This window comes from Clostridium swellfunianum, from assembly GCF_023656515.1.
Taxonomy (GTDB): domain Bacteria; phylum Bacillota; class Clostridia; order Clostridiales; family Clostridiaceae; genus Clostridium_AT; species Clostridium_AT swellfunianum.
Genome location: NZ_JAMOFV010000006.1, coordinates 4,683,701 through 4,741,371, shown reverse-complemented (window position 1 = coordinate 4,741,371; position 57,671 = coordinate 4,683,701). Strand labels below are relative to the sequence as shown.

The 57,671-nt window shown below is 33.9% G+C and carries 56 protein-coding genes and 1 pseudogene (2 of these 57 running past the window's edge); 53 read left to right on the top strand and 4 right to left on the bottom strand.

The features are described 5' to 3' along the window. The 15 genes from NBE98_RS22310 to NBE98_RS22240 all read left to right on the top strand — a co-directional run. Positions 1-47: the final stretch of a hypothetical protein gene (locus tag NBE98_RS22310; RefSeq protein WP_250817400.1), read on the top strand. 187 nt of this gene lie to the left of the window's left edge; 47 of the gene's 234 nt are visible here — the last part of the coding sequence; the start codon falls outside the window, past its left edge; its stop codon occupies positions 45-47. Positions 48-198: 151 nt separating this feature from the next. Then, positions 199-1,047 (top strand): MBL fold metallo-hydrolase, encoded by an 849-nt coding sequence (locus tag NBE98_RS22305; RefSeq protein WP_250817398.1) that lies wholly within the window; start codon positions 199-201, stop codon positions 1,045-1,047. A gap of 418 nt (positions 1,048-1,465) precedes the next feature. Next, a complete protein-coding gene (locus NBE98_RS22300) occupies positions 1,466-1,966 on the top strand; it encodes a GNAT family N-acetyltransferase (protein WP_250817396.1) in 501 nt (166 codons plus the stop codon). A 305-nt stretch (positions 1,967-2,271) separates the two neighbouring features. Then, positions 2,272-2,685 (top strand): hypothetical protein, encoded by a 414-nt coding sequence (locus NBE98_RS22295; protein ID WP_250817394.1) that lies wholly within the window; start codon positions 2,272-2,274, stop codon positions 2,683-2,685. 223 nt (positions 2,686-2,908) lie between these two features. Further along, entirely contained in the window at positions 2,909-3,700 is a 792-nt protein-coding gene (locus tag NBE98_RS22290; protein WP_250817391.1) for a flavodoxin family protein, read from the top strand. Between the two features lie 431 nt (positions 3,701-4,131). After that, positions 4,132-5,247 carry a DNA (cytosine-5-)-methyltransferase gene (locus tag NBE98_RS22285; protein WP_250817389.1) on the top strand — a complete coding sequence of 372 codons (1,116 nt, stop codon included), beginning with the start codon at positions 4,132-4,134 and terminating at the stop codon, positions 5,245-5,247. 326 nt (positions 5,248-5,573) lie between these two features. Continuing rightward, on the top strand, positions 5,574-5,915 hold the full coding sequence (locus tag NBE98_RS22280; RefSeq protein WP_250817388.1) for an HIT domain-containing protein: 342 nt from the start codon (positions 5,574-5,576) through the stop codon (positions 5,913-5,915). Positions 5,916-6,092: 177 nt separating this feature from the next. Further along, positions 6,093-6,323 carry an HD domain-containing protein gene (locus NBE98_RS22275; protein ID WP_250817387.1) on the top strand — a complete coding sequence of 77 codons (231 nt, stop codon included), beginning with the start codon at positions 6,093-6,095 and terminating at the stop codon, positions 6,321-6,323. 203 nt (positions 6,324-6,526) lie between these two features. After that, positions 6,527-7,015: an NUDIX hydrolase gene (locus tag NBE98_RS22270; RefSeq protein ID WP_250817386.1), complete on the top strand. Its 489-nt coding sequence runs from the start codon at positions 6,527-6,529 to the stop codon at positions 7,013-7,015. Between the two features lie 359 nt (positions 7,016-7,374). Continuing rightward, the gene (locus NBE98_RS22265; RefSeq protein WP_250817667.1) at positions 7,375-7,923 is read left to right on the top strand and encodes a YdeI/OmpD-associated family protein; all 549 of its coding nucleotides are present in this window, start codon (positions 7,375-7,377) and stop codon (positions 7,921-7,923) included. 257 nt (positions 7,924-8,180) lie between these two features. Further along, positions 8,181-8,855 (top strand): acyltransferase, encoded by a 675-nt coding sequence (locus tag NBE98_RS22260; protein ID WP_250817384.1) that lies wholly within the window; start codon positions 8,181-8,183, stop codon positions 8,853-8,855. 72 nt (positions 8,856-8,927) lie between these two features. Then, on the top strand, positions 8,928-9,449 hold the full coding sequence (locus NBE98_RS22255; RefSeq protein ID WP_250817382.1) for a P-loop NTPase family protein: 522 nt from the start codon (positions 8,928-8,930) through the stop codon (positions 9,447-9,449). Positions 9,450-9,671: 222 nt separating this feature from the next. Further along, entirely contained in the window at positions 9,672-10,496 is an 825-nt protein-coding gene (locus tag NBE98_RS22250) for a GNAT family N-acetyltransferase (protein WP_250817380.1), read from the top strand. Between the two features lie 149 nt (positions 10,497-10,645). Further along, on the top strand, positions 10,646-11,293 hold the full coding sequence (locus NBE98_RS22245; protein WP_250817378.1) for a hypothetical protein: 648 nt from the start codon (positions 10,646-10,648) through the stop codon (positions 11,291-11,293). Between the two features lie 45 nt (positions 11,294-11,338). Next, entirely contained in the window at positions 11,339-11,542 is a 204-nt protein-coding gene (locus tag NBE98_RS22240; protein ID WP_250817376.1) for a hypothetical protein, read from the top strand. Positions 11,543-11,685: 143 nt separating this feature from the next. Here NBE98_RS22240 and NBE98_RS22235 read toward each other — a convergent pair whose 3' ends face one another. Together NBE98_RS22235 and pgmB are read right to left on the bottom strand one after the other, a co-directional pair. Then, positions 11,686-13,989 carry a glycoside hydrolase family 65 protein gene (locus NBE98_RS22235; protein WP_250817374.1) on the bottom strand — a complete coding sequence of 768 codons (2,304 nt, stop codon included), beginning with the start codon at positions 13,987-13,989 and terminating at the stop codon, positions 11,686-11,688. A gap of 235 nt (positions 13,990-14,224) precedes the next feature. Beyond that, complete coding sequence (pgmB, locus tag NBE98_RS22230; protein ID WP_250817373.1) at positions 14,225-14,872, bottom strand: beta-phosphoglucomutase; 648 nt, start codon at positions 14,870-14,872, stop codon at positions 14,225-14,227. A 259-nt stretch (positions 14,873-15,131) separates the two neighbouring features. Here pgmB and NBE98_RS22225 point away from each other — a divergent pair, with 259 nt between their 5' ends. The 6 genes and pseudogenes from NBE98_RS22225 to NBE98_RS22640 form a co-directional block, all read left to right on the top strand. Continuing rightward, positions 15,132-16,082, top strand: coding sequence for an AAA family ATPase (locus tag NBE98_RS22225; protein ID WP_250817371.1), 951 nt, complete (start codon positions 15,132-15,134; stop codon positions 16,080-16,082). A gap of 54 nt (positions 16,083-16,136) precedes the next feature. After that, on the top strand, positions 16,137-17,258 hold the full coding sequence (locus NBE98_RS22220; protein ID WP_250817369.1) for a DUF58 domain-containing protein: 1,122 nt from the start codon (positions 16,137-16,139) through the stop codon (positions 17,256-17,258). A 1-nt stretch (position 17,259) separates the two neighbouring features. Next, positions 17,260-18,513, top strand: coding sequence for a hypothetical protein (locus tag NBE98_RS22215; protein WP_250817368.1), 1,254 nt, complete (start codon positions 17,260-17,262; stop codon positions 18,511-18,513). Between the two features lie 757 nt (positions 18,514-19,270). Further along, positions 19,271-19,864 (top strand): hypothetical protein, encoded by a 594-nt coding sequence (locus tag NBE98_RS22210; RefSeq protein ID WP_250817366.1) that lies wholly within the window; start codon positions 19,271-19,273, stop codon positions 19,862-19,864. Between the two features lie 311 nt (positions 19,865-20,175). Further along, positions 20,176-20,529 carry a DUF6514 family protein gene (locus tag NBE98_RS22205; protein ID WP_349305971.1) on the top strand — a complete coding sequence of 118 codons (354 nt, stop codon included), beginning with the start codon at positions 20,176-20,178 and terminating at the stop codon, positions 20,527-20,529. A gap of 286 nt (positions 20,530-20,815) precedes the next feature. Then, a pseudogene (locus tag NBE98_RS22640) lies at positions 20,816-20,965 on the top strand (IS982 family transposase); the annotation flags it as partial. Here the strand turns inward: NBE98_RS22640 and NBE98_RS22200 are convergent. Next, positions 20,965-21,729 (bottom strand): permease prefix domain 1-containing protein, encoded by a 765-nt coding sequence (locus NBE98_RS22200; RefSeq protein ID WP_250817364.1) that lies wholly within the window; start codon positions 21,727-21,729, stop codon positions 20,965-20,967. The pseudogene NBE98_RS22640 and the gene NBE98_RS22200 overlap by 1 nt on opposite strands. Further along, positions 21,716-22,066, bottom strand: a complete 351-nt coding sequence (locus NBE98_RS22195) for a PadR family transcriptional regulator (RefSeq protein WP_250817362.1) — start codon at positions 22,064-22,066, stop codon at positions 21,716-21,718. Before NBE98_RS22195 ends, NBE98_RS22200 begins: the two co-directional genes overlap by 14 nt. 461 nt (positions 22,067-22,527) lie before the next feature. Between NBE98_RS22195 and NBE98_RS22190 the strand changes: the two genes are divergently transcribed. The 32 genes from NBE98_RS22190 to hisC form a co-directional block, all read left to right on the top strand. Beyond that, entirely contained in the window at positions 22,528-23,283 is a 756-nt protein-coding gene (locus tag NBE98_RS22190) for a hypothetical protein (RefSeq protein WP_250817361.1), read from the top strand. 624 nt (positions 23,284-23,907) lie between these two features. Next, positions 23,908-24,162, top strand: coding sequence for a hypothetical protein (locus NBE98_RS22185; RefSeq protein WP_250817359.1), 255 nt, complete (start codon positions 23,908-23,910; stop codon positions 24,160-24,162). A 116-nt stretch (positions 24,163-24,278) separates the two neighbouring features. Next, a complete protein-coding gene (locus tag NBE98_RS22180) occupies positions 24,279-24,830 on the top strand; it encodes a Uma2 family endonuclease (RefSeq protein ID WP_250817357.1) in 552 nt (183 codons plus the stop codon). Between the two features lie 536 nt (positions 24,831-25,366). Then, positions 25,367-25,798: a holo-ACP synthase gene (gene acpS / locus NBE98_RS22175; RefSeq protein ID WP_250817354.1), complete on the top strand. Its 432-nt coding sequence runs from the start codon at positions 25,367-25,369 to the stop codon at positions 25,796-25,798. Next, a complete protein-coding gene (locus tag NBE98_RS22170) occupies positions 25,758-27,257 on the top strand; it encodes an NAD(P)H-hydrate dehydratase (RefSeq protein WP_250817352.1) in 1,500 nt (499 codons plus the stop codon). Before acpS ends, NBE98_RS22170 begins: the two co-directional genes overlap by 41 nt. 71 nt (positions 27,258-27,328) lie before the next feature. Then, entirely contained in the window at positions 27,329-27,937 is a 609-nt protein-coding gene (locus NBE98_RS22165; RefSeq protein ID WP_250817350.1) for a germination lipoprotein GerS-related protein, read from the top strand. Positions 27,938-27,978: 41 nt separating this feature from the next. Further along, a complete protein-coding gene (gene alr / locus NBE98_RS22160) occupies positions 27,979-29,139 on the top strand; it encodes an alanine racemase (RefSeq protein ID WP_250817348.1) in 1,161 nt (386 codons plus the stop codon). A gap of 182 nt (positions 29,140-29,321) precedes the next feature. Beyond that, the gene (locus NBE98_RS22155; RefSeq protein WP_250817346.1) at positions 29,322-29,642 is read left to right on the top strand and encodes a CopG family ribbon-helix-helix protein; all 321 of its coding nucleotides are present in this window, start codon (positions 29,322-29,324) and stop codon (positions 29,640-29,642) included. Next, positions 29,602-29,952, top strand: coding sequence for a type II toxin-antitoxin system PemK/MazF family toxin (locus NBE98_RS22150; RefSeq protein WP_250817345.1), 351 nt, complete (start codon positions 29,602-29,604; stop codon positions 29,950-29,952). The genes NBE98_RS22155 and NBE98_RS22150 overlap by 41 nt, the downstream gene beginning before the upstream one ends. A gap of 247 nt (positions 29,953-30,199) precedes the next feature. After that, the gene (locus NBE98_RS22145) at positions 30,200-30,544 is read left to right on the top strand and encodes a hypothetical protein (RefSeq protein ID WP_250817343.1); all 345 of its coding nucleotides are present in this window, start codon (positions 30,200-30,202) and stop codon (positions 30,542-30,544) included. A 20-nt stretch (positions 30,545-30,564) separates the two neighbouring features. Then, positions 30,565-31,419 carry a YitT family protein gene (locus tag NBE98_RS22140; protein WP_250817341.1) on the top strand — a complete coding sequence of 285 codons (855 nt, stop codon included), beginning with the start codon at positions 30,565-30,567 and terminating at the stop codon, positions 31,417-31,419. A gap of 664 nt (positions 31,420-32,083) precedes the next feature. Further along, positions 32,084-32,407: a hypothetical protein gene (locus NBE98_RS22135; RefSeq protein WP_250817339.1), complete on the top strand. Its 324-nt coding sequence runs from the start codon at positions 32,084-32,086 to the stop codon at positions 32,405-32,407. A 171-nt stretch (positions 32,408-32,578) separates the two neighbouring features. After that, the gene (locus tag NBE98_RS22130; protein WP_250817337.1) at positions 32,579-32,962 is read left to right on the top strand and encodes a YmaF family protein; all 384 of its coding nucleotides are present in this window, start codon (positions 32,579-32,581) and stop codon (positions 32,960-32,962) included. Between the two features lie 538 nt (positions 32,963-33,500). After that, entirely contained in the window at positions 33,501-34,604 is a 1,104-nt protein-coding gene (locus NBE98_RS22125) for a diguanylate cyclase (RefSeq protein WP_250817334.1), read from the top strand. Positions 34,605-34,785: 181 nt separating this feature from the next. Beyond that, positions 34,786-35,691 (top strand): GNAT family N-acetyltransferase, encoded by a 906-nt coding sequence (locus tag NBE98_RS22120; RefSeq protein WP_250817332.1) that lies wholly within the window; start codon positions 34,786-34,788, stop codon positions 35,689-35,691. Positions 35,692-35,725: 34 nt separating this feature from the next. Continuing rightward, a complete protein-coding gene (locus tag NBE98_RS22115; protein WP_250817330.1) occupies positions 35,726-36,277 on the top strand; it encodes a P-loop NTPase family protein in 552 nt (183 codons plus the stop codon). A gap of 53 nt (positions 36,278-36,330) precedes the next feature. Beyond that, positions 36,331-37,086, top strand: coding sequence for a class I SAM-dependent methyltransferase (locus tag NBE98_RS22110; RefSeq protein ID WP_250817328.1), 756 nt, complete (start codon positions 36,331-36,333; stop codon positions 37,084-37,086). A 274-nt stretch (positions 37,087-37,360) separates the two neighbouring features. Continuing rightward, on the top strand, positions 37,361-38,050 hold the full coding sequence (gene ftsE / locus NBE98_RS22105) for a cell division ATP-binding protein FtsE (protein WP_250817327.1): 690 nt from the start codon (positions 37,361-37,363) through the stop codon (positions 38,048-38,050). Further along, on the top strand, positions 38,040-38,927 hold the full coding sequence (ftsX, locus tag NBE98_RS22100; RefSeq protein WP_250817326.1) for a permease-like cell division protein FtsX: 888 nt from the start codon (positions 38,040-38,042) through the stop codon (positions 38,925-38,927). Before ftsE ends, ftsX begins: the two co-directional genes overlap by 11 nt. A gap of 24 nt (positions 38,928-38,951) precedes the next feature. Further along, positions 38,952-40,163, top strand: a complete 1,212-nt coding sequence (locus NBE98_RS22095; protein WP_250817325.1) for a murein hydrolase activator EnvC family protein — start codon at positions 38,952-38,954, stop codon at positions 40,161-40,163. Between the two features lie 293 nt (positions 40,164-40,456). Next, the gene (locus NBE98_RS22090) at positions 40,457-41,662 is read left to right on the top strand and encodes a S41 family peptidase (RefSeq protein ID WP_250817663.1); all 1,206 of its coding nucleotides are present in this window, start codon (positions 40,457-40,459) and stop codon (positions 41,660-41,662) included. Positions 41,663-41,687: 25 nt separating this feature from the next. Further along, on the top strand, positions 41,688-43,019 hold the full coding sequence (locus tag NBE98_RS22085; protein WP_250817323.1) for a PDZ domain-containing protein: 1,332 nt from the start codon (positions 41,688-41,690) through the stop codon (positions 43,017-43,019). Between the two features lie 466 nt (positions 43,020-43,485). Then, positions 43,486-45,471, top strand: a complete 1,986-nt coding sequence (uvrB, locus tag NBE98_RS22080) for an excinuclease ABC subunit UvrB (protein ID WP_250817321.1) — start codon at positions 43,486-43,488, stop codon at positions 45,469-45,471. A 23-nt stretch (positions 45,472-45,494) separates the two neighbouring features. Then, positions 45,495-48,317, top strand: coding sequence for an excinuclease ABC subunit UvrA (gene uvrA / locus NBE98_RS22075; protein ID WP_250817319.1), 2,823 nt, complete (start codon positions 45,495-45,497; stop codon positions 48,315-48,317). A 74-nt stretch (positions 48,318-48,391) separates the two neighbouring features. Beyond that, on the top strand, positions 48,392-48,826 hold the full coding sequence (locus NBE98_RS22070; protein WP_250817317.1) for an FHA domain-containing protein: 435 nt from the start codon (positions 48,392-48,394) through the stop codon (positions 48,824-48,826). Positions 48,827-48,834: 8 nt separating this feature from the next. After that, the gene (locus NBE98_RS22065; protein ID WP_250817315.1) at positions 48,835-50,034 is read left to right on the top strand and encodes an FtsW/RodA/SpoVE family cell cycle protein; all 1,200 of its coding nucleotides are present in this window, start codon (positions 48,835-48,837) and stop codon (positions 50,032-50,034) included. Positions 50,035-50,038: 4 nt separating this feature from the next. Continuing rightward, on the top strand, positions 50,039-51,460 hold the full coding sequence (locus NBE98_RS22060) for a peptidoglycan D,D-transpeptidase FtsI family protein (RefSeq protein WP_250817313.1): 1,422 nt from the start codon (positions 50,039-50,041) through the stop codon (positions 51,458-51,460). Between the two features lie 393 nt (positions 51,461-51,853). Next, a complete protein-coding gene (locus NBE98_RS22055) occupies positions 51,854-52,456 on the top strand; it encodes a metal-dependent hydrolase (RefSeq protein WP_250817311.1) in 603 nt (200 codons plus the stop codon). Between the two features lie 986 nt (positions 52,457-53,442). Continuing rightward, entirely contained in the window at positions 53,443-55,317 is a 1,875-nt protein-coding gene (gene uvrC / locus NBE98_RS22050; protein ID WP_250817308.1) for an excinuclease ABC subunit UvrC, read from the top strand. A gap of 37 nt (positions 55,318-55,354) precedes the next feature. Then, positions 55,355-56,095 (top strand): phosphatase, encoded by a 741-nt coding sequence (locus NBE98_RS22045; protein ID WP_250817306.1) that lies wholly within the window; start codon positions 55,355-55,357, stop codon positions 56,093-56,095. A gap of 60 nt (positions 56,096-56,155) precedes the next feature. Beyond that, positions 56,156-57,070, top strand: coding sequence for a UDP-N-acetylmuramate dehydrogenase (murB, locus tag NBE98_RS22040; RefSeq protein WP_250817292.1), 915 nt, complete (start codon positions 56,156-56,158; stop codon positions 57,068-57,070). 126 nt (positions 57,071-57,196) lie between these two features. Further along, a protein-coding gene (gene hisC / locus NBE98_RS22035) for a histidinol-phosphate transaminase (protein WP_250817290.1) crosses the window boundary here: on the top strand, positions 57,197-57,671 show its start. Its footprint extends 638 nt past the window's final position; the window shows 475 of its 1,113 coding nt (coding positions 1-475); it begins with the start codon at positions 57,197-57,199; the stop codon falls past the right edge of the window.

The window sequence follows — 57,671 nt, the reverse complement described above, 5'->3', positions numbered from 1 at the left end:
TATGCTTGATATTATCTCTCATATTACACATAAAAACAAAAAAGTGAATCTTATTGTCTATTACGAGTATACAAATTCCAATTTGTCTAAATGAACAAATGAGCATAATGTGTGGCTTAGTTAATGCATATTTTTTTATAATGCGAAATTGTAAATTATGACATATAAAAAGTTTGAATAGAAAGTATGTGAAACTAAATGAGAATAATGTTTTTAGGTACTTCAGCGGCAACATCATGTCCGTTGGTCTTTTGTAAATGTAGAGTATGTCAAAGTGCTCGAATAAAGAAAGGAAAAGATTTAAGAAAAAGAGCATCCTTGCTTATAAATGAAGATTTACTTATTGATTTAGGACCTGATGTTGTAACTTCATCTGCTATGTATAATATTGATTTGACCAAGGTCAAATATATCCTACAAACTCATGGACATTCTGACCATTTTGCTGCAGGACACTTAATAACACGTCTTAAAGAGTATGCAACAGAAAATATAGAACGTATTGATTTATTAGCATCTATAGACACCGTAAAGTCTTTAGATAAATGGCTCAAAACTGAGGAATCTAATGCCGATTTGTTTGATTCAAATTGGCTAGATATACTTAGTATGGATATTAAGTATATCGATAATGGGGATTGTATTAAGATAGGTAAATATTTTATTACAGCTATAGAATCTTTACATGATGTTAGTGAGAACTCCTTAATATTTATAATTAGTTCCGATAATAGAAGTATTTTGTATGGAACTGATTTGCTGAGGTTATCCGATAGGGCATGGAATATTTTAAAAAAGTTTAAGCTTGCTTTAGTTATTCTTGATCATACATATGGAGAAGGTTTTAATGCTGGTGGATATCTGGATGCAGGACAAGTTATTGATATTATTAGGAGAATGAAAGAAGAAGAGATTATTGATGAAAACAGTATAGTTTATGCAACACATATATCACACGAGGGTAATGATATTCATGAGGTGATGGAAAAGTTAGCAACAAAAAGTGGCTATCACATCGCTTATGACGGATTAGAGATAAGTTTATAAATTTTCTTTTGTGTTAATTATAAATACTTAACTACACAATATTCATATTATGTGAAGCAAATTTGAATTTTTGATTGGACTCAGCTCAAAGTGTAGAGTCTAAAGCAGCGTATAACAAAATGTTGCCGTTCACCTTGGCTGGTGAACTTTTTTTATGTAGGCATGTGTAAAATTGTGGGTTATAATCAATATATAGGTTATGTACAAAGTTGTCGCCAAGGTATATTTCTTTACCGGTGCAAGCACGCCAAGGGGTATTCCTTAAGGGTCTGGTTCAGAAACGTCGGCAACACGGGAACGTTATCTGAAAGAGTAGTATAATTTCAGAGCAAAATTATAAGTTAAATTACAAAATCAATAGTTATAAAAAAGTAAAAAATAAGTTTGTTAGGATTATTTATATAAGGTGGTGTTAGTTATGGATACAACAGAGTATATCTTTGACCCAGGTAATCCATGGATTTCTCAAGAGTTTATTCTTTATAGAAAAGATTTTGATAAAAAAATAAATGAACTTATATTAATTGAAAATATGTTTGATATAAGCTTAATAAAGGACTATTGTATGCTACTGAATAATGCTTTTAGTTTTCAAGTTCCGTCGAGCAACTTGGATGATACGATAAAATATATACATGATTTAAGTAGAAAACAATACTTTACGGATTCTTTCAAATCATTTTGGAAAGGAAACGAACTTATAGGGTTTTATTGGCTTAACGGAAATATTGTGGATAAACTTGTAGTTAAACCTGATTTTCATCGATTAGGGTATGGTACATACTTATTAACACATGCTTTTAAAAATATTTTCTCAAATAGTGACTACGAATATGCCTCTCTGTCTTGTATGTTACAAAATAAGAATGGGTTGGCCTTTTATCGAATGTATGGATTGGTCGAAGGTATAATTGAATAGTTACACTATGAGCATAATTCAAAGTGTATAAATACTAATAAATATATCTATCTGTTAATCTAAATCTTATGGAAAGTCATTAAAGGTTATATTGTTCCTTCAGATAACAGTGCACTCAAGTTCGCTTTGGCTGCATGTTATTCTAGCCTTCGAAGAAGCCAAAGCACATGTCTCAGCTAACCGAGCCGGAACTTAGAAAAACTAACATAAGAGCTATGTAAGCTTTTCTAAGTTTCTGTAACGCTGAGGCACGTCGTGAGTGGGAGACGTTATGTGCAATCCCATATTGAGAAGGAGGTTTAATCATGGAACTAAGTAGAGAAAAGAAGCGTATTCCAAAAGTATTATATTTTTCTATTGTATCAAGTGTTTTATTGATGCTTATAAATATTTTCAGATGGCGCTTAATTGAAATTATTACAGTGTTCTTAGAACCTTTAGTAGAATTGTTTATTGGCTTGTTGTTTTTGGGAGGAGTGATTTGGAGCATAGTATACTTTATACGAAATGTGCGAAAAGAAAGATTTGGAGTAATTATTCCTTTTGCAATTAGTATAATAACAATACTAATTGTTTGTTTTGTTCCATTTACGAATATAATTCTTGGAAGAGACTTTAACATAAATCTTAAAGACAGAGAAAAGGTTGTTTCTATGATTAAATCAGGTGAGTTAGTGCCTAATGTCTCTTATAACATTTGTGAAGAATGTGTTTGGTGACTGCACATAACAAAATACACCCGTTCGCTGCGCACATTTGACAGCCTAAGATAGGAGCTATCTTAGGCTAGCAAACGTCGTGAGTGCGAGATGTTATACGTAATTTTAGTTAAAAAGAGTGACAGCTTAAAAGGTTTTTGGATTTGGTTTTATTGGGACATAATTATGGGAAAAGACGAAGTAAGTAGTATTTATTTAATCATATAATTGGGGGATATGCAAAATGAGAATATTGGTAATTAACGGCAGTCCACATAAAGGTAATACATGGAGGTTAACCGAGAAAGTAAAAGAACAAATACAAGAAATTGATAATACAGTAGAATTTGAAGAGATACATTTAAGCGAATGGAATGTTCCATTCTGCACAGGTTGTAGCCTGTGCTTTAGGAAAGGACATACTTTTTGTCCTCATAATCAATATGTAGAGCCTATTATGGATAGGATTGGAAAATGCGATGGAGTAATTTTTGCTGTTTCCTGTTTTCAAGGTGCCATTCCCGCTATTGCCAAAAATTTTACCGACCATTTAGCATTTTTGCTTCATCGCCCAAGATACTTTGATAAAAAGGCTTTAATTATTTCCACTACAGGTGGTGTTTCTGCAAATAGTGTTACTCAATCTCTTGCAAATACACTACCAGGATGGGGATTTAATAAATGCTATCAATTGCCGATTGTTGCATTAAGTTGGAATGACTATAAACCATCGGAAAAACACATAAAAAAGGTTTATAAAATTTCGAAGGCATTTTATATAGATTTAAAATCAAGAAAGCTCCACTCTCCCAAAATTGGAGTTTTAATTCCTTTCAACTTATTTCAAGCCATGTGTGAAGAATATGCACCCGGAACAGAATACGAAACACAAGACGGAGTTTTTTGGAAACAGTATGTAGGTATGAGATATGCTTCAGGAATTCCATTGCCAATACATAAAAAAGTGTTTGGAAAACTGGTCTATCGAATTGGAAAATATCTTTCACCAAAAATGATTGTTACATATAAAAAATGAATATTATCTGTTAATGAGTCTTTCGGTATATTTTTAATACGAAATTAATTTAAAGATATATAGATTAGATTCAGCTCAAAGTTTAGTAATTAAAACTACGTATAACAATGCATTCAACTTCGCTTTAGCTTAGTTAGGGTCAAGCCTTCGAGGTAGCCAAAGCACATCCCTTCACCAAGCCAAGTCTGGCTAGGTTTAGGCACGCCGTGAGTGGGAGACGTTATCTAGAATTTTAGGTCTGTGGAAGTTTATGATTACGCACGTAGTGGCCTTTATTTTTATTTACACATAGAATAAGCTCCGAGGATGGAATAGATCGAATTAAGGATTAATCTTTTCAACTAATGTGCGAGTTAATTCACGCATTACGTTATGGGTTTGATTGAGTGGCTATGGTAGCATTAAGTTATGAAATTCAAGGAGGTTATTAAATGACAACGGTTAAACTTAAAATAGCAGAGTTGAGAAAAGATAAGGGAATTGGTCAGCAGGATTTAGCAGATGTATTAGGTGTGTCGTTCCAATCAGTAAGCAAATGGGAGACAGGTACGACTATGCCAGATATTACTTTGCTACCATGCATAGCTGAATACTTTAGTGTTTCAGTTGATGAATTATTAGGTCTTAAACCACTACGCCATAAGGCATACATACCGAGAAATTCAGATAATCGTGATAGCTTTAATGGTAAGACTGATAAACTATATAAGAATAGAAAATACTTTTGGAACGATGACTATCTAAGATTTCTAGTTAAAAATGTTTGGCATGTAGAATCGCCAATAGATGTTATTGAATTCAGGTGTGGTGAGGGTTCATTAGGGATGAAGCTGCTTGAGATTTTACCTGAGGGAAGTACTTATACAGGGGTGGATAACGAATATTTTACAAATAAAGCTAAAGTGAATTTTAAAAACACTGTATTTGATGTAGAGTTTATAACATCAGAAATATATTCTCTCGAAACAGATAAGATGTACGATATGGCTGTCTGTCAAGCCGGATTACGGCATATGAATAGACCTATAGAAGTATTAAGAAGAATGGTGGCTTCTGTTAAGATAGGTGGTCTTGTTGCCTGTGTGGATGTTAACAGGGAATTTGAAAATGATGGATTATACATTGATAATATTAACTATGATTATCTTTGCACAGCCTTTGATTTCCATAAGGTGTGGAAAAAAGAACTGGAGTGCGAAGGAAGAGACTATGCAATCGGAATGCGGCTTCCATTTTATATGCAGCAATTAGGTTTGCATGATATTGATATTCGTATGAACGATAAAGTAATGTATGTAAACCCTGATAGTCAAGATTATGAGGAAAAAGTACAAGATTTTATTGAAATCAATGGATGGGATAAGCCTCTTAACTTATCTGAAAGGGAAAATTTGATTGAATTATTTATGAATAGAGGAATTGACAGGGCTTCCGCTGAATCCTATTTCAATATGCAGTCTAAAATAATAGAGTATTTTAGAAGTATTGAAAGTAGAAAATCATTTTTAAAAGTACAGGGATTGCTAATTACATACGGGAGAAAATAAGCGTTGTTAGTAGATAAGTAATAAGAAACTCCTTTATATTGTAACTACTTAAAAAAATATAAGAGGGGTATCTTACGTATCTAGAGAATAAAAGACCAAAAACATCAGATAACAGTATGTTGCCGTCCGCTTTGGCTGGACGGCTTTTTACATATAGCAGTGTGTAAATATATGGTTTATAATCTATATATAGGTTAGTGGTAGGAAGTCGCCAAGGAACATTCCTTAAGCAAGCGCGGTCGGGCTAAGGTTCATGAATGTCTGCAGCACGAGATGTTATGCGCCATAAGCTTACTGGAAATACTAAATAAAAGGAGAAATAAATTATGAGAGACTGTGTTTTTTGCCGGATAATTAACAAAGAAGAATATGCGGAAATTGTTTATGAGAACGATTATGTCATTTCGTTTTATACCATAACACCAACAACAGATGTCCATGTTTTAGTTGTACCCAAAAAGCATATAGTAAATATTTTAGATATTACTGATAATGATCATATATACATCACAGAAATGCATAAAGCTTTTATTCATATTTCGAAACTGTTAAATATAGATGACTCAGGATTTAGAATTGTAACCAATACAGGTAAACATGGACAACAAGAAGTAATGCATTTACATTATCATTTAATAGGAGGAAGGCAATTGAAATGGGAAATGTAATCAAAAGGAAGGAAATAGAAGAAAAGATTTCTACTTATATTCAAAGTAGATTACATGTTCTGCTCATGATTACGATCATACATTAAGAGTAAAAAAATAGCAATTGAACTCGCACAATCATTTGATATAGATAAAATAGATGGGATTGGTGCTGTAGGCGTTGCTAGGTTATTTGTAATGAGTAGCAAGTATGGTAATAGTATATATTATAATCCAATAGGAAGTACAAATGGATTTGCTGCTCCAAATATCGAATTTAAAAGGGAACATTTTAATATACTAGATAAGTTACATCTAGATAAATCAAAAGAAATAGCTGAAGAGAGACTTCGCTTTATGACTAAATTTTTCATAGCTATGGAATGTGAAATTAAAGCATACGATGTGAATTTTCATATAAATTTATAGTAAATCAAGGAATAGGGCATGCAGTTCCTCAAGATTTGCCTAATAAATTAAATCAATCAATTAAGTTTATATGTAATTTTAGATAAACAGAATGGTAACTCGCAAATTTTCACATGATTTTTTCAAACGCAGATGTAAAACAATATAAATTAGTGGATGAAGCTTGTAATCTATAGATTTTGACTTGGTGGGGGGAGAAGTAAATGAAAAAACTAAATACTTTGGGAGATGAAATAAATAGTGGCTTTAAAGAAAGAAATAGGGCTGCAGGGATAGTGTTAAATGATAAAAATGAAATAATTCTAATGAATTTAACAAATATGTATTTTCATATGTTACCGGGCGGCGGGGTGGATTCAAATGAAAATATACAAGAAGCTTTATATAGAGAGTTAAAAGAAGAAACAGGTGCAAATATTCAAATCATAAGTGAGCTAGGTATAGTTGTTGAAAACTTGCAAGAAAGAAGAATGAAGCAAATTACATATTTTTATCTTACAAAAGTAAGTGGAGAGATTCAAGAACCTAATTTTATGCCAGATGAATTGGAACAAGGGTATAAAGTAGAATGGTACTTAATAGATGAGGCTATAAAAATTCTTGAAAAAGAAAATGAGTACGAAGAATACATAAAGCAAAGAGAATTAATAGCATTAAAAGAAGCAAAAAAATACTTAGATGAAAATAATTAAGACTTCAACTTCACCTTAAAATGTCACAATTCTCTTAGTTCGTTACTATGTTAGAGATTATTCTGTAACAAGTTTAAAGTTATCTGGATAGACTTAATTTAAAGTATTGTGTTTAAAACTACATATAACAATAAATTTCTGTCCAGCTTGGCTTGAGAAGATAGCCAAGCTACACCTGCGACACTAAGCCAAGTCTAGCTAAGTGTCTCGGTGCCGGAAATTCGAAACGTTATACGTAACTTTGTTGATAGAAAGTAATTATATAAAGATTTATATATTAGGAATTATTAATTTAAAACTATAAAAAATAGCGAAGTAAAGATTGATTGTATAAAGGATGGTGAATTAATTTGGAACAAATGCTATTTGAAACAAGATTGGATTTCAGAAATTGGTTAAATAAAAATTGTACCACAAGTAGCGGGATCTGGTTGGTGTTTAGTAAGCATGTAAGTATTAAAACTCTTAAGGCTAGTGAAGCCTTGGAAGAAGCGTTGTGTTTTGGGTGGATTGATGGTCAAATGCAAAGTATAGACGATACAAAGTATTTAAAATATTTTTCATCAAGAAGAAAAGGAAGCAAGTGGTCAGATAAAAATAAAAATCTTGTAAAAGAACTTGAATGTAAAGGAATAATGACTGAATTTGGACGAGCTAAAGTTGAAGAAGCAAAGAAAAACGGAATGTGGGATGCACCTAAACCTGAACCTATAACAGATGATCAGGTGCAAATGTTATCAGAATTAATAAAAGATATTGAACCAGCTTATAGAAATTTTAATTCTATGTCTCCATCTGTTAGGAAAAATTATACTGGACTATATTTTGATGCAAAATCTGATGATGCTAAAAAGAGAAGACTTGAAAAAATTATAGACAGACTCAATTTAAATTTAAAACCAATGTAAGAGAAAAAGTGATTGAATATAATTGTAATCAAAGTATTTTTTATTGATTTAATTTAAAGTGCAATGGTTAAAGCTGCTTATAACAAAAAATTTCCATCCAGCTTGGCTAAGTGCCTCGGTGTCGGAAATTGGAAACGTTATTTGAAATTTCAGGTCTATTAGAGGTTACGTCTACGCATCTAGAGATTTTTTAGAGTTTTAACATAAACATAAGGTGCAATTGTAAAAATTATGAAACAAGTTAGAGGGGGATTATAATGAAAATTTCTGTAAATGAACTATTAAATATTGAAGAATTAGATACAAAAGCCATATTTGAAGGGGATAAGTATCCTTGGGAAGCTCTTACAAAAATTAAGAATTTCATTATTGAATACGCAAAGAATCTGCCAAGCGATTTTGAAAGAATAGAGGAATTTGTGTGGGTTGGCAAAGGGACTACTATCGAAAAAAGTGTTCTTATAAAAGGTCCAGCAATTATCGGTTACAATTGCGAAATCAGGCATTCCGCTTACATTAGAGACAATGTTATCATTGGTAATGATGTTGTAGTTGGAAACTCAACTGAAATTAAAAATTCAATCCTCTTTAATAAAGCGCAGGTTCCCCATTACAATTATGTCGGTGATTCAATATTAGGGTATAAGGCCCATTTGGGGGCAGGTGTAATAACATCCAATTTGAAGTCCGATGGAACATTAGTAAAAGTAAAATATGGTACAGATATTATTGAAACTGGTTTAAGGAAATTTGGTGCAATTGTAGGTGATTTATCGGAAGTAGGATCTAATTCGGTTTTAAACCCAGGGACAATAATAGGAAAAAATAGTATCGTTTATCCATTAAGTTCTGTAAGAGGTTATATTCCAGAGAAGAGTATTTCGAAAAACAATGGTGAAATTGTAGAGAGAAAGCAATTATACACATGTTAATAGAGATTATTCTCAAAAATGATAAAACAACACATTGGGATTAATATTAATCAATGATAGGAAGTTTAGAAAATGAAAATATATATTGTTGGGGCAGTTTCAAGTGGTAAATCCACTCTTGCAAAGAAGTTTTCTGAAAAGTTGAATATTCCTTATAAGTCACTTGATGAAGTTGTACACATACCGGACAAGTCACATCCTTGGGGAAATCGTAAAAGAGAAGAAAAAGAGCGGGACAAGATATTTAGAACAGTAATACAACAGTCAAAATGGATTATTGAAGATGTAGGTAGGCCTTGTTTTGAAGGTGGGCTAAGGGAAGCAGATATAATTGTTTTACTGGATGTTCCAACTAAAATAAGAACTTACAGAATAATTAAGCGTTGGATAAAGCAACGTCTTGGTATAGAAAAGTGTATTTATAAAGCGGATTATAAGATGTTAAAAAGTATGTTCAAATGGTCAAGAAATTATGATACAGGGAAGGATAACTTAAAAGAACGAATAGCAAGATATGAAGAAAAAGTTATTACTTTAAGAAACAATAAAGATATTGATTCATTTTTCAGCCAAAGCATTATCCATCTAGATTAATAGTGATTTATAATAGAAAAAATTAAGAAGCTTAAAAGTAAACTTAGCTCGATGTGTAGTGGCAAAAGCTACGTATAACAAAAAAATTCCGTTCTCATTGCCATGAAAAGATGGACAATGCGCACCTGCGACACTAAGCCAAGGCTGGCTAAGTGTCTCGGCGTCGGAAATTAGGAACGTTAGGCGCAATTATTTAAGTGTTAATGGAGGGTATAGGGAGAAATGGAAAAAGTGAACTATGTCACTGAGGAGCTGAGAAGAGAGATATTAGATTTCTTATACTTTGATGAGATCTATAACGCTATACTAATTGAGCAAATACAAAATAAGGCTAATAAGTACGATGGTTTATATATCAATAAGGGTGACGGAAAAGTAACAGATATATTACATATTAGGAATGATGGCAATTCAGACTTAACTAACTTTTCATACTCATCGGAACAAGGATTAGAAAATATTGCATACCAGATTAAAGCTTCAAATTTCAACAAAATCTTATTAGCTGGAAAACTAGAAGCAGTAAGTAGCTTGCTAAAAGTATTAAACAAAGAAAAATCTATAACACCAAACACTTTTTATAAGCTTGAGGAAGATAAATATAGAACTATAAATATAAAGTTACGAAGTGAAATTAGACGCGCTGCTACAAGTGACTGTGACATAGAGACAGTAAAAAAATTTACTGTGAAATTTTTTGAAGCTGAGACAGCTGAGGATATAGCAGAGGTTACTAATAATAAAAAAATATTAGATAAGATCAAAACAGGGGTTTATATACTTGAATTAGATAAGAATGCAATTGGAATGGCAAGATTTATAGGAAAAACTTCTAATTACGTAGAAATTACTAGTGTATATATTGATGAAAAGTATCGAAGGAATGGTTTTGGCAAAGAACTAATTTTTCATATGATTGAGATAGCAATTAATGAAGGAAGAACTCCAATATTAGCAACATCAATCTCAAATATTGCGGCTATTAAAACATACGAAAATATTGGGTTTGTAAAATATGGAGATTGTGCGTTTGAATTTTTAGATTAGGAGAACTACGCCTAACAAAATGCTCAAGTCCGCTTTGCATGAAAAGACTTCAAAGCACACCTGCGAAGCCAAGTGCAGTCGCTCTAAGTTTCTCGGCGTCTTGAGTACGAAGCGTTAGGTGAAATTAATTATGAAAAGAGAGATGATTTATGATGAATTTAAGAATGCTGTCGCATAAAAACAATAGTTTGTATTATCTTGGTATACTAGTAATAGTAAGTGCGTTATCGTTTTATGGCCTAGAATTTGAGTCTGTCAAGTTTAAGTACTTTTGCTATTTAGGATATTTTATATATTCAGCTTTTTTTATATATTGGATTTATTCTAAGGAAACAATTGGTAGTGATATATTACTTTTAGTTATTGCATCTTTTGTATATCTTGTCTTATTTTTTATTGATGAAATTCTTGCTATCCCATTTATTCTATTGTATATAACTGTAGCGTTTAAGAAGATAAAAATACGTTATATAAAGTTAGTAACCATGACAATGTATACATTAATAGTAGCCATAGGGATTTTTGCTCTAGGTATTAATATTTTGTTTGATGGTTTTTCAAGTGAAAAGATTGAAGACATTTATTATTCTCCGAATGGACAAAGTAAAATTACTGTAATATCAGTTGATCTCGGAGCTACTGGTGGAGGGACAAAGGCTTATATAGAAAAATCATATATGGGGTTACTAAAACTAAAAAGAAAGGTTTTTGTTGGAGGATTTGGAGAAGTACCCACAATCAATTGGGTTAACGATAATTCTGTAAGTATAGATGGAAGAATTATAGAACTTAGATAGTATGAGGATAAAACTACGCCTAACAAAACACATGGGGGGATTTTTGTGAAGAATTTAAAATTATCTCGTAATTTATGGTTATTTTCAGGATTTTGTTTCTTAATATCTTTTATGCTTAACGTATCAGACAAGAAATCAACACCTTCGATTGTTTTAAGTATGATTGCAAGCATTTTAATGTTTATCAATGCTTATATCAATCATAAAAAAATTATAAATAATGATAAGAATAAAACTAATAATGATTAATATAATGAACAATTTTCTTATATCGTCCAACAAATAAATAAATATAAAAAACCTATGCTAAAATAATTTTTAAAGCATAGGTTTTTTATATTTAAGCTGCTTTTATACTAACGTATTTTGCGACAGCTTCTTTATTATGAGTGCTAATTATTAATTGTTAATTGGCTATTAGCCTTAGCTGTATACTCCTTGCCATTAACTACTAAAGTTAGATCTTTATAGGACTCATTGCTGATTACTATGCTTTCCTTAGCTGCAGTAACCTTTAAAAGTGCGTCCCTAAACATAACCTTAAAGGAGAAGGAAGTCCAGTGACCTGGAATAAATGGGTTAAAGTGAAGTTTTCCATCTCTAACTCTCATGCCACCAAAGCCTTGAACTACAGACATCCAAGTTCCAGCCATGCTTGTTGTATGACAGCCATCCTCGGTGTCGTTGTTGTAGTTATCTAGGTCCAGTCTTGAGGTTCTTAAATACATTTCGTAGGCCTTATCCTGCATTCCAAGCTTTGATGCAAGTATTGCGTGAACACAAGGAGATAGGGAGGATTCATGTACTGTTCTAGGCTCATAGAAGTTGAAATTTCTTCTTATTGTAGCTTCATCAAATTTATCTTCCAGGAAGTATAAGCCTTGAAGTACATCAGCTTGCTTTATGAAGCAGGAACGAAGAATTCTGTCCCAAGACCATTTTTGATTTAAAGGTCTATCTGCTGGAGCTAATTCGCTTACAAGTATCTGCTCCTTATCCATATAGCCTTCCTGCTGCAGGAAGATTCCAAGCTCTTCATCAACAGGATAGAACATGTTATCTACTATATCTCTCCACTTAGCTGTTTCTTCAGCGTTAATTTGTAGCTTAGCTTCTAATTTCTTATAGCTTTCTGGTTCATTAGCCTTTAGATAGTCTATAACCTCTAAAGTGTATTCTAATGTCCAAGCTGCCATTCTGTTGGTATACCAGTTATTATTTACATTATTTTCGTATTCATTAGGACCAGTAACACCATGCATTACATATTTGCCTTTTCTAGGTGCAAAATGAACTCTTTCCTCCCAGAAACGAGAAATTTCTGCAAGCACCTCAAAGCCATATTGACCTAGATAAGCTTTATCGCCAGTGTAGTTTACATAGTTGTAGATTGCATAAGCTATGGCACCATTTCTGTGTATTTCTTCAAAGGTGATTTCCCACTCATTATGGCATTCCTCACCGTTCATTGTAACCATTGGATATAGTGCACCTTTTTTAAAGCCAAGCTTTCTTGCGTTTTCTTTAGCTTTTTCAAGCTGCTTATATCTATATACTAAAAGGTTTCTTGCTACCTTTTCCTCAGAGGTTGAAAGGTAGAAGGGAATACAATAAGCTTCTGTATCCCAGTAGGTGCTTCCGCCGTATTTTTCACCGGTGAAGCCCTTTGGACCAATATTTAGTCTTTCATCTTCTCCAGTATAGGTTTGATTTAACTGGAATATATTAAATCTTATACCTTGCTGAGCTTCAGCGTCACCTTCAATAACAATGTCGCTTTCCTTCCATTTAACCTCCCAAGCTTTTTTATGAGCTTCAAACAGCTTGTCAAAGCCAGTTTCATAGGCCTTGCTTAAAATTTCTACAGCTTTTTGCTCTAATTCTTCCTTTTCATAGTCTCTGGAGGTTACATTTGCAGCATACTTGTAAATAACTATTTCTTCGCCTTGAGCAGCATTAACTGTTACAATATTTGAAACATATTTTTCTTTCACATTAGTTTCTATTTCAGCTGAAATACCAGCTCCATTATTAACAATATTAAATTTCATGGCAGAGCAAATGTGGAAATCAAGCTTCTTAGTTTTCATAACTAGAGAAGATATATCTTTAGAAGCACTAATCTTAACCTCATCCCAGAATTTTTCGTCGTAATTGGAGTCTTCATTCATTATGTCTCCATCTAAGTAAGGGGTGATTTTAAGTTCACCGCTGAAATTAACAGGGGTGATAGAATATTTTATTGCTCCAACTTCTTTGTAAACTGAGCTTAAAAACCTCTTTGCATTTACTTTAACTTCATTTCCATTAGCTAGTACTGCAGTGAAGGAACGCTCTAAATATGCTTCCTTCATATTAAGTATTCTTTTAAAATCCTTAACTTCAGCCTTAGCTAAGTCTAAGGTTTCACCATTTATCTCTATATTTATTCCTATCCAGTTAGTTGAATTTAAAACTTTTGCAAAGTACTCTGGATAGCCGTTTTTCCACCAGCCAACTCTGGTCTTGTCTGGATAATAAACACCAGCCAGGTAGCTTCCTTGAAGAGAATCACCACTGTAGGTTTCTTCAAAATTAGCTCTTTGACCCATATGTCCGTTTCCAAGGCTGCAGATGCTTTCAGCTACTCTATTTTCATTTGGATTAAAACCTTCCTCTATTACCAGCCATTCATCAATTTTAAAACATTGCTTCATAGATATATCTCCTTTTCTAGAAAATTAACTTACTTTTATCTTCTATATTATATATAATGCAATAAAGTTCTTATATTAATGCTGTCACAAAATACCCAATCTTCAAGGGTTTTTGGGACACCATTAATGTATTAGAACTTTTGCATTATATATTAGTCAAATAGATTATACGGAAAATTATTATGCAAGCGTTTGCCTAATAATTTAAAATTAAAGGTTAGCAAGCGCAGCTAACCTAAAGTTTAAGCTTATCTAAGGTCATTCCTTCAAAGCCAGGAATTACAGTATTAGCTTTTTGAAGGATGTCAGCGGAACCAATTCCAACGCTGTACATTCCTGCATTTATTGCAGCTTCAATACCTGCCTGTGCGTCCTCAAATACAACACATTCTTTTGGGTCTACACCTAACTCCTCAGCACCTTTAAGGAAAACTTCAGGATTTGGTTTTGCATGAGTTATTTTTGTTCCATCTATAACAGCGTCAAAATACTCAACAATTCCTACATTATTAAGGATAGTCATAGCGTTTTTACTTACAGAGCCAAGAGAAATTTTTATGCCATTATCCTTAAGCTCCCTAAGAAAATCTAAAACACCTGGAAGTATTTCAGAGGAATCCATTTTTGAGATATACTCTACATACCAAGCATTTTTCTTTGCAGCATAGGCTTCCATTGCTGAATCATCAGCAGAAATTTCGCCAAGCTCTAGGAGTATTTCTAAAGATTTCATTCTGCTTACTCCCTTTAGCCTTTCATTATCTTCTTCAGTAAATTCAAAGCCAAGTTCATTAGCAAGTCTCTTCCATGCTAAATAGTGATATTTAGCAGTATCTACTATAACGCCGTCTAAGTCAAATAGACAAGCCTTGATTTCGTTCATTGAGTTCTCCTTTCAATCAAGTTACCGGAGAGCTTAAGCAGGCCTGCACTAATTGCAAACTGCTTATTAAAATCCAATAGGATTTTAACCTCTATAAAAGTAACAAGAAATGGCGATTTTACAGTTGTGCTAACGTGTGCATATAATCTTGCTACTAGTATATCACATAATTTTAAAAAGGTTAATAGAAAAATAAAGAATACAAATATTTTTAATAGTGATATAATTTAATTACTAAATCAAAGAAAGGTTGATGTAAGTGGAGATTATTAAATTTCAACAGTTTAGAGATAAAATTGTAGATAATATAGGCAAAGTAATAGTAGGAAAAAAAGATAAAGTAGAAAAGATAGTAGTTTCTTTTATATGTTCAGGTCATGTGCTTTTAGAGGACGTGCCTGGGCTTGGCAAAACAAAGCTTGCAAAAGCTCTTTCCAAATCAATGAACTGCAGTTTTAAGAGAATACAGTTTACTCCAGACCTCCTGCCTTCAGATTTAACAGGAATATATTTTTATAATCAAAAAAATGGTGAATTTGAATTTAGAAAAGGACCTTTATTAAGCCAAATTGTATTGGCTGATGAAATAAATAGAGCTACTCCAAGAACTCAGTCAGCACTTTTAGAGTGTATGGAGGAGAGACAAATAACTGTAGAGGGTGAAACTATTAAATTAAATAAGCCTTTCTTTGTTATCGCCACTCAAAACCCAGTAGAGCAGTTTGGAACCTTTCCACTGCCAGAAGCACAGCTTGATAGATTTTTCATGAGAATTAGCATGGGATATCCTGAATTTTCTGAGGAAAAGGATATTCTAGATAGATATATGGAAAAGGATCCACTAGAGGAGCTTCAGGCTGCAGTAACTATGGAAGAAATAGAATATGTTCAAAACAACTTCACAAAAATTCACGTGAGCAATGAAATCAAGAATTATATACTAGAGCTTGTAAGTGCTACGAGAAAGCATAAAAATATTGAGCTTGGCTGTAGTCCAAGAGCTTCATTAAATCTTATGAAGGGAAGTCAGGCTTTGGCAGCTGTACGGGGTAGAGATTATGTAATACCTGAGGACATAAAGGAGATGGCTGTTCCAATTTTAAGCCACAGACTTATTTTAAGAAATGATGTAAGCGGACTTATGGATAAGCCTGAGGATATTGTAGCTGATATACTAAATACTGTTAATTCACCTCTGGAAGAGATATAGTAAGACCTTAAAAGCTTTGTTTTAAAGCATAGGGCATATAGAATGGAGGTTTCAATGTTAGGTTATTTTGCATTTATTACAATGCTTATAGTTCTGCTTGCTTTAGCTGAATACACGAGAAGAAAGGGCTTTGACAAGCTTACTATATTCAGAGAGAGTGACAGGTTGGCGGTTAACGAAGGCGAAGAATTTAAAATAACAATAAATATAGAAAACAACAAGTGGCTGCCTATATCCTTTCTGCTGCTTAAGGAAAAAACACCTGGAAACATTGAGTTTAGTCTTGATGAAAGCTTTAATAAGTATACAGAGTTTAACTATCATATTACCAGATACAACATAAAGTGGTTTGAGAGAATAAAACGAAGCTACTCATATAAAGCACACAAGCGGGGCACTTATTTGCTGAAGGAAATTGAAGTATCAATAGGAGATATCTTTGGCTTCTTTTCAAATGATACTCAAATTTATGATTATCTTGAGCTCTTAGTCTATCCAAAGCTTGTTGATTTAAAAAATATTCAGTTTGCTACAACAAGCTTGTATGGAGATAGCATAATCAAGAGATGGATATACAAAGACCCTTTGTATATCAAGGGGATAAGAGAATATAGCATTGAGGATAGAATGAAGGACATTCACTGGAAGTCAAGCTTGAAGATGAATAAGCTTATGGTAAAGGACTATGATTATACCTCGGAAATGGAGCTTGTTATAATTGTGGACGTTCAATGCGGGGAGCTTTATTGGCAAAGCATAATACCAAAGGATATTGAAAGAGGAATCAGTGTGGGTGCCTCCGTAGCTAGACAAGCTATAAAGGAAGGCATACCTACTGGTATGGTTACAAATTCACAATTAACTTATTATGGAGATTCCTTCAGCAACAATGTAAGACCTGCACTAAACTCTTTAAAGGCTATTCTAGAGCTTTGTGCAAGAATAGACTATACTCCAAGGCTGAGCTTTAGTGAGTTTTTAAAGCAGGAGGCTAAGTATTTTACAAGAAACCGTACTTACTTAGTAGTAACCTCCTATTTAGGTTCAGAGGCTGCAGCACTGCTTTCAAAGCTGAGAAAAATGGGCTTTTTAATAAAGCTTTTAGACGTATCCTCTAAGAGTGATTTACCTCATATTGACGGCATTGAAAAAGCAGTTTATAAGGAGGTTGTGTAAGGTGAGCTGGTACAGACAAATTAAAACCTTTTATACAATAAGTATAAATATGTTTTTCTTCATAATTTGGGGAATAATAAGCAGCATCTTTTTAGCTAACAAGCTGGATTACAGGCTATATTTTGTTTCCTTGGCAGCTGCATTTTTGCTTCAATTGATAATGAACAGGTATGAGGATAAAGCTTGGCTAAAGGCCCTGCCAGCCTTAGCTGGAATTGCACTTACCTTTACAATCAGCAGGGGAATGCATTTCATTTTAAATAGTGTATTTATTGTTTTTATACTATATGTAACTAATAAAATGGAGAATGAGGATGTAAATTATGATGCCTATAAGGCTAGAGCAAAAAATACCCTTATTTTGATTTTGTTTATGGGAGCCTTACTTCCCTTAGTTGATATAGCTTTAAGCAAAAGCATTTTAAAATTTTACATCATGTATTTGATATCAAATGTTGTGGTTATGAGAGAAGCAAGGAGCTATTACTATAAGGTTAGAAATCCAAGAAGCTTTACCTTTAATGTGTTTATTTCGGTGGCTATACTGGCGCTTTCTATAGACATAGTATTTGAAAAGCTGCTTATAGTTATTAAATATATAATGTCTATTATAGGAGCAGCTGCTACTGCCTTAATAGATCTTATTGGTTTGATTCTGGCAAAGCCTTTACTATATGGCATAGCTAAGCTTAAAGCTCGTCTTCTAAAAACCATGGGAGATTCAAATATATCAGATATGTTGAACATGCAAGCAAGAAAAAAAGGTGACGTAGCCTTTGAAGTGGCTTGGGAGGATTCAACAGCCCAGATGTGGCTTTATAATGTTGCTAGAATTGTGGTAATAATAGTAGTTTTAATAGCTTTGTTTGTAATTATTTCAAAGTTCGTAAGCCTATATGGCAACAAGGAGACAGCTCTTGAAGAGAAAAGAGAAAAGATAAAAAGGGAAAAAAGCAGTAGACGAAGCGCTATTACTAGGTTTATCAAAAACCTTATAAAGCCAGGCACAATAAGAGAGCAAATACTAAATGTATATAAAAAATTTGAAGAAAAGACCTTTGAAAAAGGTATTTTTAAAAGACCTATGACAGCTAAACAGCTTGAGAATATAACTAAAGCCTATGTTGAAAATACAAATGGATTAAATCTTATGACAGACATATACAACGAGGCTAAGTTTTCAACTCATGAGGTATCAGAATCAGAACTTAAGGATATCAAGGAAAGCTTTGATAAATTAAAAAAACAGCTGTAGATTATAGAATTTAAACATTAATTTAGCATGTTGTCCTAGTTGCGTCTCTAATCACCGCGAGAAGGTATAAAATATGCATTATGAGCAGCTCGCTTCACATGAAGTTCTAAGGCTCGGAGTCGGCATAAAACCAAGTGTTTTCCACTGGGCAACTAAAGAGCGCTCGTTCCCACTCGCAAGTTGCCCGTTAAAAGCCATTTAGGCTTTTAACCTCCTTCTTCAAACAAACGAACAACACTAAGGTTTTATGCCGACTCCTTTGCCAAGAACTTCTAGTTATTTGCTCAATGCTCATTTCACATATTTTATACCTTCTCGCTAGGTTAGGTTTCAACTATCACAACAGGTTAAATTATTGATAATTAGGCTATGTTTAATAACTCTGTTGAAGTAAGCAGGTTATTTGGTCTCGTAGAAAACATTGAGCGAACATCAATAAGACTTGACTGCTTTTATGTAATTCTGCGTTAAAAAATTTTTACTGTTTGAGCGAAGCGAGTTTAAAAATTTTAGCAGAGTTATATAAAAGAAGTCTTAGTCTTATATGTGCAGCGAACGCTTTCCTAGAGAACAAATAACCTGCGTGAATTCAACAGAGTTATTAAACTTAGCCAATAATTAAAACCTATGGGAGCCATTGGCTCTTATTTTTTTGCATAAAAACAAAGCCATTTGCTAACCATAAACAGTGTCTATACGAGAGGAGCATAACAATTTATAATTGTTGCGTACTTGTGAGGAATACAGGAGGATCATTATGAGAAGCAAGGAATATATGAGAAAAATATATAGAAGATTTGCAGACTTTGTTTCTATTGCAGCAGCCAGAGAGCTGGAGTATTTTGTTATGGATTCAAAGTTTACTTCAAGCTTTAACTATAGAACAAAAAAGATGATAGAAGAGATAAAACAAGAGAAAAATGATGATATAGAATTCAGCATTTTATTTAACACAGATGGTGAAATTGCTCTAATTGACGCCAATATAATAGGTCGATATATAGGGAACAACTACAATGTAACTATAGAACAGTACTATAAGAACGCTTCCCTGAATAAAATAATTAGAGATGTTATAAATGGCAGTGAAAAGTCACAAAAAGATTTTATAACAGTGTCTTATTCAATTTTATATCATACTATAGACACTATCTACAGCGAAATAAGATGCAAAAAGGATATTGTGGATAATTATAAGAGAGACTACCTGTTGACAAATTATGAGGAAGACGATATCGGAGCTGTTATTGCCTGTGTATTAATTATAGAAGATATTTGTAGATACATAGGAATTAGAGAAAATTTAGTGCTGCAGGCAGTAAATGAAGCTGTTTTCAAAAAGAAAATATAGTCATTTTTGCTATATTTTCGACACAATTATAAGCTTTATGCCAACTTTAAAGCAAAAAATAATAACATCTAGTAGAATAGCTGACAGCATAGTGGAATCTTTGTCATAATATTGAGATAAAAAAATATAAAGCACATCTACCATACGACAATATTCTCATGTGCATAATGTTAATATTGTGATAAAGAAAATCTCAGGGGGTGAAGAACTGTTCTGTAGCGCTATTTTTAAGATAGTTAAAAAATTATCCACAACTGTTAACAACAATTGTTAACTTTGTGGACAAGTTGGCGAGCTATAGACAGAGTTATATGATGATAGTAGAAAGCATGGTAAGAAACGAAATTTGTGAAGACATGAGAAAAAACTATTTTTACAGACTAACCAAAGATAAGGTTTCTTTAGATTTAGGTTCAGATGCTATGGAAGTTCAGTCCTATGGCATTGAGATAGAAAGACAAGATATATTAAATAATTCGATAATTAACATAGAGCGTGACAGCGTGAAAAGCATAAGCCCACACAGACACAAGGTTCACAGCCTCCTAAAGCTTTTATATGATCACTGCGTATCTCCTGTTCATCTTGTAGATGTTTTAGGTGATTATATAGATGAATACATAGTAGACTTTGATGAAGCTTTAAAAGAAATATCAGCTTACTAAAAGAGGAATCGGATTCCTCTTTTTTTTATTCTTCAAATATTATTTTCCACACCGCACTAGTTCTTTATCCCCAGCCGCCGTTAGGTTTGCAAATAATAATGCCAACTAGATATCTTCTTATCAAGATATCGCGATATCACGAAAAGAAGATATCTTGATTTCATGATAAATTTTTAAGTAACTCAACATATACAACTCTTGGCGAAATAGGTTTATATAGAATAATAGATACCTATGAAGTTTAAGATATTGCAAAAGCTGCGCAAAATAATAAGAAGTATTAATCAGAACCCGCAGGGCATTGTATAGGACTATAGAACTAATAAGACATAAACTCACAGAACGTTTTGGATATCATTATGATTATTTCAGAATCGCAGATAGCATGCCTATATATGTTTGTAAGTTTGGTAGAGCAAGGTTTCAAAAGACGTATTAATATTGTGTGTTTTTTAGATAAGCCTTGCTAATAAAGTAAACACATAGAAGAATTGTCGAAATTGCAAATAAGTAATTTGAGCTTTGACCTAACTTATTTATTATCAAATTAACCATATTTTCTGAAGCCTCTTTTTCTTTATTATAATCATAAGCAGCTTGAGCTTCACTTATTTTATATATAAAATTCCAATTATTTTTTCCGTCATAATGCCTAATTAAAAGGTTTTCTGTTTCAGGTTTATTATACTTATAATGTATATATGATCCTTGAAGTCCTTTAGTTATTTGAATATAATACAATCCATTATTATTATGCTTATTAAATTCATCAACCAATTGAGTGATTTCATTCTGAGTATTTTCATCAATGGATATCATATTTTTTATTTTTCTTTCTATACTATCAATCATATATATTGAAGTACTCTTATCATATCTGTTTATAAAGCTATTGACTACGGCAGCTGACTTAAATATGCTGGCAACAATAAATACAAATGTAGCAAATTTTATAAGCAGCTTTATAAGTTTTTCTTGCCTTTTAAGTATAGATTTCAATTCATTTTTAACAGACTTTTCGTTTCCGAAATTTGACATTGCTCTATCAATGCTTTGTTCCTCTGTTAATCCTTGTTTCTTTAAATCTTCTACTTCATCATATAAATGATTCTTAGTTTCTTCTTTCATAATTATTATTTCTTCGTTTTCCAGATCAAAGTTCTTGTAGATTTTGTTAATATAGTCATCAATCCTCTTCATATTGCCTTCCCCCCATAAAATTATCCAAAATTTTTTTTAGAGAACCCCACTCTAAAGAATTTTTCATTAAGCTTTCCTTTCCATCATCGGTAATGGAGTAATATCTTCTTCTCCCTCCGTTTGTTCCCTGATTATCGCTCCAATACCCTTTAAGAAACCCTTTCTTTTCCAACCTTTTTAATGAAACATAAAGTGTTGCTTCTTTAATCTCAAATTCTGCATTTGATTTTTCTTTTATTTTTTTCATAATCAAATATCCGTACATATCTTCGTAATACAATGTTGATAAGACAATTGAGTCAATATACCCTTTTAGAACTTCTTTATCGAATTCCACTTTAAAACTCCTTTAATTTTATTATGCACATTTATATTATATTACATATTACTATATAATATAAAGTAGCATACCTATATTTTGCAAAGTAATATTATCTCATTATAACTAATTCAAATAATTAAAAGTCTTTCAATGATATGTATTAAGACCGTTTAGAACACGAATTAGTAACTGCTTATATGAGTATACGCCAGTAATATATAAGAGTGCATTGTATCGTAACTAAGAAGATTATAATTAATTAGTTATTGATAATTTTTGAGCGGCTATGTATATTACTTCATACAGACTTGAACTAGAGATAAGTGGTTACTAAGTTTATAGGAATATAAATGAATATAATACATATATTTGCATGGAATTATTTGTATGATAAAATAAGATTGTATAAAATATAAGAAAGGAGACAAATTTGTATAAATTTTAAATTCAAATAAAATATGATGGGGGATTAATTTATGAAAAGATTTAAAAAAATAGTGACATATGTTTTGTTGGCTACAGTTATTATTATTTCAGGAGATATAACTAAGGTATCTGCAGCAAGTAAATATCAAGAGTTTGTAAAAGATAGTACGGGTAAACTAGTACATATTAGCCAGATAGAAAAACAAACAAATTATATCTATAGGGATAATTCTTTAGAAAGTGAAATTGCTTTAAAAAAGATTGAAGCGATTAGAGTTAATAATTCATCAATAACACCCGCTTTTATAACACCTTATGCAACAGATCCTGGTAATGGCGGTGGTGGAATTAATGTTGGTATTGCATGGGCTTATACTGCAAATAATAGAACAGATGTTAATTGTTATGGTTATGCTGGAAATTTTGGTTTTGCACTAAACCCTGGTGAGGTTAAAGGTTATAAATTTTCTTCCGGTTTACCAGTTAAAACTATTGCTAACTATATTATGTATGATATGCAGTCAGCGGGGAGAAGTGCAAGGATAATAAATCAAGCTGATGTAATATATAGTAACGAATATAGAATAGCTATTAGAACAGGGGAAAATACAAAACATTGGGATTATCATGTCGTAATGCAATGTAGCGACGCTGGTTGGTGTGATAAACCAGGACAAGCCCCTTCCAGATATCTTGGTCAAATTAATCCGAGTACGTATAGCTGGGATTTTAAATATAACAACGGTACGGTGGAAAAAAACTTCTATAATAGTGAAACTATATACTTAGCAGTATCAAAATTCTAACGCATAATCCTACTATATATATGATTAGAAAAAACTCTTCATGAGAAATAAACTCTAGCAAAGTTATTAAAGTTACTATGAAAAGCCCGTTATTATTTCTAATTTTCTTAAAAGATTAGAGATGATAATGGGCTTTATTTTCGTTTAAAGTTGCTGCAGGTCAGAATAAACTCATAATAATGAGGAACTAATAATTCATCTACAAGATTACAGATAACTATTTAGGCATTGAATAAATAAAAAGATGTATAGGACCAGCTAGAAGTAGTCAATGCTTTTTTAAATAACAATATTACAAATTATATTCTTATAAAAGAGCATGACAAAAAACTATTGCTAAATATGAATAATAGACAAATATGGTACTTGCTTTAGTGTAACTTAAAATGCTTTACGTTCTTGATTATTTAAGTACATTGGACTGTGTATTTTAGGAGAGCGTAGCTCGTATTCCTTTTGAAGATTATTTATTTGTTGGTCTAATGCTTTAATCATAGATATGTTGGCTAGTATCCTAACAGACAGAGCATCGAAGGAATTTCTATAATAACAGCATCAGCTTCAGCATTATTTAGTTTTTTAAATGTATATTATACTTATGACAGTTCGGACAACCTTGTTTCTATGAATTTAAATGGTGTAGAATATTACTATATAAGAAATGCTCAAGGAGATATAATAGGTTTATTCAATAAGAATGGAGCTACAGGTGCTTCTTATACCTATGACTCTTGGGGTAAGTTAATCAGCATTAAAGATGGTAGTGGTACTGATATAACCAATAATACATCAAGTGTAGGATATAAGAACCCTTACAGATATAGAGGGTATAGGTATGATACTTTTTATCGTAGTTCAAGAATTATGGCAAGAATATAAACCTAAAAAGGATATTGACTTAATAATACAAAAGAATAGGAATAAATCTTTAGTAAATAACAAGTTTATGATACAATAATTGCAATAAGTTGCAATGTGAAAGGGGTAATTTCATAATGTTGCCACAAAGAAAAAGATATACTTATGATGAATTTTTAGAAATTACTAAAGATATAGATCGAGCAGAATTTATTGATGGTGAAATAATTATGCAAGCTACGCCTACGGCTCAGCATCAAAGCATAGTGTTAAATATTGCAAGTGAATTTAGAAGCTTCTTCTTAGGCAAAAGTTGCAAGCCGTTTATAGCTCCTTTTGATATAATTCTTCAAGATGGGACTGAAGAGATAAAGAGAGTGCAGCCAGATATAAGTATAATATGTGAACACAATCTAATCAATGAAAATCAGTTTAAAGGAGTACCAAGTCTTATTGTGGAGGTGGTTTCACCTTCAAACGCATCTGATGATTATGTTAAGAAGTTAAATCTGTATATGAAATTTGGAGTAGAGGAATATTGGATCGTAAGCCCCAAAAATAGGACGGTCCAAATATTTAATTTAGAAAACGGAGTGTATGGAGAGCCTAAAATATATTTTGAAAAGGATATTGTTAAATCAAGTATCTTTGAAGATTTATCTATAGGGCTTAAAAGTATTTTTGAATAAGGCAGCTTAAGGGCTTATCTCTGGAAATTTTAATTACCTGAGATAAGCTTTTTATCTTACAGTAGTATTTGGGGTGTTTTTGCCAAGAATAGCAACACTTAAGCTAAGTTAAATAAAGCTATAAAATGTTAACCGTCCCTAAAATTATTTAAACCTAAAAGAAAAAAATTAGGGCAAATAAGGATAGTAAATGTTAACCGTCCCTAAAATAAAACCTAAAACTATGATAAAATATAAGTACGAGTCGCAATAAAAACGGAAGCTGTATTTCTAAATATACAGCCTAAAAATCATTGCATTAGCAAGTTTGACTACTAGGACTAACTAGATATCTTCTTATCAAGATATCGCGATATCACGAAAAGAAGATATCTTGATTTCATGATAAATTTTTATATGGTTTTATTTACAAGCCAATCGGTTAAAATATTTTATGTGCAGCTAGAAGCGGCATAGGCTGGGGATAAGGCACTAAGTTCTTTATCCCGCAGCCTGAGGCATTTTTACTGTGCGCTACACTTAAAGGGGGGAGATAAATGATTATCGGGGTTGGAGTAGATATTGTTGAGATTAGAAGAATAGTAGAAGCTATAGAGAGAAACGAAAACTTTATAGATAAGCTTTTTGATAAAGAAGAAATTGAGTATTTAAGGAGCAGGGGAATGAGGCCGGAGTATGTTGCTGGAAGATTTGCAGCAAAGGAGGCTGTGTCAAAAGCTCTTGGTACTGGAATTAGAGGCTTTAGTTTTAAAGATATAGTAATAGATAGAACAGCACTTGGAAAACCTATTGTTGTACTAAAAGGAAAGGCTAAGCTTTTAGCGCAAAAAAATGGTAATTACAAAATACATATAAGCATTTCACATGGACAGGATAGTGCAATTGCCTATGCTGTTTTAGAAAGCGTTGGAGATGAGGAAAAAAATTATGAAGCTGGCAACAGGAATGGTAATGAAGGAAATAGATAATTACTGCATAGGAGATTTAAAGCTGCCAGGTATTGTTTTGATGGAGAATGCAGCTCTTAAGGTTGTTGGTAATCTTGATTTGAAAAATATTAACTGCTTTGCTGTAGTTTGTGGAAAGGGCAATAACGGAGGAGATGGCTTTGCAATTGCAAGACATCTAGTAGTATTAGAAAAAAAGGTAGAAGTTTTTTTAATTGGCACAAAGGAAGGCATGAGTGAGGACTGCTTAACCAACTATAATATACTTTTAAATATGGGTGTAAATATTACAAAAATAAATAATGTTGAGGATGTAAATGAGCTTAGAGATGCCGCTGCAAGATGTGAAGTAACAATAGATGCTTTGTTTGGAACAGGACTAAGCAAAAATGTTGACGGAATATATGATATGGTTATTTCTGTGATAAATGAAAACAGCAGCTATATCCTATCGGTAGATGTGCCTTCAGGCTTTAACAGCGATACGGGAAAAATTATGGGTAATTCCATTAAGGCAAATAAAACTGTCACCTTTCAGCTTTATAAAAAGGGCTTTTTAAGCTATGGCAGCGATAAATATACAGGTGAGGTAATTGTTGAAGCCATTGGTGTTCCGCAGTGGGTTGTAGATAAGTTTCATGAGAATGAATTTATAGTAGATAGACAAATGGTAAAAGAAAAGCTTCAGGTTAGGGATAAGTATGCTCATAAGGGCGACTACGGAAGAGTTTTGATTGCTGCAGGTTCAAAGGGCTTTACCGGTGCGGCTTATATATGTGCAGAATCTGCCGTAAGAAGCGGTGCAGGGCTTGTTACTTTATGCTGCAGCGAAGATATTCAGCCTGTATTAAGCGCTAAATTAGTTGAAGCAATGACTATAACCTTTAAGGAAAGAAACAGATTGAAAGAAGCTGTTGAAAAATGCAGCGCTATTGCAATTGGGCCAGGAATGGGAAACAATGAAGAAACCCTTGAGGGTGTTAGATATGCTCTTAAAAATTCCTCATGTCCTGTAGTGATTGATGCAGATGGCATAAATGTTTTAAAGGATAATCTTGAGCTTATAAAAAACAGAGAAAACAAGGTGGTTTTAACACCCCACTTAGGCGAGATGTCAAGGATAACTGGCTTATCCATTGATTATATTAAGCAAAACAGAATTGAGGTTTCCCAGCAGTTTGCTAAAGAGTATGGAGTTGTTGTTTTGCTTAAAGGCTACAACACAGTGATAACTGATGGAACTATTACAATGATAAATCCAACAGGAAACAGTTCCATGGCTTCTGGCGGCATGGGAGATTGTTTAACTGGAATAATAGGTTCCTTTATTGGTCAAGGCTATAATCCATTGGAAGCAGCCTATCTTGCAGCCTATGTTCATGGCTATGCTGGAGATAAGCTTTCTGAGAAGATGTTTTGTGTTAATGCAGAACACGTAATTGAAAATATACCTTATGTGATTAAAGAACTGCAGCAGTAAAATAATCAAGAATATATAGGAAAAAAAGTGAATAGTATTAATAGAGAAACTCGATATTTTTGGAGGATGGAATGAGTAGAAAATTATTAATACTATTTGCTGTATTTATTGGAATGGCTGCTTTGCTTTCAAGCTGTAAAAGTGGACAAAGAGATCCTAACGATATTTTATATTTCTTAAAGGAATTGGACAGTTACAGCACCGATTTTGTTATGGAAACAAAAAATGACAAGCAGACTATAAACCAAGAAGGAAAGCAGTTTTATAATAAACAACAAGGCTATCGCTTAGAACTTGGACAAGATAGAATTTTCATTCATAAGCCAGATAAAATATATGTACAAGATGTCAAAAATAACTTTAAATATACTTTGGACAAGGAGTTTAACAGCGGCTATAAAATAACCTTTATAAATGAGTACATAAATCTTTTATATACTAACGAAGAGATAAAAATTGATTTTAAAGATGTTGAAGGAAAAAAGTATCAGCTGATAGAATTATTGATACCAGGCGGAAACAAAGATACAGCTAAGGCTGTTATGTATGTAGAGGTTAAAACTCGCTTGCCTGAATGGGTAATTGTATATGATGAAAAAGAAAATGAAAGAATAAAGATAACTTATAAAAATTTTCAAGCAAACCCAGAACTTAAGACTGAATTATTTAAGGTAGAATAAGCTTAGCAGTAATAGACGTACTAGAGAGGAAGGGTGTAATTTTGTTTAGACACTTAAGACCTGTATGGGCAGAGGTTGATTTAGACAGACTGGCTCATAATATGAGGGAAATAAGAAAAAATGCAGTAAGCAAGGATATAATTGCAGTGATAAAGGCTGATGGCTATGGTCATGGAGCGCTGGATATTGCACCAACTTTACTGGAAAACGGTGCTACAAGAATTGCAGTAGCAGTTTTAAACGAAGCTGTAGAGCTTAGACGAGGTGGAATCGAGGAGCCGATTATGGTTTTAGGCTTTACACCGCCAAGTCTTATAGATATGCTGATTAGGTATGATATAGAGCAGACAGTTTATACTTACGATTTAGCAAAGGAAATATCACAGCTTGCAAAAAAGAAAAATAAGATAGCAAAGATACACATTGCCCTTGATACAGGCATGGGCAGAATAGGCTTTATTCCAAACGAGGAAAGCATAGAACAGGTATATAATATAAGCAAGTTGCCAAATATAATCATTGAAGGCTTATATTCTCACTTTTCTTCAGCTGATGAAGAAGATAAGGCTTATACTAATATGCAGCTTGAAAGATACAAGGATTTTTATAATAAATTAGCTGAAAAAGGTGTTAAGATTAACCTTAGACATATAGCAAACAGTGCGGCAATAATAGACATGCCTCAATCCCATTTTGAGGCTGTAAGACCAGGTATTATATTATATGGTTATTATCCTTCTCAAGAAGTGCAAAAACAAAAAATTGATTTAAAGCCAGTAATGTCATTAAAAACAAACATAGTCCACATAAAAGACCTTCCTGCTGGGGAATATATAAGCTATGGAAGGAAATTTAAGACATCTAGGGAAAGTGTTATAGCTACCTTGCCTGTAGGTTATGCAGATGGTTATACTAGATTATTATTTAACAAGGCTAAGGTTATAATTAATGGAAACTTTGTCCCTGTTATTGGAAGGATTTGCATGGATCAATGCATGGTAGATGTGACGGATATTAAGGATGTCAAGGTTGGCGATGAGGTTATTCTGATGGGTGAACAGGGAGATTTAAAATTTACAGCAGACCATATAGCCGAGCTTTTAGGAACCATAAACTATGAAGTTACCTGCATGATAAGCAAGAGAGTTCCTAGGGTTTATATAAAGGGCGGGAAGGTTGTAAAAATAAGAAACTACGTTTAATAAGTTGATAATTAAGTATGCCGCAAAAGATAAAAATACAAAATCTTACTTTGACATATTTACGTATTTTGAATTATAATTAACATACATAATTTGCGCCCTTATGGGTGTAGATAAAAGCTTTTTATAATACATGCGGATGAGTACTTAGTACACAAGGCATTAGGAGGCGTTTATTTCCCATGGCAGGATCGAAAAAACTTGTAGTTAACCTCACTGAAACATTAAATAATGAATTTAATCAGGCTCTTGAAGAAGATTCTAAAAAAAGAAGTGAATTTATTCGAGAGGCTATAATACTATATATTGAGGAGAAAAAGAGACTCAAACTTATTGACCAGATGCGAAAGGGATATATGGAGATGGCTCAGCTTAATCTAGAAATTGCAGAAATGGGCTTTGCAAATGATGTAGATGAGTTAAAAAAGTATGAAGCGAAGCTTGCGGAGAGTGATTTTCCTAATGACAACAGTAGTGAAAAGAGGAGATATATTCTATGCTGATTTGAGCCCAGTAGTAGGCTCTGAACAAGGCGGAATAAGACCAGTCATCATAATACAAAATGATGTAGGTAACAAATACAGTCCTACAGTAATTGTCGCTGCAATTACTTCACAGATAAATAAGGCAAAACTTCCAACACACGTGGAAATCTCCTCAGAGGAATATGGATTGAACAAGGATTCAGTAGTTTTGCTGGAACAGATTAGAACTCTAGATAAAAGAAGACTAAAGGAAAAAATAGGTCATATGACCGATAGTGACATGAAGAAGGTTGATGAAGCACTTTCTATAAGTGTTGGGTTGCAATAGGGGGCTTTTATAGTCCCCTTTATTATATATAATGCAATAAAGTTCTTACATTGATGCTGTCACAAAATACCCAATCTTTAAGGGTTTTTGGGACGCCATTAATGTATTAGAACTTTTGCATTATATATAATTAATTATTAGTTTACTAAAGAATAAAGCATAAAGCTTAACAGTTTTTATGTGCTATTAAGGGGCGTGGGAATTAATAATTCCTGCGTGCAAAAAAGGAATACAAGGGGGAATTCTAATGAAAAACATACTTGAAGACGTGTTATACTGTCTAAAATTATCGCTGTATTTTTTCGCAGCTCCTTTTGCTTTAGGCATTATAATAGGGTTGATTTCTCATGGCTTTAATTTAAATGAAGTTCTGCTTTGGGGTTGTAGAGTAACTGAACTCGTCTCAGCTCTTGGGCTAGGTATTGCTGGTATTTCCTTTATAAAGAGAGATTTAATGAGACCTCTTGATTACGAAAAGGTTTGGCGTACATATTTTCATAGATTAAACTTATCTCATGTTATTTTTATGATTTCAGTATTTGTAGCTGCTTTTGCATACACTATAGATTACTTTGTAAGACCTATTGCATAGAGTAGAAAGGATAATTATTTATGAAAAGGTTTAGAGAATACATACTTATTACTATTGGCTTTATACTTGTAGCGCTTTCGCTGCAGCTTTTTCTCGTGCCAAACAAGATAGCCGCTGGAGGAGTATCAGGAATTGCAATTATCATAAACAGTGTCTTTCCTGTTCTTGAGGTTGGTGCTTTAATGCTTATAATGAACGTGATACTATTTATTGTTGCTTTCATAGTTATAGGAAATAAATTTGGCGGAAAAAGCATATATGCCAGCTTAGGTTTATCGGGAACCATATGGATAATGGATAAATTTAATGTATCTAGTTATGTTCTTACGAAAGATTTATTGCTTGCCTCAATTTTCGGAACCCTGCTTGGGGGAATGGGCATGGCTATGGTGTTTAACCAAAATGCTTCAACCGGCGGTACCGATATATTAGCAAAAATATTAAATAAGTTTTTTCATTTAGATATTGGTAAGGCTTTGCTGTCAGTGGATTTTATAGTAACGCTGTTTGCAGCAGTTACCTTTGGAGCGGATGTAGCAATGTATGCGCTGCTTTGCGTAATAATAAACGGTTTTGTTATAGATAATATTATTGAAGGTATAAATACTTCTAAGGAAATTATGGTTATTAGCTCTAAGATTAATGAAATAAGCAAATACATAATAGAAGAGCTTGATAGAGGCTGCACCATTCTTCATGGTACAGGCGGCTTCAGTTCAAAGAAAACGGACATATTATATACAGTGCTTCAGAGAAAGCAGTTTATAAAGCTTAAAAAATTTATAAAGGAAGTAGACAGCAGAGCCTTTATAACCGTAAGTGAATCCCACGAGGTGCTGGGAGAAGGCTTTAAGGATATACTGGCGGATGAGTAAATAAAGCTCTAATAAAATTACCGCTGCAATATACAAAATATGCTTGCTGAACCGATCGCTGTGCAAGAAGTTCTAAGCTTAGAAAAGCCACAAGCCAAGTGTTTTCCACGGGGTAACTAAAGAGTACTCGTTCCCACTCGCAAGTTGCCCGTTAAAAGCCATTTAGGCTTTTAACCTCGTTCCTCAAACAAACGAACAACACTAAGGTTTGTGGCTTTTCTTTCGCTAAGAACCTCTAGGCCTCGCTAAAGGTTCATAAAGCATATTTTATATATTGCAGCTGCTTTTTTATTATAGCTCTGTTTTAAAATAGTGTTGATTTGTAGAGGATAAGTTTCATCTAGGAAGCCGTTCGCTTCAATAAGAAACTCTAAATTTTGTTCAATAGTGAATAGTAATAGCAATAATAGGGGACTGTTAACAACAACTGGCATTTTTAAAATACTAGTAATTGTTAACCGTCCCTCCCTCCTCCCTCACCCTCCCTCCCCTGGTGCTTTAAAAGTACTGATAATTGTTAACTGTCCCTATTTCCTATTTCCTCTTAGAGTTATAACTCAGGAAGTATGCTCTTGAAAATATTGGAACTATGCATATTTTAAGATATAATTATAGTAAGTACTTGTAAAATATTATTTGTTAGATAGTTTTATAGGGGACAATTATGAAGAAAAAAACTAAAACCAAGATATTATTGACTTTGCTTATTTTAATAGTTTTACATTTTATAACATATTCAGTTGATTCCGAGAGGGTTTCGTCATCACAAAATCCCATCTTTGCGGTTAGGGCTATACCTGCTATAAAAGATGGTGGAACCGCATTTTATTATGGTATAGGCTATCAAGTGATTAGGTGGCATAAAGCGGAGAGAAATCCAGAGAGAAGATTGCTTGGGTATGAGATACACAGGATTCCTTTCTTCAAAAATTATGAAGAGGGCCCATCACCAAAGATAAAATATGTTGACTACTACACCCACAAGTGATAATTAACCGTTCCTACAGCCTACTAACAAATCAGTAATTGATTATTTGAAATAGAAATATAGAATATTTTCTAAAGCTTTACTTACATAGTAACCCTCAAGAAGTTTCTTCATATTGTGTAGCAGGATAAGAAGACTTGTCCATCTCGCAAATAAAAAGGAGGATTTTCTATGTATTCACAAGCATCACCTAATCAATATAATTATCATAATTCCTATTGCAGCTGTGAAAAGCCTAGGAAGTGCCAGTCTCACGTACACGAATATCTAGGAAGTACGAGAATTGCCGAAGAAAGGGAAGACCCACACAACCACCGTTTCGCTGGAGTTACAAGCCAAGCAATACCAAGAGGTGATAGCCATGTTCACCGACTTTTAGGAAACTCAGATTTTTATGAAAACCACCACCATGAAGTTGGAGCTACAACAGGCCCGGCTATACCTGTAGGTAATGGTAGACATGTACACTATGTTTGTGGAAGAACCACTTTAGATGATGGGCATGTGCATGAATTTATCTTTACAACACTAATTGAAGATCCTATTGGAGATTAAGTTTTATTGGGTCGTTGCAATTGACGACCCTTATTTACATAACAGGAAAGAAGCTCACTGAAAGGGAAACATTAAAGTAAAATATGGCAAAGCATAAATATGCTTCTGCAGTGTACAGAAACAGGAGAATGAATAATGAGTAAGGATATTGAAACTATAGAGTTATATCCAGTTGAAGCAAAAAAATATATTGCTGAAGGAGTAAGCCAAGTAGAACATTTTGTTTATAAAGAAATTTTTCTAGGTTTTTAATTGAAAAAAATTTCCAACAGGAAAATAAACAAAAAAATCAAACAATAGACAATTGCATGTCGTAATATTTCACATCAATAATATTGTGAACCTGCCATAACTGATGATATAATCAGTACAATACACGTACCAGATAGAGGTAAAACTAAAACATAAATAATAATAGAAAAAATGCAAGTTTAAAGGTTTAAAATTGCACACAATGGTTTAATGATGCTTTATTTATGATGCGTGTGGCTATTGGCTAATTTGTACAGAAGTTGAAAGTGATGGAGGTGGACAACACATGAACTTAGGATACGAGATAAAGAAAAGACTATCAATATTCAAAAATTTTTATGATGTTATTAGAATTATGGACCCTATAAATAAAACATCATACATAATTACTGAAAATGAAGTTCAGGCTGTAAATTACACTTGTTACTGTATGTGGAACAAGAGCAATGCTTGCGAGAACTGTGTTTCTATGAGAGCATTATCTGAGCAAGATACTTTTGTAAAAATTGAGCATAGTAATGAAAAGGTTATGATGGTCATAGCGACATCTGTAGAAATCGAAGGAAATACTTATATTGTAGAGATATTAAAAGATATTACTAAAAACAGTAAGGTGAATAATATATTTGAAAAAGATTGCGAGATTATAGAGGAGTTGATTAGTTCTGTAAATGAAAGAGCGGTTAGAGATGAGCTTACTGGTTTGTATAATAGAAGATATATAAATGAAAGACTGCCAATCGATATGAATTATAGCAAATTAAACAGCTCTCCATTATCAATTATAATGGCAGATATTGATTTTTTTAAGAATGTTAATGACAAGTATGGTCACTTAGCCGGTGATAGAATACTTGAGGAATTTTCAGATCTAATATTGAACTCAATAAGGAACGATAAATATTGGGCATCAAGATTTGGGGGAGAGGAATTTCTAATTGTATTAAATGGCGCAAGTTTAAAAGATGCTTATGATATAGCGGAAGAAATCAGAACAAATGTAGAAAACACTCCTTTTCAATTTAAAGGCTTTAGTATTAATATTACTTCAAGTTTTGGGGTGTATTGTACACATGATCATGATATGAAAGTTTCTGAGCTATTATCAAAGGTTGATGATAACTTATATGAAGCTAAGTTTTTAGGCAGAAACAAAACTGTAGCCAGTGAAGGAAATATTCAGCAGCCTATTAATATAGAAGAGAAAATCAGCATTGAAAATAAGAATTTAAGGCTTTTGAGAATTAAGAATCAAATAGATGAATTAAGAGAAACCCTAAACGAGGTATGCTGTACTATTGATGAAGGCAAATCCAATCCAGACAGATTATTTATTAGCGAGTGCTTGGATGAGCTGATAGTAAAATACATGAAGGAACTTAATTCTTGAGTAAAGACTCCATGGTTATCCATGGGGTTTTTAATTTTGATAGTGATTATTGCAGTTAATGAATATTTCTAAAGTAATTATGTGGAAAATTCTACAGTTGATGTATAATGAGATTAGCTATGTAGGCTTATATTGCTTGTCTAATACCTGATAAATAGGAATTTACAGAGGTGAGGTAGAGATGTATTATCATAGAACGTATATAGAAAAATCTGATGACTTTAATAAAATGTGCTTATTGGTTTCGTACTTAAATAGTTTACATTTGTGTGATTGGTCATTAGGTAGATTGTTTGGATGGAAATATGGCAGATGGAGTAAGGAAAGTCAAATTGAGTCACTATTTGAAAAACAATCAGAGTTATTTTTTGATGATTCTAATGAATTATGTGGGATAATTATAACTGAAAATTTTGGAGAAAGGTATTACATTCTTTCTAAGAAAGAGGAAGAACTATTACAGTCAATGACTGATTTTTTGTTAGAAGGAGGAAATTTTAATAAATCCTATGTTATAACCCTCCCTGTGAATGATGAGTGTCAGAAAGACATTCTTCAAAGAAATGGTTTCATTTATTCTGGTGATGCTGATGTCACATGTACTTACAATTTAGATGATATTGTTATACCAGATATAGCAATACCAAATGAGTTCGTTTTAACATCTCAAGAAGAGTATTTAGATGAAGATAAGGCAGAACTTTTAAGATTCTATGCATTTAATCCTGATGGTATTTATGATGAAACACTTGACAAAGCCTTCAAATATGGAAGGAAAAACCCTATAATAACTCCCGAACTTTGTGTGTTGTTATTGAATGAAAATGGTGAACCAGTTTCAACCTGTATGGGTCTCTTAGATAAAAATAATCAGTTTATGGAAGTAGAGGTTGTTGCAACAAAAAAGGAATATGAAAATAGAGGATTTGCCAAAATAGTAATTTCTGAATGTATTACAAGAGGAATAAGCAAAGGTGTGAAAGAATTTTCAATATCTGCATGGGAGGAAAAAACAAGAAAGTTATATTCTTCTTTTGGTAAAACACAAGTTTTGAAAAAGATAAATTATAAGAAAGGTGTTTCTTAACAAATTCCAATTTGATTAGTGAAAGGTGATTTATATGAGAATTTATATTGTTGGTTCTGTTGCAAGTGGTAAGACAACTTTAGCAAAAGAATTATCAAATAAATTAGGAATTAAATGTACACATCTTGACGGTATCGTACATATAAAAGATAAGACTAATAAAGAGTGGGGAAGTATTAGGAGAGCTGATGAGGAAATCAATCGATTGTTCAAAAGCACAATAATGAAACCCCATTGGATAATTGAAGATGCTGGTAGAAAGATGTTTTCTGAAGGTATGGAAGCGGCTGGTATGATTATACATCTTAAACCTAGCATCTTTGTCAGAAGGATGCGAGTTATGACTAGATTCTTTAAGCAAAAATTTGGAATGGAAGAATGTATATATACACCTAGTATACATATGCTTAAGTTTATGTTTAAGGCTTTAAATAATTATGAGACTGGAAAAGATGATTTAGAAGCTAGACTTATTCAATATACTAACAAAGTAGTGATTTTAAGTAGCGGTAAGGAAATTAAGAAGTTTATGGAAAGTGTACTTCAATCAGAGTATGGTATAAGGAAGGACGAGAAATTGAATTGAGTATTGTAGAAGCATCATAGATATAAATAGTAATTTAGAAGGAGGCTTAAATAATGGATTTTAGAAAGACATTTGACCAAATACCAGAAACATTTGATAAATATAGACCACGATATTGTGATGAACTCTTTACAGAAATTATTACTGTATCTGACTTGAATTCAAGCAAAGATGTACTTGAAATTGGTCCAGGGACAGGACAAGCAACAGAGCCTATTTTAAAAACTGGCTGTAACTATAAGGCGATTGAACTTGGGGAGAATTTCACAGAATATATGAAAAACAAATATGGAACTTATAGAAATTTTGATATTGTAAATGCTGACTTTGAAACATATGATTTTGGAAATCGAAAATTTGATTTAATATATTCAGCAGCTACAATTCAATGGATACCTGAAAAAATAGCATTTTCAAAAGCCTACAATATACTAAAACCTGGTGGCATTCTTGCAATGTTCATGACACGTTCAGATGAGAAAAGTGCAAATGAAGAACTGTACAACAGAATAGACGAGATATATAAAGAACACTTTTGTGTTAAGCAGAGATATAATTGTAAAATGAAATATGATAATGTTGTGAATTATGGCTTTGTTAATTACAAATATCAAGACTGGAAAAAGGTAAGAACACTTAGTGCAGATGAATATATTTCATATATTAGTACACATTGTGAGCATATAACTTTAGAAGAGCCTTATAAGTCTAAATTCTACACGGGAGTAAGAAAGGCTATTATAGATGCTGGCAATAAAATGGTTATTAACGATACTATTGTATTATATCTTGCTCAAAAACCGTTATAAATTCCAATTTATATATTACTAAGATGATTAGTTTTATGATGAATGAAATATAAATTGATTTAAAATAACTTGAATAAAGCTGAAACCTGCTGTTACTCTATATAACAAACCATAATATAAAATCAACTTTTTATATTAAAATAATTTTCCAAAATTCAATGAAATAATTGTTAATTAGTCATTGTGAATTGTTAATTATTGCAGGTGTATGTTATAATAAAAATATGTTTGTGCATTTTTGTGTAAAAAATTAGGAGAATAAGGAGTTGCAGCAATGATTGAGTTTAAAAATGTAAGTAAGGTTTACGACAATAATGTGACTGCACTTAAAGACGTTAATATTAGGATTGAAAGAGGAGAATTTGTGTTTTTAGTAGGTCCTAGTGGAGCTGGAAAGTCAACATTTATTAAGATGCTCCTTAAAGAAGTGGAGCCGACTAACGGAAGTATAGTAATAAACGATGATTTAGATATTACAAAATTAAAAAGAAAACAAGTACCTTTCTATAGAAGAAAAGTTGGGGTTGTGTTTCAGGACTTTAGGCTTATACCAACTCTTAATGTATACGAAAATGTTGCTTTTGCTATGAGAGTAGTTGAAGCGCCTCTAAAAGATATAAGAAAAAGAGTATCAATGATGCTGTCCTTGGTTGGACTTTCAAAGAAGTACAAGTCATTTCCTCATGAGCTTTCAGGAGGAGAGCAGCAGAGAGTTGCTCTTGCAAGGGCTATAGTTAACAATCCATCTATTCTGATTGCGGACGAGCCTACTGGTAACCTGGATCCAGATACAGCAATGGATATTATGGAAATTCTAAATGACATAAACCGTGCTGGAACAACTATAGTTATGGCTACACATGCTAAGGATATAGTTGATGTCATGAAAAAAAGAGTTATAGCTGTTGAAAAAGGAATAATAGCAAGAGACGAACAAAGGGGGCTGTACGGATATGAAGATTAATACCTTCAAGCATTTTATAGGTGATGCAGCTAAGAGTTTAAGAAGAAACAGAACTTTTAGTATCGCCTCAGTAGCTACTGTGGCAGCAACACTTTTTGTATTAGGCTTATTTATGCTGACAGTCTTAAATGTTCAGCAAGTTATGAAAGATGTTGAATCAAAGGTTGAAGTAAAAGTTATTTTAAACGACGATATAAAAACTAATGAGCAGAAGGATTTGGAGAAGGCTATAAAAGATACTGCAGGTGTTGTTGATGTAGAGCTTGAAACCAAGGAAGCTGCTTTAAACAATATGAAGGAATGGTTTGGAGAAGATTATGTATCACTTCTTGATGGATTAGATAAGGATACCATGCCAACTTCCTATATTGTGAGGGTTGAGAAACCGGAAATGGTAACCAACGTGGTTCAAAACGTAAAGGGCAAGCCTGGTATATACGCAATAAAAGATGCAAGAGAATTTGTAGATAAGATTATTGCTATAACAAATGTAGTTAAGTGGGTAGGGATTGTTATTTTCGTAGTATTGATTGGAGTTTCACTGTTCCTTATAGGCAATACTATAAAGCTTACTGTATATGCAAGAAGAAGAGAAATAGGAATAATGAAGTATATAGGAGCTACAGATTGGTTTATAAGATGGCCTTTTGTTCTTGAAGGAGCTTTTATAGGTATCTTTGGTGCTATTGTAGCTGATTTATTGCTTTATTTTGGATATAAGTTTGTATTTGAAAAAATGAGTGTGCAGATTTTTATGATTAATCTGGTAAATCCAAGCTATGTTATAAGCACTATAATAGGACAATTCTTATTAGGTGGAATTGCTATAGGAGTGCTTGGAAGTATTATGGCTATAAGAAAGTTCTTGGCAGTTTAGCCTTGCTTTTTGAGGGGGATTCAAATGAAAAAGGGTATAAGTATTGTTTTAGCATTAACTTTGAGTGCCGCAGGAGTTTACACTGTTAAAGCAGATGAACTTACTGACGCTCAGAAACAGCTAAACAATATACAGAATTCTATAGATGACAAAAAAGAAGAACTTGCCGATATTAACAAAGAAAAAAAATCCGTTGAAAAGAGTATAAATGATTTGGAGGAAAAAATGAAAAGTTCCTCCAGCACTTTGACTGAATTAAACGGTAAAATATCTGATTTGAACTTTCAAACGAAGGACCTTGAAAAGAAAATTGCCCAAAATGAGGCAAACCTTAAGGAACAGGATGAGATGTTCAAAAAAAGAGTACGGGCTATATATATAAATGGAAATCAAGGCTATCTAGATTTGATTTTAAACTCCAAAAGCTTTTCGGATTTCGTATCTCGAGTTGACTCTTTGGGAAAGATAATGGAATATGATAAAAAGCTTATGGAAAGCATTGAAAACAATAAGAAAAGCTTGGAGCTTCAAAAGAGCGATATAGACAAGAAGAAAAAAGAAACCACTGCACTTAAGCAGCAGGCAGATGGTAAATTAAAAGAGCTTCAAGGTGTTTCTGAGGAAAAGAAGAGCTTGATGGCTGATCTTGAAAAGGACAAGGTTGCTTATGAAAAAGCAATAAAAGAAGAAGAAGATCAATCTGCTGCTATTGCTACAATGGTTAAACAGATTAAGAAGAAAAAAGAGGAAGAAAAGAAAAAAGCAGAGGAAGAGAAAAAGCAGCAGCAAGGCCAAAATGGGGGCAGCTCAAACACTGTTGTAACTTCACCTGATTCACCGCTTGGAAAGCTCTATTGCGTAACAGGTAAGCCAACCTATGTAACTTCACCTTATGGTTGGAGAGTTCACCCTGTACTTGGAACAAAAAGATTTCATGCAGGAATGGATCTTGGTGTTTGGACGGGCACTCCGATTTATTCTTTAACTGATGGAGAAGTTATTTATGCAGGCTGGATGAGCGGCTATGGTAATGTTATTATGGTTGATCATGGAAGCATAACAAGCGTGTATGCTCACAATTCTTCTTTAGTAGGAAGAGTTGGTCAGAAGGTTAAAGGTGGACAGCTTATTTCCTATTCAGGAAATACAGGCTTGTCAAGCGGACCACATCTGCATTTTGAAATTAGAAAAGAAAACGGTGAAACAACTAATCCGGCACCATACTATGTAAGATAAAAAACTCTAGGCTTTAAAGGGCCTAGAGTTTTCTGTTTTTAAGCGGCTAGAAAATTTTTGTTTTTTTATTTTAATTAGTGTTATAATTATTTAGTATTTATATAAATATATAGATAAGACTAATTTACATAGTAGGATTGATTGCAGGAGGCATAAAGATTGATAATCTTTATGGACTTAAAAGAATTGCAGGAGGCATGAAGGTTGATAACCTTCATGGACTTAAAAGAATTGCAGGAGGCATAAAGGTTAATAACCTTTATGGACTTAGAAGGAATACAGGAGGGTTTATAATGACAAGTAAAAAGAGATGGATAGGGGTTACAGTAGCAGTTGTGCTGGCTACTAATGTTTTAACATATTATGGAGCAAAAAGGATTTCCTTCGTGCTTCCCAATGGTAAAACAGTAGGAACTCAGTCATCAGCAGAATTATCAAAATTTCAAAAGATGTTTGAGGTAAGAAGCCTAATAGATAAATTGTATGACGGCCAAATAGATGAGGATGCTCTTGTTGAAGGTGCTATAAAAGGCATGACTTCAGCTTTGAATGATCCATATACTACCTTTATGAATCAAAAGGAATTTGAAGCCTTTAATGCTCAAACAGAGGGAGCTTATTCTGGAGTTGGAATTCAAATAGAGGTTAAGGATGAAAAGATTATGGTTCTTAAGACCTTCGAAGGATCTCCAGCGAGAAAAGCAGGAGTAATGGCAGGAGATATAATTGAAAAAGTTAATGGAACAGACGTATCAGGCAAAGAGTATGAAAAGGCTGTAGCCATGATGAAGGGAAAAGAAGGTACAGAGGTAGCTATAACTGTATTAAGAGGAGAAAAGGAAACTCATACATATAGCATTAAACGAGCTAAAATAGCTCTTGAAACAGTAAGCGGAGAAATGCTGCCAGGAGGAAAAATAGGCTATATAAAGCTCGAAATGTTTGATGAAAACACTGGCAAAAACTTCACTAAAAAGCTTAAGGAGCTTCAAGGCAAGGGAGCAAAAGGTCTGATTCTTGATTTAAGACAAAATCCAGGTGGATTATTGACTACTTGCGTAGATGTAATATCAAACTTTGTTCCAAAGGACAAGGTTATAGTTTCAACTATAGACAAGTACAAGAAGGAAAATAGATATAATTCCAAGGGTGGAATAGCTATAGGAATGCCTCTGGTTGTTTTAACTGACGGTTTGACCGCAAGTGCCTCCGAGATAGTATCAGGAGTAGTTAGAGATTACAAAATAGGAACCTTAGTTGGCGAAAAGACCTTTGGAAAGGGTGTTGTTCAAACTTTGGTAGATACAGGTGATAATACTGCTCTCAAGGTTACAATATCAAGATACTATACTCCAAATGGCGAAAATATTCATAAGACAGGAATAAAGCCTGATGTTGAGGTTGATTATCCAGAAGCATTATTGAAGCAGCCTTATAATAGAACTGTAGATCCGCAATTTAACAAAGCTTTGGAGATAATGAAGGATAAAGTTAAATAATTTTTATAGAGGAGAACTTATTTACATGGGTATTTTACTTAGCACTTTAAGAGCTATTGCCTATACTCTGACAAACTTTGATATGGCGCTGGTGCTTATAATTCTTGCCTTTATACTTTACAGGCAGAATAAAAAAACAACAGTGATGCAGAAGATGATAATAGGAGATAGCCTTAATTCTGCCTTTGAGCTTACCATATCACAGGTTGTCATAGGCATCTTTGCAGGAGTTTTAGCAAGCATTATTATATCTTTTTTAGGAGTAGCCTTTGATGAAAATTCAGCTATTTATCTTATATTTTTAATTTCAATTTTCTTTATGTTTTGGAAACCTAAATTTATTTGTTTTGCATACTCAGGGGCAGTACTTGGATTCATAAGCTTGTTTCTAGAGCTTATATCCAAGGTATATGCTGGAGTTAAGCTGAATGTGTTTGGAACAACCTTAAACTTGGCTGATGTGAATGTTCTTAGGATAGACATCGGCGGTCTTATGGTAGTAGTTGCAGTACTTCACCTCATTGAGGGAATACTGGTTATCATAGACGGAAAAAGAGGAGCTATACCTGTATTTACCAATAGGGACGATAAAATAATAGGTGGTTTTGCACTGAGGAGAAATTGGGTGCTGCCGGTGGCACTATTTTTTATAATAGGTAATGCTACCGACACTGGGCTTACTCATAATATTGCGACTCCTGATTGGTGGCCAATTTTAAAAAACTCGCCTCTAACTCGAATGGCTAAGGATGCGGCAGTTTCATTGTTTGCTTATTATGGAGTAATTGGCTACAGCACAGTAACTTTTACAAGAAATAAAAATCAGAAGGCTTTGTCTTCAGGAATTGGATTGATTATCTATGCAGTAGCATTATTTTCAGCCGCACAGCTTGCACGTCTGGGGTATTTATATCAGCTGTTCGTAGTAGTTTTTGCTCCACTAGCTCATGAGCTTATGCTTAATGTGCAAAGGTATATGGAGGTTAACGGCAAGCCTAAATACGTAAGCGGTGAGGAAGGCATTATGGTTCTAGAGGTAGCGCCAGATTCGCCTGCTTTTGAAATGGGAATACAAAGTGGAGACTTGCTGGTAGAGGTTAATAGCAGAAAAATAGGAACTGAACAAGACATTTTAACAGCCGCTAAGGAAGGGCTTAATTATATAAGCTTTAAGCTTAGGCGTGGTATTGATAAATTCCAAGAGGTAAGCTACAGCAAGCTAAGCGGAGACAAAAGGCTTGGCATAGTCTTTGTACCTAGGAATGTACCAGGAGACGAAATGGTTGTTAAGTATGATGAAAATAGATTTAGAGAAATCTTCAATAAAATGAAAGACGATGATGATAAAGAGAATTAAGGATCTGTTTCAAAACAAGGGTTAGCATAGAAGCGGATGTTAGCAGAAGTTGAATATACTATATGAAAATATGGACTGTCTCAAAATATATGATAAAAGCAGCGTAAATATATAAAATATGGTTTCTTAAGCATTTAGCGAAGCCTAGAAGATCTTAGCGAAGGAAAAGCCACAAACTTTAGTGTTGTTCGTTTGTTTGAAGCGAAGCAAGTTTTACGAAAACACTTAGTTTATGGCTTTTCTGAGCTTAGACCTTCTTGCACAGCGGTCTGCTTAGAAACCATATTTTATATATTTGAGCGGTGATTTTAGCATAAACTTTATTTTGAGACAGACCTTATTTTTTCTTCCCACAAATCCACTGTAGAATTAAAAATTTTATTATAGTAAAATTATTGACAGTCATTACTAGTAAGTATAAAATAATAATTATCGAACAAATGTTCATATTGGAGATGATAAAATAATGGGTGAATTTAAAATAAATTCGAAGTTTAAGCCTACTGGCGATCAGCCCCAAGCTATTGACAGTTTGGTTGAAGGAATAAACAGGGGAGAAAAAGGTCAGATACTTTTAGGGGTAACAGGGTCTGGAAAGACCTTTACTATGGCGAACATAATAGAGAGAACTCAGAAGCCTACCTTAGTTTTGGCACATAATAAAACTCTTGCAGCACAGCTTTGCTCAGAGTTTAGAGATTTTTTCCCCGACAGCTGCGTAGAATACTTTGTTTCCTACTACGATTACTACCAGCCGGAAGCTTATGTTCCACAGACAGATACCTTTATAGAAAAGGACGCATCTATAAACGATGAGATAGATAAGCTTAGACACTCAGCTACAGCAGCACTTTTTGAAAGAAGAGACGTTATAATAGTTGCTTCTGTATCCTGCATATACGGTTTGGGTAATCCAGAAGAATATAGAAATCTTATCATATCCTTAAGACAAGGTATGGAAAAGGATAGGGATGAGGTTATAAGAAAGCTTATAGAAATTCAATACGAAAGAAATGAAATTAACTTTGTTAGAGGTACCTTTAGAGTTAGAGGGGATGTTTTAGATATTTTCCCTGCAGGTTCTACTAACAAGGCTATTAGAGTTGAATTTTTTGGAGATGAAATAGACAGAATAAGAGAGTTTGATGTTTTAACCGGTGAAATTCTAGGGGAGAGGAAGCATATATCAATATTCCCAGCTTCTCACTTTGCTACTTCCTATGAAAAATTAGAGGTAGCAATAAAGCAGATTGAAGCAGAGCTTGAAGAGAGACTTAGAGAATTGACAGCACAGGATAAGCTTTTAGAGGCTCAAAGGTTAAAGCAGAGAACTAATTTTGACATAGAGATGATAAGAGAGGTTGGTTATTGCAGCGGTATAGAAAACTATTCAAGAATACTTGATGGAAGAGCTGCTGGAACACCTCCGCAAACCTTGATAGATTATTTTCCAGAGGACTTTTTACTTTTTATAGATGAAAGCCATGTTACTCTTCCTCAGGTTAGAGCTATGTATGCAGGCGACCGCTCAAGAAAAGACACTCTTGTAAACTATGGCTTTAGACTGCCAAGCGCATACGACAACAGACCTCTTAAGTTCCCTGAGTTTGAGAATAAGGTGAAGCAGGTAGTCTATGTTTCTGCCACTCCGGCAGCTTATGAGTTTGAGCATGCTACAAATGTAGCAGAACAAATTATAAGACCTACAGGACTTCTTGATCCTGAAATTGTTATAAAACCTGTAAAAGGACAGATTGATGATTTATATGGACAGATAAAAGAAACTACAGCCAAGGGCTTTAGAATATTGGTTACAACCTTGACTAAGAAAATGGCTGAGGATTTAACAAAATATTTTAAAGAGATGGGGATAAAAACAACTTATCTGCACTCTGATATAGATACTTTGGAAAGAATGAAGATAATAAGAGACCTTAGAAAAGGTGATTTTGACGTTCTTGTTGGAATTAACCTTTTAAGAGAGGGCTTGGATATACCTGAGGTTGCTTTAGTTGCTATCTTAGATGCTGACAAGGAAGGATTTTTAAGATCAGAAACCTCCTTGATTCAGACCATAGGTAGAGCAGCTAGAAACTCTGAAAGCAAGGTTATAATGTATGCTGACAATATAACTAAGTCTATGGAAAAAGCTATTGGAGAAACCAACAGAAGAAGAAAACTTCAGATGGAATATAACGAAAAGCATGGCATTGTTCCAACCACAGTTATGAAGGATATCAGAGAGATTATCGAGATAACCAAGGTGGCTGAAGAAGGTGCTGAGTACAATAGTTTAGAAGAAGCAATACAGGCTAATAATGAAAACATAGAAAAGCTTATTGAAAAGTACGAGCAGGAAATGTCTCAAGCCTCTAAGGATCTTCAGTTTGAAAGAGCTGCACAGCTTAGAGATATGATATTTAAATTAAAAAAACAAAAGACTAAAAAATAGTTTGCTTAACGGAAGGAGAAACGATGAAAGATAAGATTATTATAAAAGGTGCAAAAGTTCATAACCTTAAGAATGTAACTTTGGAAATTCCCCGTGACAAGTTTGTAGTTTTTACAGGCTTGTCAGGTTCAGGAAAATCTTCACTAGCCTTTGATACACTTTATGCAGAGGGCCAGAGAAGATATGTAGAATCTCTTTCTGCCTATGCAAGGCAATTCCTAGGTCAAATGAACAAGCCAGATGTGGAATATATAGAAGGATTATCCCCTGCTATTTCTATAGATCAAAAAACTACAAGCAGAAATCCACGTTCAACTGTTGGAACTGTTACTGAAATATATGATTATTTAAGACTGCTGTATGCTAGAATTGGTATTCCTCACTGCCCTAAGTGCGGAAAAGAAATAAAGCAGCAGACTATAGACCAAATGGTTGACAAGATTATGGAAATGCCTGAAAGAACAAAGCTTCAAATTCTTGCACCTGTTATAAGAGGCAAAAAGGGAGAGCATGCAAAGGTTCTTGAAAATATAAAAAAGAATGGCTTTGTAAGAGCGAGAATAGATGGAGAAATTGTTGAGCTTACAGAAGATGAAGTAAAGCTGGAAAAGACTAAGAAGCACAATATAGAGGCTGTAGTTGACAGACTTGTTGTTAAAGAGGATATAAGAAGCAGACTTGCTGATTCTCTTGAAACTGCACTTGGTCAGGCAGAAGGCTTAGTTATAGTAAATGTAATGGGCGGAGAGGATATACTTTTCAGCGAGAAATTTGCCTGTGCTGAATGTGGCATAAGCATAGAAGAGCTTGCGCCAAGAATGTTCTCCTTTAACTCTCCTTTTGGAAAGTGCGATGCCTGCGATGGTCTTGGTACCCTAATGGAGATAGATGAGGATTTAGTAATTCCTGATAAAGCTAAGAGCATAGCAGAAGGTGCTATACTGCCTTGGAGCGGCACAAGCGGCAAGGATGATTCCTGGACCTACAGCGTACTAAAAGCTCTTGCAAAGGAATATGATTTTAGCCTAGATACACCAATTCAAGATTTGCCTAGAGATATAGTTGATATACTTTTATACGGCTTAAATGGTAAAAAAATTAAGGTAAGATATGAAAGAGAATCAGGTGTAGGTGAGTTTAATCACGCTTTTGAAGGTGTAATAAATAGCTTAAAGAGAAGATATTTTGAAAGCAATTCAGATTATATAAAAGCTGAAATAGAAAACTACATGAGCGATGCAGCATGTCCTAAGTGTAAGGGAGCAAGACTTAAGCCGGAGACTCTTGCTGTAACTGTAGGAAATAAAAATATATATGAGCTTTGTCTTTTATCTATACAGGACGAATTGGACTTTCTTGACAGCTTAGTGCTTTCAGAAAAAGACACAATGATAAGTAATCAAATACTAAAGGAAATAAAAAGCAGACTTAGATTCTTAGTAGATGTAGGGCTTGACTATTTAAACCTTTGGAGAAATGCAGGTACTTTATCTGGTGGAGAAGCACAGAGAATAAGGCTTGCTACACAAATAGGTTCAAGTCTTGTAGGAGTTTTATACATACTTGACGAGCCAAGTATAGGACTTCACCAAAGGGATAACGACAAGCTTATTGCTACCTTGAAGCATTTAAGAGACTTAGGAAATACTCTTGTAGTAGTCGAGCACGATGAAGATACTATGAAAGCAGCTGACTGCATTGTAGATATTGGACCAGGTGCAGGAGAACATGGCGGTGAAGTAGTTGCAGTTGGAACTCTTGAAGAAATTGCAAACTGCGAAAACTCAATTACAGGACAATATTTAAGCGGTAAGAAGACTATAGAAGTTCCAGAGGAAAGAAGAAAGTCAAATGGAAACTGGATAACCGTTTCCGGTGCTAAGGAAAATAACCTTAAGAATGTTAATGTTAAATTCCCGCTTGGAGTATTTACAGCTGTAACAGGAGTTTCAGGCTCAGGTAAGAGTACTCTTGTAAATGAAATACTTTATAAGGGCTTAAATAAAAAATTAAACAACTCTAAAGATATGCCTGGAAAGCACAAGGATATTTTAGGAGTAGAAAATATAGACAAGATAATTGATATTGACCAAAGTCCAATAGGAAGAACACCACGTTCAAATCCAGCAACCTATACAGGTTTGTTTGACCTTATAAGAGAAGTATTTTCAACTACTTCCGAATCTAGAATGAGAGGCTACAAGCCTGGAAGATTCAGCTTTAATGTTAAGGGTGGACGCTGTGAGGCCTGCAGCGGTGATGGAATTATAAAAATTGAAATGCAGTTTTTATCTGATGTTTATGTACCTTGCGAGGTTTGCAAGGGTAAGAGATACAACAGAGAAACTCTTGAGGTTAAGTACAAAGGCAAAAATATAGATGAGATTCTTAATATGACAGTAGAAGAAGCACTGCACTTCTTTGAAAATCTGCCAAGATTAAAAAATAAGCTTCAAACCTTAATGGATGTTGGGCTTAGCTATGTAAAACTTGGCCAGCCTTCTACTCAGCTTTCAGGAGGAGAGGCTCAAAGAATTAAGTTAGCCTACGAGCTTTCAAAAAGGGGTACAGGAAAGACTTTATATATCCTTGATGAGCCAACTACAGGACTTCATATAGATGACGTAAGCAGGCTTATAAAGATAATTCAAAGACTTACCGATGGCGGCAACACTGTAGTAGTTATCGAGCATAATCTTGATGTTATAAAGTGTGCTGACCATATTATAGATTTAGGTCCTGAAGGCGGGGAAAAGGGCGGTACTATACTAGCTTCAGGAACCCCAGAGGAAATAGCTGCTGTAGAAAAATCCTATACAGGACAATATTTAAAAAGAATGTTATAATAAATAAGGTAAGATTAGAGTATAATGATTACGATAATCTTACCTTATTTATTGATTTCAAAGGGGTGTTTTAATTGGACTTTAGTAGATTGTCCACAGTTTTAAGATTTGCAATAATGGCGGTTGTCTACATAATTATATTTTTAGCGCTGAGAATAATGTACAAGGACATAAAAGGCGGAGAGAAAAAGAAACCTGCAAAAAAGAAAGCTTTTGGCCTTGAGGTTATAGAAGCAGGGCAAAATCCAAATCTAAAAGAAGGCTCTATTGTGCCTATACATGGAGAATTAACCATAGGAAGAAAGAATACTAATAATCTTGTGCTTGAAGACCAATTTGTTTCAGGAAACCATGTAAGAATCTTCCTAAGAAACACTGACTACATGCTTGAGGATTTAGGAAGTACAAACGGAACAAAGGTTAATGAACAAAGACTTGAAGAAAGAGTTATATTAAAAGTTGGAGACGAAATTGAAGTTGGAAGTGCTGTATTTAAAGTTATAGGATAGGTGATATAGTGGACAGTATAAGAGACGAGAAGAAGCTTTTAAGATTTACTTATTTCTTGTGCCTGATATGTTTTGTTAATCTGGCACTTATAAAGCCGCCTTTTGATAAGGGCGCGATAGTTATTTCAGTAATAATAATTGTTTTAATTGCATATTCACACTTTATAATAAGAAAATTTTATCCTGATGGAGATAAATATATTTTTATATTTGCAAGTATTTTATCTGTTATTGGCATATCGACGCTTTACAGAATAAGGACTGACTTGGCAATAAAACAGGTTATGTGGTTTGCACTAGGTGTTGCAGGCTACATAGTTATTGTTGTTCTGCTTCCGGATTTAAAAAGGTTTCAAAAATACAGGTATATATACTTGGGAATGACCTTGGCGCTTATGTCAATGGCCTTGGTTTTTGGAACTGTTAGAGGTGGCGCTAAGAACTGGATTATAATTGGAGGCTTTAGTTTTCAGCCAACGGAATTTGGAAAGCTTTTTTTGGTTGCTTACCTAGCTTCTGTTTTAAAGGACTACAAGGACTTTAAAAGTTTGATAGAACCAGCAGCTGTTGTTATGGTATGTCTAGGCTTCATGATGCTTCAAAGGGACCTTGGAACTGCTCTAATAATATTTGCATTGTCTGTAACTATGCTTTATATTGCAACCTCAAAGGCTAAATATGTTGTAGCTTGTTTAGCGTTGTTTATACTTGGAGGGTTAATAAGCTACAAGCTTTTCGGTCATGTAAGAACTAGGGTTATGATTTGGAAGGATCCATGGCCTTATGCTAATGAACAAGGTCTTCAAATAGTTCAATCCCTAATTGCTATAGCTTGGGGCGGACTTTTTGGAAAAGGCTTTGGTTTTGGATATCCTCAATATATACCAGTAAGAGAATCAGACTTTATCTTTACAGTAATCTGCGAGGAGCTTGGGCTTGTAACAGGCTTAGGATTAATAATTATATACTTCCTTTTATTTTATAGAAGTATGAGAGCAGCGGTTTACGTTGAAAATAACTTTTCAAGACTTATTGCGGTGGGCTACAGCGCAATAATAGCCTCGCAAGCCATGGTTATACTTGGAGGAGTTATAAATTTAATACCTCTAACAGGAATAACCCTGCCTCTAGTAAGCTATGGTGGAACCTCCATGCTGTTTACCTTCTGCGCCCTTGGCTTGGTGCAAAAGATATCTGAAGGAGAGTGATTTAATGCAAAATGATATATCATCTAACATAAAAAAAGTATTTTTCGTATTTCTGCTATGCTTCATAGCCATTATTTCCTATATAACCTATTTTGAGTTCTACAAGTCTGAAGAGGTTGCCAAAAGTCCATATAATAGAAGGCTTTGGGCAATTAGAAATGAAGTGCTTAGAGGTACCATTTACGATAGAAATATGACTGCTTTAACAAAGAGCGAGAGAGTAAATACAGAAACTCAAAAAAGAACCTATACTGCTGGAGAAGTTTTTGCTCACGCTCTTGGGTATGTAGATATAAAATACGGTTTAACAGGCTTGGAAAGAAAATATGATACAGAGCTTATGGGAGCTGAAAGTGTAAATTTAGTTCAGCTTATAAAAAATAAAGGCAAAGAGGAAGAAAAAATTGGACATAATTTAAAAACTACATTGGATATAAATGTTCAAAAGACTGCCTATGATATGCTTGGAAATAATAGAGGAGCAGTAGTTGCTTTGAATCCTAAAACAGGAGAAGTTTTAGCAATGGTGTCTAAGCCTTCCTACGATCCTAATAACTTAAATGAAATTTGGGATAACCTTCAAAATGACAAGGCAAATCATCCATTAATAAATAGAGCTACTGGAGGTTTATATCCGCCTGGCTCAACCTTCAAAGCAGTTACAGCAATAAGTGCTCTTGAAAATATTAAGGGAATAACCACAAGAAAGTTTGAGGATAAAGGAAAGCTTGTATTTAACCAAAAGGAATCCTTAAGCAATTACAATGGAGAAGTGCTTGGAAACATTGATTTTAAGGAAGCTTTTTATCATTCCAGCAATGTTTTCTTTGGAAACCTTGGACTAGAGCTTGGAAATGATAAGCTTAGAGCCACAGCAGAGAAATTTTTCTTTAATAAGAATACTCCTACCGATGGTATAACTATAGAAAACAGCAAATTTCCAACCTATAAAAACTATGAAAAAGGCAATATAGCTCAAAGCGCCATAGGGCAGGCAGAGGTTTTGGCAACACCTATGGAAATGGCTTTGGTAGCTGCAACTGTTGCAAATAATGGTGTAATGATGAAGCCTTATCTTGTTCAGCAGGTAATGGACAGCAAGGGAAAAGCAATTAAAACTATACAGCCTGAAAAAAATGGAGAGTTTATTTCAAAGGATAATGCAAAAATAATGCAGGATTTAATGAGAGCTGTAGTAACTAATGGAACCGGAGGCGCAGCAGAAGTTTCAGGAATAACTGCAGCAGGAAAAACCGGAACCGCAGACCATGTTGAAAGCAAAAACCCTCATGCTTGGTTCATAGGCTTTGCTCCTTACGACAATCCTCAGATAGCTGTAGCAGTAATTGTAGAGGAAGGCGGAGTTGGAGGAAAGGCAGCAGCTAAAATTGCGGGCCAAGTAATGAAAACAGCAATAAAAAAGTAGTGTTCGCGTAGAGTGAACGTGTGTTCTATGATATAATAAAGCCGAGTATTTGTAGGAATTTGACGATACTTGGCTTTTTTATTTGTAAATGTTATAAAATAGTGTTGATATAGAGGGTAAGTTTTATCGTAGAAGTTATTGAGCGAAATTTAGAAAGCCTTAGCTTTCCGGCTTTTGAAGTCCGTTAAGACCCCTCTACTGTTCGAAGTGAAACGAGTTTAGAGGGGTTAGGACTTCAAAACAAAGGAAAGCTTAGACTTTCTTATTGCAGCGAACTGCTTCCTAGATGAAACTTACCCTCTATAAATCAACACTATTTTATAACAATGCATATTTTTAAAGCCACCCTCTTAAATATGAAAAATTAATCGTTAAAATATAATAGGAGAAAATATGAATGGAAAAACTCATGCAGGGATAGGCTTGGCTACTTATGTAGCTCTTAGCGACAGGCTTCCCGGTGGCTTTAGTTATTTTGGTTTAGGAGTGGTGCTGTTAGCATCTCTTCTGCCTGATATAGATCACCCGAAAAGTATAATCAACAGGTATATATTGCCTTTCAAAAATAAGGCTGCAAAAGTTACATTATATTTATGTAGTGGTATAATAGTTTTATATTTTGATTATTTGTATACAAATCAGCCTGCCTACAAGGCTTTAGGCGCAGCGCTTATTGCAGTTGGATTCTCATCCCATAGAGAAGGTCTGACACATAGTTTGCTTGGACTTATAACCTTCAGCTTTATTGCTGGGTATATAGGCAGCAAGTATAATTTAAATACTATAACAACACATTTTATTTTAGGCTATGGAACTCATCTGTTATGTGATATGCTAACAAACAGGGGAGTACCACTTTTTTATCCCTTTAGGAATAAGAAGGTAAAGCTGCCCATCACCTATAGAGTAGGCAGCAAGCTTGGAAACTTTGTAGAATTTCTACTAGTAGCAATTGGTCTTGCTTATGTTGTATATAAAATACCATTGATTATGTAATAACGTTAGCACAGGCTAGGCAAATTCATAAAAATATATGCAGGCTATGCTTTAAAGCCCGCAGGGCTCTGTATGGAAAATTAAATATGTACTTAGTGATTGCTTTGCGTATGTTCTAAGGTTCGTGAAGCCACAAGACTAAGAGCTTCTAAGAATTCGCTTTAACTTCAGTTACGCAAAGAATAAATATCACCATACAAAATGCGGTGAGCATAAAAACTTTTGGTTAGCTCAGAAGAGAAGCTCTAAGTCTTATGACTTCACTTTACCAAGAACATGGGCAAAGCTCTCAATCAAGTCCATATTTAATTTTCCATACCTCCCTGCGAGCTTTAAAGCAAGCCTATGCAGTTTTGTTACGTTTATAATCTTTAAACCAATAGGTTTGTAAATAAAACTATGCAAAATCGTAAGAATATAAGAATATATCAAGATATCTTCTTATCGTGATTTCATGATATCGCGATATCTTGATAAGAAGATATCTAGATAGACCCTAAGCAGATATATTACAATAGAACTTGCTAACGCAATAATTCATCAGCTTTATGTTTAACATATATGGAAAATATTTAGTGTAGCATTATTTATAAACCTACCGGTTTAAAAGAGTTAAAGCACAGTCAAAAGCTACATAGGCTGGGGATAAAGAACCAGGGCAGGTGTGGAAAATAATATTTGAACTTGATTGAGGGCTTTGCCCATGTTCTTGGCGAAGTGCTGCTTAAAAGCTTAGAGTCTCTCTTCTGAGCTCACCAAAAGCATCTTAAGGTTACTAAAGTTGTTTATGAACTTAAAGCTTTTTAAGCAAAAATAGTTTATGCGAATTCCTAGAGGCTCTTAGCTTTTAAGCAGCGCAAGCCTTAGAACATACGCAAAGGAATCACCAAGTCAAATATTATATTCCACACAAAGCCCTAAGGTCTTTATCCTACAGCCTGCTCTAACATTATTATGTGCTGCGGAGATATACAGGAGGGAAACCTATGTTTGATTTTGAATATCAGCTTAAGATTTTGCCTGATAAGCCTGGAGTTTATCTTATGAAGAACTCCCTTGGCGAGGTTATATATGTTGGCAAAGCTAAGGTTTTAAAAAATAGAGTAAGACAATACTTCCAGAGTTCTAAAAATCATTCTGAGAAGGTTAAGGCTATGGTTAAAAACATAGCTGAGTTTGAATATATAGTTACGGATTCGGAAATGGAAGCGCTTATACTTGAGTGCAACCTTATTAAAAAATACAGACCTCGTTACAACATATTGCTTAAGGATGATAAGCACTATCCATTTATAAAGGTAACAACTAATGAGGATTTCCCTAGAGTGTTCATGACTAGAATACATGCTAAGGACGGAGCAAAATATTTTGGACCCTATACAGATTACGGTGCTGTATATGAAACCTTGGATTTGATTAAAAAAGTATTTCCTCTAAGAACCTGCAAGATGTCCATAAAAGAAGGAGAAGTTAAGTCAAGACCGTGCCTTAACTATCATATAGGGCTCTGCAGTGCTCCTTGTGCTGCTATGGATACTAAAGAAAACTATGGAAAGACAGTTCAAAATATTATAGACTTATTATCGGGTAAAGATAAGAATATAGTAAAGGATTTAAGACAGCAGATGGAAGAAGCAGCGATTAATCTTGAATTTGAAAAGGCAGCAGCCTTTAGAGATAAGATTACAGCTGTTGAAAAGATTGTAGAGAAGCAAAAGATAATAATAGGTAATTTCGAGGATGAGGATTTCATAAGCATATATAGTGACGAGATGGATACTTGTGCTATGGTATTTTTCCTGAGAGATGGAAAAGTAGTTGGAAGAGAGCATTATATGCTTGAAAGCACTGCAGGAACCGAAAAGGGAGAAATAGTTTCTGACTTTATTAAAGAATTTTATAGTGGAACAGCCTTTATACCTAAAAATATTTATGTTCCTGAAGCTGAAGATTCTGAGCTTTTAGAGCAGTGGTTAACTATGAGAAGAGAGTCTAAGGTTTGGATTAAGGTTCCTCAAAGAGGCGATAAAAAAGACCTTTTAGAAATGGTAACAAAAAATGCAAAGCTTACTATGGAGCAGTTTAAAACCAAGCTTAAGCAGGATAAGGAAATCCACAGAACAGCTCTTAAGGAGCTTGCTGAAATACTGGAGCTTGAGGAGCTTCCAACTAGAATTGAAGCCTATGATATTTCAAATATTCAAGGTGTAGACTCTGTAGGAAGCATGATTGTATTTGAAGGCGGCAAGGCTAAAAACAGCGATTACAGACGCTTTAAGATAAAATCCGTAATAGGCGCTAACGACTATGACAGCATGAGAGAAATACTAACAAGGCGCTTTAAGCATGGACTCGAGGAGCTTGAAAAAATTAAGGAAAGAAACTTAGAGCTTAGCGCAGGAAAGTTTTGCGTATTTCCTGATTTAATTATGATGGATGGTGGAAAAGGTCAAGTAAATATAGCTCTAGAGGTGCTGCAAAGTCTTAACATAGATATACCGGTTTGCGGTATGGTTAAAGATGACAAGCACAATACTAGAGGTTTAATATATAATAATAATGAGGTGTTTATGCGCTCAAGCTCAAATGCTATGCACCTTATTACAAGAGTTCAAGATGAAGTTCATAGATTTGCAATAACCTACCACAGAAGCTTAAGAGACAAAAGAGTGCTTCACTCTGTGCTGGAGGATATACCAAATGTTGGCGAGAGAAGAAGAAAAGCTTTGCTCCAAAAGTTTGGAAGTATCGAAAAAATCAAAAATGCTTCTTTTGAGGAGCTTATTGAGACCGAGTCAATAGATAAAAAGGCAGCTCAGTGTATAGTAGATTATTTTAGCAAAGCTAAAGAAAACAATTAAATTTTTATTTTTATGAGAAAACGAAAGAAGGGACATCATGAATTACGTGATTGATACTCATACCCATACTGTTGCCAGTGGTCACGCGTATAACACTCTGCTGGAAAATATAAAGTACGCTTCAGATAATGGAATAGAGGTACTTGCAGCTACAGACCACGGCCCTAAGATGCCTGGAGGGCCTCATATATTTTACTTTTCAAACCTAAAAGTACTTCCGAGGCAAATTTACGGAGTAACTTTACTTAAGGGCTGTGAAGCTAATATAATAGATTTTAATGGAAATTTGGATATTCCTGATAGACTTCAGAAAAAAATGGATATAATAATAGCTAGTTTACATGATGTATGCATTGAGCCTGGAAGCAGAGAGAAGAACACCAATGCATTGATAGCTGCTATGAAAAATCCTTATGTGGACATAATTGGTCACTGTGGAAATCCAGCTTTTCCTATATATGAAGAAGAAGTAGTTAAAGCTGCTAAAGAATACAAGGTGTTAATTGAAATAAACAACAGTTCTCTTCCTGAGAGTGGCTCAAGAGCAGGAAGTCTTGAAACCTGTAAAAAGGTAGCAAGACTCTGCAGAGAATATGGTGTTAGCATAACCATAGGAAGCGATGCACACAGCTGTTTCCAGATTGGAAAATTCGAACATGCGCATAAGCTGCTTATGGAAGTGGAAATGCCAGAGGAGCTAATAATGAACACGAAAAGCGGTAAAATTCTCAGGTATTTGAAAAATAAGGGAAAATTAGAGGACTTACAGCTTGATTAAAGTATATATTATCCATTATACTTAAAATGTGTATTTTTAATAATTTCAAGGAGATGTACGATGAATCAATACAAAGAATTCAGCACTAAGCTTTATAATATTTTAGATATAAACAATATAGCAATAGATGAGCCAATGAAAAATCATACTTCCTTCAAGGTAGGCGGACCAGCAGATGTTTTGGTCACTCCTCAAAATTATAATCAGGTAGTAAGTGTTATAAAGCTGTGTAATGAGAACAATATACCATATTACATAGTGGGCAAGGGTTCAAATTTATTAGTTAGAGATGGCGGGCTTAGGGGAATAGTAGTTAAGCTTACTAAGCTTGATAATATAACAGTAGAAGGCGAAAAAATAGTAGTTCAGTGCGGTGCTGATTTGTGCAAGGTGTCTGATGCAGCACTTGAGAACAAGCTTACAGGTTTTGAATTTGCCTGTGGAATACCAGGAACCGTAGGTGGTGCAGTAACCATGAATGCAGGTGCTTATAACGGAGAAATAAGCCAAGTTATTGAAAGCTCATTGGTTGTTGATAAAAGTGGAAATTTATTAACTTTAAATAAAGAGGAGTTGGAGCTCGGTTACAGAATGAGCGCAATTCAAAAGTATGAATACACAGTGCTGGAAACAACTTTTAAGCTAGTTTATGGTGAATATGAGAAAATAAAACAAAGAATAGATGATTTAACTAAAAAAAGAGAAGATAAACAGCCTCTTGAGTATCCATCAGCAGGCAGCACCTTTAAAAGACCTGAAGGATATTTTACAGGCAAACTTATAGAAGAAAGTGCGTTAAAGGGCTTCAGTTTAGGAGGAGCTCAGGTTTCTGAAAAGCATGGAGGCTTTATAATAAATAAGGACAATGCTACAGCGTCAGATATATTAAATTTAATAGCTCACGTACAACATACCATAAAAGAGAGATATAATATTGACCTTGATACTGAGGTTAGAATCATTGGGGAAGACTAAGTCAATTAACAATTGACAATTAACAATTGGCAATAAATGCAGAAAATCCCTCAGGGGATTTTCAACTATTATTCTCAATTCTCAATTGTCAATTGTTCATTATATTTTATGAATGGGGGAATTTTTATGGGGTATTGTATCAGGGAAGAGGTCTTGGGATTGGAGAGGTATGTTGCTGGCAAGCCTATTAGCGAGGTCAAAAGAGAACTAGGCCTTACAGAGGTTATAAAGCTGGCATCCAATGAAAACCCATTGGGTTGTTCTCCAAAGGTAAAGCAAGCTTTAAAAGAAGCTATTGAAGAAGCATGCTTGTACCCTGATGCATCAAATTATGAACTTAAAGAAACAATAGCAAAAAAACTGGCAGTAAAATCAAGTCAAGTATTTTGCGGTACAGGCTCAGACCTCTTAATCAGAGCAATCTGCAGCACTTTTATTAGTCCAGGGGATGAAAGCATTATGGCAGAGGTAACTTTTTCCCGCTATGATGCTGGTACAAAACTAATGGGGGGAAAATCAGTTTTTGTACCAATGAAAAATCACGGTCTGGACGTAGATAAAATGGTAGACAGCATAACTGCTAAGACAAAAATAATATGGT

Excerpts from the sequence above, each read along its gene's own strand:
- pgmB (WP_250817373.1), bottom strand. The coding sequence starts at position 14,872 with ATGAACGAAATCAAGGCTTGTCTATTTGACTTAGACGGCGTTATAGTA.
- NBE98_RS22090 (WP_250817663.1), top strand. The coding sequence starts at position 40,457 with ATGACAAGTAAAAAGAGATGGATAGGGGTTACAGTAGCAGTTGTGCTG.
- NBE98_RS22255 (WP_250817382.1), top strand. The coding sequence starts at position 8,928 with ATGAAAATATATATTGTTGGGGCAGTTTCAAGTGGTAAATCCACTCTT.
- ftsE (WP_250817327.1), top strand. The coding sequence starts at position 37,361 with ATGATTGAGTTTAAAAATGTAAGTAAGGTTTACGACAATAATGTGACT.
- NBE98_RS22120 (WP_250817332.1), top strand. The coding sequence starts at position 34,786 with ATGTATTATCATAGAACGTATATAGAAAAATCTGATGACTTTAATAAA.
- NBE98_RS22180 (WP_250817357.1), top strand. The coding sequence starts at position 24,279 with ATGTTGCCACAAAGAAAAAGATATACTTATGATGAATTTTTAGAAATT.
- NBE98_RS22270 (WP_250817386.1), top strand. The coding sequence starts at position 6,527 with ATGAAAAAACTAAATACTTTGGGAGATGAAATAAATAGTGGCTTTAAA.
- NBE98_RS22220 (WP_250817369.1), top strand. The coding sequence starts at position 16,137 with ATGTTAGGTTATTTTGCATTTATTACAATGCTTATAGTTCTGCTTGCT.
- uvrC (WP_250817308.1), top strand. The coding sequence starts at position 53,443 with ATGTTTGATTTTGAATATCAGCTTAAGATTTTGCCTGATAAGCCTGGA.
- NBE98_RS22165 (WP_250817350.1), top strand. The coding sequence starts at position 27,329 with ATGAGTAGAAAATTATTAATACTATTTGCTGTATTTATTGGAATGGCT.
- NBE98_RS22260 (WP_250817384.1), top strand. The coding sequence starts at position 8,181 with ATGAAAATTTCTGTAAATGAACTATTAAATATTGAAGAATTAGATACA.
- NBE98_RS22125 (WP_250817334.1), top strand. The coding sequence starts at position 33,501 with ATGAACTTAGGATACGAGATAAAGAAAAGACTATCAATATTCAAAAAT.
- NBE98_RS22130 (WP_250817337.1), top strand. The coding sequence starts at position 32,579 with ATGTATTCACAAGCATCACCTAATCAATATAATTATCATAATTCCTAT.
- NBE98_RS22210 (WP_250817366.1), top strand. The coding sequence starts at position 19,271 with ATGAGAAGCAAGGAATATATGAGAAAAATATATAGAAGATTTGCAGAC.
- NBE98_RS22280 (WP_250817388.1), top strand. The coding sequence starts at position 5,574 with ATGAGAGACTGTGTTTTTTGCCGGATAATTAACAAAGAAGAATATGCG.
- NBE98_RS22200 (WP_250817364.1), bottom strand. The coding sequence starts at position 21,729 with ATGAAGAGGATTGATGACTATATTAACAAAATCTACAAGAACTTTGAT.
- NBE98_RS22155 (WP_250817346.1), top strand. The coding sequence starts at position 29,322 with ATGGCAGGATCGAAAAAACTTGTAGTTAACCTCACTGAAACATTAAAT.
- NBE98_RS22245 (WP_250817378.1), top strand. The coding sequence starts at position 10,646 with ATGATGAATTTAAGAATGCTGTCGCATAAAAACAATAGTTTGTATTAT.
- NBE98_RS22170 (WP_250817352.1), top strand. The coding sequence starts at position 25,758 with ATGAAGCTGGCAACAGGAATGGTAATGAAGGAAATAGATAATTACTGC.
- NBE98_RS22265 (WP_250817667.1), top strand. The coding sequence starts at position 7,375 with ATGCTATTTGAAACAAGATTGGATTTCAGAAATTGGTTAAATAAAAAT.
- NBE98_RS22135 (WP_250817339.1), top strand. The coding sequence starts at position 32,084 with ATGAAGAAAAAAACTAAAACCAAGATATTATTGACTTTGCTTATTTTA.
- NBE98_RS22140 (WP_250817341.1), top strand. The coding sequence starts at position 30,565 with ATGAAAAGGTTTAGAGAATACATACTTATTACTATTGGCTTTATACTT.
- NBE98_RS22285 (WP_250817389.1), top strand. The coding sequence starts at position 4,132 with ATGACAACGGTTAAACTTAAAATAGCAGAGTTGAGAAAAGATAAGGGA.
- NBE98_RS22190 (WP_250817361.1), top strand. The coding sequence starts at position 22,528 with ATGAAAAGATTTAAAAAAATAGTGACATATGTTTTGTTGGCTACAGTT.
- NBE98_RS22055 (WP_250817311.1), top strand. The coding sequence starts at position 51,854 with ATGAATGGAAAAACTCATGCAGGGATAGGCTTGGCTACTTATGTAGCT.
- NBE98_RS22185 (WP_250817359.1), top strand. The coding sequence starts at position 23,908 with ATGAATTTAAATGGTGTAGAATATTACTATATAAGAAATGCTCAAGGA.
- NBE98_RS22085 (WP_250817323.1), top strand. The coding sequence starts at position 41,688 with ATGGGTATTTTACTTAGCACTTTAAGAGCTATTGCCTATACTCTGACA.
- NBE98_RS22250 (WP_250817380.1), top strand. The coding sequence starts at position 9,672 with ATGGAAAAAGTGAACTATGTCACTGAGGAGCTGAGAAGAGAGATATTA.
- acpS (WP_250817354.1), top strand. The coding sequence starts at position 25,367 with ATGATTATCGGGGTTGGAGTAGATATTGTTGAGATTAGAAGAATAGTA.
- ftsX (WP_250817326.1), top strand. The coding sequence starts at position 38,040 with ATGAAGATTAATACCTTCAAGCATTTTATAGGTGATGCAGCTAAGAGT.
- NBE98_RS22095 (WP_250817325.1), top strand. The coding sequence starts at position 38,952 with ATGAAAAAGGGTATAAGTATTGTTTTAGCATTAACTTTGAGTGCCGCA.
- NBE98_RS22295 (WP_250817394.1), top strand. The coding sequence starts at position 2,272 with ATGGAACTAAGTAGAGAAAAGAAGCGTATTCCAAAAGTATTATATTTT.
- NBE98_RS22290 (WP_250817391.1), top strand. The coding sequence starts at position 2,909 with ATGAGAATATTGGTAATTAACGGCAGTCCACATAAAGGTAATACATGG.
- murB (WP_250817292.1), top strand. The coding sequence starts at position 56,156 with ATGAATCAATACAAAGAATTCAGCACTAAGCTTTATAATATTTTAGAT.
- NBE98_RS22145 (WP_250817343.1), top strand. The coding sequence starts at position 30,200 with ATGAAAAACATACTTGAAGACGTGTTATACTGTCTAAAATTATCGCTG.
- NBE98_RS22115 (WP_250817330.1), top strand. The coding sequence starts at position 35,726 with ATGAGAATTTATATTGTTGGTTCTGTTGCAAGTGGTAAGACAACTTTA.
- NBE98_RS22305 (WP_250817398.1), top strand. The coding sequence starts at position 199 with ATGAGAATAATGTTTTTAGGTACTTCAGCGGCAACATCATGTCCGTTG.
- NBE98_RS22150 (WP_250817345.1), top strand. The coding sequence starts at position 29,602 with ATGACAACAGTAGTGAAAAGAGGAGATATATTCTATGCTGATTTGAGC.
- uvrB (WP_250817321.1), top strand. The coding sequence starts at position 43,486 with ATGGGTGAATTTAAAATAAATTCGAAGTTTAAGCCTACTGGCGATCAG.
- NBE98_RS22235 (WP_250817374.1), bottom strand. The coding sequence starts at position 13,989 with ATGAAGCAATGTTTTAAAATTGATGAATGGCTGGTAATAGAGGAAGGT.
- uvrA (WP_250817319.1), top strand. The coding sequence starts at position 45,495 with ATGAAAGATAAGATTATTATAAAAGGTGCAAAAGTTCATAACCTTAAG.
- NBE98_RS22060 (WP_250817313.1), top strand. The coding sequence starts at position 50,039 with ATGCAAAATGATATATCATCTAACATAAAAAAAGTATTTTTCGTATTT.
- NBE98_RS22110 (WP_250817328.1), top strand. The coding sequence starts at position 36,331 with ATGGATTTTAGAAAGACATTTGACCAAATACCAGAAACATTTGATAAA.
- NBE98_RS22045 (WP_250817306.1), top strand. The coding sequence starts at position 55,355 with ATGAATTACGTGATTGATACTCATACCCATACTGTTGCCAGTGGTCAC.
- NBE98_RS22300 (WP_250817396.1), top strand. The coding sequence starts at position 1,466 with ATGGATACAACAGAGTATATCTTTGACCCAGGTAATCCATGGATTTCT.
- NBE98_RS22205 (WP_349305971.1), top strand. The coding sequence starts at position 20,176 with ATGATGATAGTAGAAAGCATGGTAAGAAACGAAATTTGTGAAGACATG.
- NBE98_RS22275 (WP_250817387.1), top strand. The coding sequence starts at position 6,093 with ATGAGTAGCAAGTATGGTAATAGTATATATTATAATCCAATAGGAAGT.